Source organism: Massilia soli (assembly GCF_016809835.1).
GTDB lineage: Bacteria > Pseudomonadota > Gammaproteobacteria > Burkholderiales > Burkholderiaceae_D > Telluria_A > Telluria_A soli.
This window is the reverse complement of record NZ_JAFBIL020000004.1, coordinates 227,127-282,007: the sequence shown is the minus strand read 5'-3', so window position 1 is coordinate 282,007 and position 54,881 is coordinate 227,127. Positions and strand designations below refer to the sequence as shown.

Below are 54,881 nucleotides of genomic sequence, written 5' to 3'. Positions count from 1 at the left end.
GCGGATGAATGAGCAGCTCGAAGCCAAGGTTGCCGAACGCACCGCCGAACTGCACGCGCTGGCCATGAGCGACACCCTGACCGGCTTGCCGAACCGGCGCGCCCTGATGCACATGCTGCCGCAGGCGCTCAAGCGCGCGGTGCGGCTGCGCCGTTCCTGCGCGGTGCTGTTCCTTGACCTCGACGGCTTCAAGGGCATCAATGACAATTACGGCCACGACGAGGGCGACGAGCTGCTGCGGCAGGTCGGCGCGCGGATTGTTGCCACGGTGCGCAAGACCGATATGGTGGCGCGACTGGCGGGCGATGAATTCGTCGTCATCCTTGAAATGTTGCCGACTCCGGCGGACGCGGAAGCGACCGCACTGAAGCTCCTGCCGCAGCTGCGCCTGCCGTTCGCGCTGGCGAACAACGTCGTCAGCGTCGGCGCCAGCATTGGGGTGGCCGTGTTCATGCCGGAAGATCCGCTCGACATGGCGGCGTTGCTGGCGCGCGCCGACCAGGCCATGTACCAGGCCAAGGCCGATGGCAAGAACCGCATTTCACTGGCGCCGCTGGCGCGCGAAGCGCTCGCGCTGGCTTGATCGCGCCGGCTCGCCGGACCGGACAACACCAGCTTCGGGTGGTGTTTTGCTTTGCAGCGTAAGATTCAGCAGTCGTAACGCGAAAAAGCAATCATGAACAGCATCTTCAAGTCGTCGTCGCCGCACACCGGCCCGCAATCGCTGGCCGCGCGCCGCCCGTTCCTGATCGCGCTGGCCCTGTCTCTGGGGGCGGCGATCTCTTTGGGACTGACGCGGTTTTCGTACGCGCTGCTGCTGCCGCCGATGCGCGACGATCTTGGCTGGAGCTACCTGTTGTCGGGATCGATGAACACCGGTAATGCGCTGGGCTACTTCATCGGCGCGCTGCTCAGCCCGGCCCTGATGAAACGCTACGGCGCCCACGGGGCGCTGGTGGGCGGAGCCGTGCTGGCCGGCGTGTTCATGATGCTGTCAGGCTTTGTTGTCGACGCCAATTTGCTGATCGTCCAGCGCGTACTGGCCGGCATCGCCAGTGCCTTCATCTTTATTGCCGGCGGCGTGCTCGCGGCGCGGCTCAGCTTGCTGCATCCGGAGCGCGCCGGGCTGCTGCTGGGCATTTACTACGGCGGCACCGGGCTGGGGATCGTGGTCTCGGCCCTGCTGGTGCCTGCCGTGCTCGCCGCAGCCGGGGGCGCTGGCGCGGCGCACGCATGGCAGTGGGCGTGGATCGCCCTTGGGCTTGTCTGCCTGCTGGGCACCGCGGCGATGGCGCTGCCGTCGCGCCATGTCGACGGCGCAGCGGCCGCCGCTGGCACCCATGGACACTTCCGGCTCAGGCCTTTCATGTTTGGCCTGAGCGGTTATTTCATGTTCGGCGTCGGTTACATCGGCTACATGACGTTCGTGATCGCCTTGCTCAAGGAGCAGGGCATGAGCGCCGCCGCCATCACCTGGTTCTACGCCATGCTCGGCCTGGCGGTGATCGCCTCGTCGCGGATCTGGGCGGGCATGCTGGACCGCTTTAAAGGCGGGCAGTCGCTGGCGATCCTGAACGGGCTGCTCGGTGTCGCCACGGTCTTGCCGGCGCTGACGGCGGTGCCGGTGCTGGTCTTCGCGTCCGGGCTGATGTTCGGTGCGATCTTCCTGTCGGCCGTTGCCTCCACGACCGCGCTGGTGCGTCACAACCTGCCGAATCACGCCTGGTCGGCCGGCATCAGCGCGTTCACCACCGTGTTCGCGCTGGGCCAGATCATCGGGCCATCGATGATCGGCTGGATCGCCGACGGGCCGGGCGGGCTGCAGCGCGGGCTGGTCTATTCCGCGCTGGCGCTGTTTGCCGGCGCGCTGCTGGCATCGCGCCAGAAGGCGCTGGCGCCGGCTTAGCGCAGCACGTAGGCGGCCAGCACGCTCTGGACTTCGTAGATGCTGAGCTTCTTGTTGAATTGCTTCTTGAACGGCGCAGCCGCGCCGGAAATCCAGATATTCAGCTCGGCATCCATGTCGAAAGTCCCGCCGGTTTCGATGCTGAAATGCGTGACGCTCTTGTACGGGATCGAGTGGTACTCCACCTTGCTGCCGGTCACGCCTTGCTTGTCGACCAGCACCAGGCGCTTGTCGGTGAACACGAAGTAGTCGCGGATCAGCTGGTAGGCGTGTTCCACGCGTTCGCCAGGCGCCAGAATCTGCTGGAATTCCTGCTGCACTTTGGCGGCATCGATCTTCGATGCATTGCCTAACATTCCGTCGAGTAAGCCCATTTCTTCTCCTTTATTTGTCTGCAGCAGCAAGCTGCCGCAGGATCGCATGTGCCGCTTTGACTCGCGCGGCGATCGGATAGTTTCGGTTTGCCAGCATCACGATGCCGATGTGCGCGTCGGGCACGAACGCGATGTACGCGCCAAAGCCGCCGGTCGAGCCGGTCTTGTTAAACAAGGTGCGGGCGAATGCCGGCTGCGGCGGGACGAGCCGCTTCACCGCATTCGGGTCCATGATCACCGCCGGAGAATTACCGGCGAGCAGACGCTCGAGGCTGACGGGGTAAGCGTATTGCTCCCAGCCGAGACCCTGCACCATGTCGCCGACCTGGAAATAGCCGACGTGGGTGCCGGCCACGGCGCGCTGCAGCGGTCCGGCCAGCTGGCCCGGATCGAGGTTCAGCTGCACGAAACGCAGCATGTCGGCGGCACTCGATTTCACGCCATAGGCCTCGTCGGCGTACACGCCGGGATTGACCCGGATCGCCTTGTTGTCGCGATTGTAGCCCCACGCGTAGCTGGGCATCGCGCTCGCAGGGACATGGATATAGCTGCTGGTGAGGCCAAGCCGGGGGAACAGCTGGGTTTGCACGAGCTCGGCGAAATCACGCTTCATGGCCAGTGCGGTCAGGTTGCCGAACAGGCCGAGGCTGGGATTGGAATAGCGCCGCTGCACGCCAGGGGCCGCGTCCGGCTTCCATTGCTGGAAATAGGCAGCCGCGCCGGCGGCGCTGACGTCCTCAGGAAACTGCAGCGGCAGTCCGCCCGCGGTGTAGGTGCCAAGGTGAAGCAGGGTGGCCTTGTCGATCGCGCTGCCGGTCAGTTGCGGCATGTACTTGCCAGGCGTGTCGTCCAGCGACAGTTTGCCAAGCGCCTGCGCGTACGTGGCCAAGGTCGACGTGAATACCTTGCTGATCGAGCCGAGCTCGAATAGCGTCGCTTCGGTGACTGGCGTGTTTTTCTCGCGCGAGGCGACGCCGTAGTTGAGGTAGGTCGGTTTGCCGTCGATGGTGATAGCGACCGCCATGCCGGGCAGGTCATGTTCGGCCATCAGCGGGACAATCGCGGCATCGACGGCCGCGCGGATCTTGCTGCTGTCGTCGGCAGCCCAGCTTGGCAGTGCGAACGATGAACAGAGCATGGCGATGGCGGCGCGCCTGAGGCGCAGTGGAGAGATGATCAAATGCTGGTTCCTTTTTTGCCCGCGTCGGCAGGCATGGATGGACGAAAAAAAACCCGGCGTACCAACCGGGTCTCGGATGCGATGCGGGTGCTACGAGCCTGCGAATGGCGTACCGATCAGGCCGACGGCCAGTTCTACCCAGACCAGCAGGAGGACGGCCGCGCACACGGCGAAAGCGATCAGGCGCGTACGCGTGTTGCGCAGCTTCATGGTGGACAGGACGTATGCCAGGCCAATGCCGGCCATCAGCATGCCCGCGATGACGAAGTCGAACAAATCCCAGTTCACACCGCTGTCGAACTGCATCGCGATGAACGGTACCAGCAGGATCGCCGCCGTGGTCAGCGCCACCAGCCCCAGTTTTTTGGCCAACGTTTGCGGCATGTTTAAGCCGTCGCCGGTGTTAATGGTAGTCATCGCCATCTCCTTCGTGAATGGAATCGGCCGCGCCATGCTGGCGTCGAACCGAGTGTACCGATAGCTTAGCAGGGCTTGATGTTGTTGTTTCATACAGGCGAAAAAAAACCGGCTCAACCCAAAGGGTAAAACCGGTTTTTCTCAAACAAATTCAGGTTGCGTCGAATGGTGCCTCGGGCCGGAATCGAACCGGCACGCCTTTCAGCGGCAGATTTTGAGTCTGCTGTGTCTACCAGTTCCACCACCAAGGCTCGCACGCAAGGACCGCATTATAGACCAGCGACGTCCAGAAAACGAGTTTTTTTCACAGCACCCGCGTCAGTCGGCACGCTGGTAGAGGCGGAAGCGCTCATCGCGGTCCGATGCACGCCGGCCTTCCCACAGCAGCTTCCATTCGCGGCCCTTGGGCGGGCGCAGCGCTTCGCGCTCATCCTTGATCTTGACGCGGTCCTGGAGCAGCAGCAAATCGCATTCCGCGCGGTTCTGGGTCACCCCGGCAAACGGCAGCTTGCCGAAATAGGCAAACGACGCGCGCTGTGGCTGGCCGACATTCGAGTCGATGCAATTGCTGCCGGCCGGCAGCTTGTCGGCGATCTGGCGCGCCACCGCCGCGTAACTCTTGCTGTAGTTCAGGTCCGGCAGGAACAAGGTCATCACCAGCACCCACAACAGGATCAGGCCGCCCGAGGACAGCACCACGGCGCGCCACAGGACCGACGGGCGGCGCGAAACGCGCCAGTAGACCAGGAAGAACCAGCCGATGGTGGCGCAGGCGGCGACGATCACCGGAATCACTTCGAACTGCGGCTCGTAGCCCGGCAGCAGCTTGAGCAGGTTCTTGGCGAATTGTGCCGGCCAGCCGGTCAGTTTGGCGACCCAGAACAGCCAGAAGATGCTGGCGATCATGGTCAGCACCATCACCGAGAACCAGTCGATGGCATTGATCGCGCTGCGCTTCATGGTCGGCAGGCCGAACGCGGCCATGATTGCCAGCGGCGGCAACAGCTTGAGCAGGTCGCCGTTTTCCGGGTGCGGGTCGCATAGCACCAGCGCGGTGAGCGCGCCGACAAAGCTGAGCGGCAGCACGATGTGCAGCAGGTGGTTCTGGCGGCGCCATGCGTAGATCGCCCAGCCGGCAAACGGCAGCGCCGGCCAGAAGAACCAGATGCCGATGCGGAAGAAACTCTTGATCGAGGTCCAGCCCGGTATGCCGAACTGGCTGGCGTTCCAGGTAAACCACGCCGTCACCGGCGCTTCGCCGTAAGGCTGCAGGGCCGCGACCGGCGCGATCCAGACCAGCGCGATGGCCACCGCGGCGACGCAGGCCACTGTCAGGTCGCGCAGGGTGCGGCCCGGCGGCACCGACAGGAAGCGGGTGCCGAGGAACAGGGTCAGGATCAGCGCGGCCGGCGTGAGCCAGCCGCGCGTCAGGATCAGGGCGCCCAGCGACAGGCCGATCAGGGCGGCGTTGCGCAGGCTTGGTGCTTCGACATAGCGCACCGCGCGGTACAGGAAGTAGGCCACCAGCGCCCCTTGCAGGGTGACGGCCAGCGTTTCATGGCTGAACAGCAGCAGGCCGAGGCAGCCGAGGTAGATCAGCGCGGCGGTGTCGGCCAGCGTGCGGCCGTAGTCGTTCGGCTCCGGCTGGCCGCCGAAGGCAAGGCGCAGCGGCTGGGCTTCGGGACGGCGTCCGAGGTGGAACGCGGTGTACCAGACCGACACGGTGCCGGTCACAAAGATGGCGATGGTCGAGACGCGGGCGGCGTTGACGTCGCCCAGCAGCCAGCCGAACAGCTTGATGCAGATCGCGCCCAGCCAGAACGCCAGCGGGCCGTCTTCGGGGTAGGGCAGGCCGGCGATGTTGGGCACCAGCCAGTCGTTCAGGCTGCCGTGCGCCATGGTCCACATGATGCCGAAACTGCCGGCGTCGTCCTTCCAGGGGTCGCGGCCGATCAGGCCTGGCAAGATGTACAGCAGACCCAGTGCGAACAGGGCCCATCGTGGCAGCGCCAGGGTGGCGGCGGCGGGAAGGCGGACTGGCTTCATCGATAACGTTTACGGAGAGTTTGGGTAAGGCGTAGTATCAACGAAAAAAAAGCAGCCGGGGGCTGCTTTTTTTCCGCTGCAACTTCCAGCGAGGTTCGCGCGGCAATTAGCCTGCTGCGACTTCGGTCTTCGAACCGACTTTGCCGAACTTCTGGCGGAACTTCTCGACGCGACCAGCGGTGTCGACGATCTTGTGCTTGCCGGTGAAGAATGGGTGCGATTCAGCCGATACCTCGATCTTGACCAGTGGGTATTCTTTACCTTCGTGGGTGATCTTGTCGCGGGTCTGGATGGTCGAACGGGTGACGAACTTGAAATCGCACGACATGTCGTGGAAGACAACTTCGCGGTATTCTGGATGGGTATCTGCTTTCATTGTATAGCCTCGGTTGGTTTGGTAGCCAAACACCACTTCGTCGGTCGATCTTGCCTCGTGACCCGATTGTTGTTCACTTGCCAGGGGTTAAATACTGCAACCGGCGATTATACAGGGGAATGGAGGGGGAGGGCAAATCGGCGGCTAGCGCCGCTGCTGGGTGACAACGGCTTGCTCCAGCCGGTCGGAAACGGCATTGATCATTTCAAGCATCGTCAGCGACATTCCTCCGAAGCCAAGGATAGTCACGGCTACCGCCATTCGCAACATCCGGTTCCATAGCGGTCTTCCCTGACGTCTCAATGCCGACCGAACGGCGGCCCACACCATTGATCCCGCTCTAAGGGACGGTAAACGTAAGAACGGACGGCAAGCCGTCCGTTCTTGTGATGCTTTCGGCAGTCTTACCCGCCGCGGCGCATCATGTCGAAGAATTCCACGTTGGTCTTCGTCGCACGCATCTTGTCGAGGATGAACTCCATCGCTTCGATCTCGTCCATCGAGTACAGCAGCTTGCGCAGGATCCAGATCTTTTGCAGCTGGTCCGGCTTGATCAGCAACTCTTCGCGGCGGGTGCCCGATTTGTTCAGGTTGATCGCAGGGTAGACGCGCTTCTCGGCCAGGCGGCGCTCGAGGTGCACTTCCATGTTGCCGGTACCCTTGAATTCTTCGTAGATCACGTCATCCATGCGCGAACCGGTTTCGATCAGCGCGGTGGCGATGATGGTCAGCGAGCCGCCTTCTTCGATGTTGCGCGCCGCGCCGAAGAAGCGCTTCGGGCGCTGCAGTGCGTTGGCGTCGACACCACCGGTGAGGACCTTGCCCGATGCCGGGATCACGGTGTTGTAGGCGCGCGCCAGGCGGGTGATCGAGTCGAGCAGGATGATGACATCCTTCTTCATCTCGACCAGGCGCTTGGCCTTTTCCAGCACCATCTCGGCGACCTGGACGTGGCGGGTGGCCGGCTCGTCGAAGGTCGATGCCACCACTTCGCCGCGCACCGAACGCTGCATCTCGGTGACTTCTTCCGGGCGCTCGTCGATCAGCAGCACGATCAGGGTGCAGTCGGGATGGTTGGCGGTGATCGCGTGGGCGATGTGCTGCAGCAGGACCGATTTGCCGGACTTCGGCGACGCCACCAGCAGGCCGCGCTGGCCTTTGCCGATCGGCGAAATCAGGTCGACGATGCGGCCGGTGATGTTTTCCTGGCCGTTCATGTCGCGCTCGAGGCGCAGCGGCTCGTTCGGGTGCAGCGGCGTCAGGTTCTCGAACAGGATGCGGTGCTTCGACGCTTCCGGCGATTCGCCGTTGACCTTGTCGACCTTGACCAGTGCAAAGTAGCGCTCGCCGTCTTTCGGGGTGCGTACTTCACCTTCGATCGAGTCGCCGGTGTGCAGGTTGAAGCGGCGGATCTGCGACGGCGAGATGTAGATGTCGTCGGTGGACGCCATATAGCTGGCGTCGGGCGAGCGCAGGAAGCCGAAGCCGTCTGGCAGCACTTCGAGGGCGCCATCGCCAAAAATTTGTTCGCCGGATTTCGCGCGCTTTTTCAGGATCGCGAACATCAGTTCTTGCTTGCGCAGGCGCGCAGCGTTGTCGATATCAAGGCCGATCGCCATCTCAAGGAGGGCTGAGACGTGCATCGCCTTTAGTTCAGATAAGTGCATGTGTTGAGTCCCGTGACGGGAGGTAAAGGTAGGGGAGGGAGCTGCGTGGGTTGATCAAGTTGGGAGGGAATCAGTCGAGGCTGTTTCGCTTCCCGGCCAGTCGTTGGCGGCAGTGCGGGCGCGCTGCCGCCGCTTAATGTCTTTTTAGATATTGCTGTCGATGAAGGACGTCAGCTGGCCCTTGGCCATTGCGCCGACTTTCTGGGCAGCTGGGACGCCGTTCTTGAACAGGATCAGGGTCGGGATGCCGCGGATGCCGAACTTGGCAGGAACTGCCTGGTTTGCATCGACGTCCATCTTGGCGATCAGGATCTTGCCGTCGTATTCTTTAGCGACTTCTTCGAGGATCGGGCCGATCGCCTTGCATGGACCGCACCACTCGGCCCAGAAGTCGACCAGGACTGGGCGCTCGGATTTCAATACGTCCGCTTCGAAAGATGCGTCGCTGATGTGTTTAATGTTTTCGCTCATTTTTTCCTCAAATCAGAGGTGTGGGTCAATAACGCCTGGGGAATTAGCCGACCCTGCTAAAAGGTATCGCCATCCGGCTTCCGTTTTATCTTGCAACACGTATGGTGGAGACTGTGTTGTTATTTTCAATGTTTGGAAGGACGGCAAGAGGGTGTCAGGCGGGGAATTAGCCGAAATAATAACCTATTTTCCATGGCGTGTCGTGCGCTTGTACAAATTCTCGTGCGGCGCGGTCAACCGGCCCGCCCGCTGCAGGCGCTGCGGCGCGGTCTGGTCGCGGCGAGCATCTCCATCACGCCGCGCAAGGCATCGAGCGACAGCGGCTTGGCAAACGAGCCCAGCACGCGCAATCCGTAGGCGCTGGCGAGGCGTTCGGCGGCATAGCGCACCCCCTTGTCGAGGCCGGACACCAGCAGCACGTCGCCTGGGAAGCCGCTGCGCGCCGCCGCCTGCATGAATTCGATGCCGTCCATTTCAGGCAGCGACAGGTCGCATACCAGCAGGTCGGGCGTATCGACCGGCAAGGCACGCAGCGCCTGGCGGGCGCAGGTTTCGCGCAGCACCTCGAAGGTGCCGATCTCGTCCAGCATCCCGTGCAGCACATCCAGCATGAAGGTGTCGTCGTCCAGCAGCATCACGCGCAGGGGCCGCGGGCTGCAGGTGTCATTAAGCATTTCGCTCATCGTTGTCCACTTTATTTTTGTAATTAGTTGTTACAGCGCGAGGGGATTATCCAACCATCCCGCCCGCGCACGACACAATGCTTAACAAAAATATTAGTGTGTTGGCGAAAAGATACGCTCATGACGGAAAACGTCAACTAATTACACAAAAAACGAGTGTTTGTGGAACTAAAAGTTATCCAAGCGCGCCGGCGAACTGGTACAGCGTCCCTGGATGCCACATCGTGACGACGGACGCGACCTGGTCATGGGAGTGGGTTGTGCGATTGAGCACCAGGCAACAGGTCTTCGGCGCGACGGCCAGCATCTCGGCGATCTGGCGCGGCGCCGCGAGCGCCTCGATACGGTAAGTGGCGCTTTGCAGCGGCGCGGCGGTCATCAGATACTGGTTCGGCGTGCTGGCGGCGAAGTCCTGGGCGAGGTAGTCAGGCGCGCAAGCCGGATTGACCCAGCGGTCTTCGACCTGGATCGGGACATCGTTCTCGAAGTGCACGATCACCGAATGGAACAGCGGGTGGCCGGCGGGCAGCCCGAACTGCAGCGCCATCGCATCGCCGGCCTTGGCCGGTTCAAGCAGGTGCAGGTGGCTGCGGTGGACGTGGCCGCGGGCGCGGATCTCGTCGGCGATATTGCGGATTTCCACCAGCGTGGCCTGGTATTTCTGCGCCGCGACGAAGGTGCCGGATCCCTGGCGGCGCGTCAGCACCTGCTCGGCGGTCAGCTCGCGCACCGCGCGGTTGACGGTCATGCGCGAGACGCCGAACTGGCGCACCAGCGCCTGCTCCGACGGCACCACGTCGCCTTCCTTCCAGCGGCCCGCGGCGATTTCGCCGAGCAGGTAGTCCTTGATGCGCTGGAAAATGGGCGTACTGTCTTGCGCAATCTGTTCTTCCAAACTACTCTCCGAAGGCCGGCTTAAACGCCGATTTTATCACCGCGCACCCGAGTTAATTCAAAAGCAAGCGGCGGGGTGACGGCGGCCTGGCAATGCGCGAAGATGCCTCCATCAACCACACGGGGTGCGCCATGAAAGTAGAGATGATCAAAGCAAGCTACGCCAGCGACGCCGAGCGCTGGGAAGCGGTGCGGCAGCGCGACCGCGATGCGGACGGCATCTTCTATTATTCGGTCAAGAGCACCGGCGTGTACTGCCGCCCGTCGTGCGCGGCCCGGCCGGCGCTGCGCAAGAACGTCGCCTTCCATGACAGCTGCCGCGACGCCGAGCAGGCCGGCTTCCGCGCCTGCCTGCGCTGCAAGCCGGGCCAGCCGGGCATCGCTGAACGCCACGCCGCCATTGTGGCGCAAGCTTGCCGGCTGCTCGACGCCGCCGAGGGCGCGCCCGGCCTCGACACGCTTGCCCAGGCCTGCGGCATGAGCCGGTTCCATTTCCACCGCATCTTCAAGGCGCACACCGGGATTACGCCGAAGGCCTACGCCGACGCCGGCCGTGCGCGCCGGGTGCAGCAAGGCCTGGCCGATGCGCCGACCGTGACCGAGGCGCTGTACGCCGCCGGGTTCAATTCCAGCGGCAGGTTCTACGCCGCGTCGGCCCAGGTGCTGGGCATGACGCCGCAAGCCTTCCGCGCCGGCGGCAGCGGCGCCACGATCCGTTTCGCGATTGCCGAGTGCTCGCTGGGCGCGATCCTGGTCGCGGCGACCGCCAAGGGCATCTGCGCGATCCTGATGGGCGACGATCCCGAGCTGCTGGCGCGCGACCTGCAGGACCGTTTCCCAAAGGCCGAGCTGCGCGGCGCCGAAGCCGACTTCGAGCAAACCGTGGCGCAGGTGGTCGGCTTTGTCGAAGCGCCGCAAATCGGCCTCGACCTGCCGCTGGACGTGCGCGGCACCGCGTTCCAGCAGCGCGTGTGGCAGGCGCTGCGCGAGATACCGGCCGGGCAGACCGTCAGCTACGCCGAACTGGCCAAGCGGGTCGGGCTGCCGAAGGGCGCGCGGGCGATCGCGGGCGCATGTGCGGCCAATCCGGTCGCGGTCGCCATTCCGTGCCACCGCGTGGTGCGCAATGACGGCAGCATCTCGGGCTACCGCTGGGGGGTGGAGCGCAAGCACGCGCTGCTGGCGCGCGAAGGCGCCAGGTAATGCTGTTGCCTGCGGACTGGGAACGCATCGGCGCCGACCTTGATGCATTCGGCTGCGCGGTGGTGCCGCGCCTGATCGCAGCCGAGGACTGCCGGGCCTGCGCAAGCGCCTATGACGACGACGGCATCTATCGCAGCCGCGTGCTGATGGAGCGTCACGGCTTCGGTAAAGGCGAGTACAAGTACTTCAGCTATCCGCTGCCGCCCGGCGTGGCCGCGCTGCGCACGGCGCTGTACCAGCCGCTGGCGGCCATTGCCAACCGCTGGCACGAGGCGATGGGCATCGAGATTCGCTTCCCGGCGCGCCACGACGAGTTCATCGCGCGCTGCCACGCCGCTGGCCAGCGCCGGCCGACGCCGCTGATTCTTCAGTATCGCGCGGGCGATTACAACTGCCTGCACCAGGACCTCTATGGCGAGCATGTGTTCCCGCTGCAGGTTGCGGTACTGCTGTCGCAGCCCGGTGCCGACTTCACCGGCGGCGAGTTCGTACTGACCGAGCAGCGCCCGCGCATGCAGTCGCGCGCCGAGGTGGTGGCGCTGGAGCAGGGCGACGCGGTGATCTTCCCGGTTCACTACCGGCCGGTGAGCGGCGCGCGCGGTATTTACAGGGTCAACATGCGGCATGGCGTGAGCCGGCTGCGCACCGGGCAGCGGCATACGCTCGGACTGATCTTCCACGACGCGCAATAGCGCGTCCCTCAGCGGCGTCTTGCGGCCGGCACCTTCGGCGCCATCTTCTGGTTCAAATGGAGCACCTGACCTCAAAGTAGCAGTAGAGCAGGGAAAACTTGGATACACTTCGTTTGTTGTTTAAACCTACAAAAAACGGAGAGACCGATGCGCATGATTCCCCTGCAGTGTTCCTTGTTCGCCCTGGCCTCGCTGGGCGCCATCGCGCCGGCGCTGGCCGACACTGTGATCGACAACGCCAATGGCTACACGCTCAACAGCAAGAACGAGCTGGTGAGGTTCTCCTCGCTGGCGTTCGATGACAAGGGCCGCATCATCGCGGTCGGCGGCGCAAAGGAAGTCGCGGCGAAGGCGAAGAACGCGAAGCACATCGACGTTCAGGGCAAGACCGTGCTGCCTGGCCTGATCGACGCGCACGGCCACGTGTTCGGCCTGGGCGAGATGCTGACCCAGCTCGACCTCTCCACCTCGGCCACGCTGGCCGAGGCGCTGAAGGCGGCGGGCGACTATGCCAAGGCCAATCCAGGCCAGGCCTGGCTGCGCGGGCGCGGCTGGAACCAGGTGATCTGGAAGCTTGACCGCTTCCCGACCGCGGCGGAGCTGGACACGGCCGTAGCCGACCGGCCGATCTGGCTTGAGCGCGTCGACGGCCACGCCGGCTGGGGCAATTCGCGCGTGCTGCAGCTGGCTGGCATCACCAGGGACACGCCCGATCCGGCAGGCGGCAAGATCGTCCGCGATGCCAGCGGCAATGCGACCGGTGTGTTGATCGACTCCGCGCAGGACCTGGTCACCAAGGTGATGCCGAAGCAGACCGAGGCCGAATCGCGCCGCGTGCTTGACCGCTCGCTCCAGCAGATCGCCAGGATGGGCCTGACCAGCGTGCACGATGCCGGCATCGCCGTCGGTAACGACCGCCTGTACCGCGACTACGCCGACAACAACAAGCTGACCACGCGCGTGTACGGCATGATCGGCGACGTAGCCGGCGACTTCGACGCGCTGGCCACGAGCGGCCCACTGAAAAGCTACGCCAACGACATGTACGCACTGCGTTCGGTGAAGCTGTATTCGGACGGCGCGCTGGGTAGCCGCGGCGCCGCGCTGATCGAGCCGTATAGCGACGAGCCGAAGTCGCACGGCCTGTTGTTCCGCAAGAGCCCGGACATCTACGGCTTGATGGAAAAGGCGATGAAGAAGGGCTACCAGGTCAACGTGCACGCCATCGGCGACGCGGGCAACCGCCAGATCCTTGACGGCTACACGAAGCTGGTGGGCAGAACCGCCACCGGCGCGCTGCGCCACCGGATGGAGCACGCGCAGGTCGTCACGATGGACGACATCGCGCGCTTCAAGGAAATCGGCATCGTGCCGTCGATGCAGCCAACCCACGCGACATCCGACATGAACATGGCCGAAGACCGCGTCGGCCCGAAGCGCATCAAGGGCGCCTACGCTTGGCGCACCTTCCTCAATCAGGGGTCGAAGATCGCCTGCGGCTCCGATTTCCCGGTCGAGTCGCCAAACCCGTTCTACGGCATCCACGCGGCGGTGACGCGCCAGGATGCGGCCGGCCGTCCCGACGGCGGCTGGTACGCCAACGAGGCCATGACGCTGAAGGAAGCGTTCCGCTGCTTCACTCTTGACGCCGCCTATGCCGGGCATCAGGAAAAAATCATAGGATCGCTGGAGAAGGGCAAGTGGGCCGACTTCATCGTCATCGACCAGGATCTGTTCAAGATGCCGGCGAAGGATATCCACAAAACCGTGGTGCTGCAAACCTGGGTCGGCGGGAAGCAGGTGTTTGGCGCCAGATAAGCCGGCTGCAAAAACATTTGACTATGTTGTATATACAACTTAGACTTTGAGGATGCATGATGGCGCGCCCCGGTGGCGCGCCCCGTTAACCTTCAAGGAGCAGCGCCATGAGCCACGATTCGACCCACCTGGACGACGATCCGCGTTACGACGGCAGCCGCGAGATCCGCGCGCCGCGCGGCACCGAGCTGTCCTGCAAAAGCTGGCTGACCGAAGCGGCTTACCGGATGATCCAGAATAACCTCGACGCCGAGGTGGCCGAGAATCCGAAGCACCTGGTGGTGTACGGCGGTATCGGCCGCGCAGCCCGCAACTGGGCGTGCTACGACCAGATCCTCGCCTCGCTGCGCGAACTCGAAGACGACCAGACCCTGTTGATACAGTCCGGCAAACCGGTCGGCGTATTCCAGACCCACGAAAACGCGCCGCGCGTTCTGATCGCCAATTCGAACCTGGTGCCGAAATGGGCCAACTGGGAACACTTCAACGAACTCGATCGCAAGGGCCTGTTCATGTACGGCCAGATGACCGCGGGCAGCTGGATCTACATCGGCACCCAGGGCATCGTGCAGGGCACGTACGAAACCTTCGCGGAAGCCGGCCGCCAGCACTTCGGCGGCGACTGGGGCGGCAAGTGGATCCTGACCGCGGGCCTAGGCGGCATGGGCGGCGCGCAGCCGCTGGCGGCCACCTTCGCCGGCGCGGTCTCGCTCAACATCGAGTGCCAGCAAAGCAGCATCGACTTCCGCCTGCGCACCCGCTATGTCGACAAGCAGGCCAGGGACATCGACGACGCCATCGCGCTGATCAAGCACCACACCGAAAAACGCGAAGCGGTCTCCATCGCGCTGCTTGGCAACGCTGCCGACGTGCTGCCGGAACTGGTCAGGCGCGCCAAGGCGGGCGGCATCATGCCCGATCTGGTTACCGACCAGACCTCGGCGCATGACCTGATCAACGGCTACCTGCCGCGCGGCTGGACCGTGGAGCAGTGGAAGGACGCGCAAAAAGACCCGTCGCAGCATGCGCGTCTGACCGCCGAAGCGGCGGCGTCGTGCGCCGTGCATGTGCAGGCGATCCTCGATTTCCACGCCATGGGCGTCAAGGCGGTCGACTACGGCAATAACATCCGCCAGGTCGCGCTCGACGAAGGCGTCAAGGATGCTTTCGCATTCCCCGGCTTCGTACCGGCCTACATCCGTCCGCAGTTCTGCGAAGGCCGCGGCCCGTTCCGCTGGGTGGCGCTGTCGGGCGATCCGGAAGATATCTACAAGACCGATGCCAAGATCAAGGAGCTGTTCCCGCATCACGCGCAGGTGCACCGCTGGCTCGACATGGCGCGCGAGCGCATCGCCTTCCAGGGCCTGCCGGCGCGCATTTGCTGGCTGGGCCTGGGCGAGCGCCACATCGCGGGCCTCGCATTCAACGAGATGGTGCGCACCGGCGAGCTGAAGGCGCCGATCGTGATCGGCCGCGACCACCTCGACACCGGCTCGGTCGCCAGCCCGAACCGCGAAACCGAGAGCATGCGCGACGGGACCGACGCGGTATCGGACTGGCCGCTGCTCAACGCCATGCTCAACACCGCTGGCGGCGCGACCTGGGTCTCGCTGCACCACGGCGGCGGCGTCGGCATGGGCTACTCGCAGCATTCGGGCGTGGTCATTGTGGCCGACGGTACCGATGCCGCCGCCAAGCGCCTGGCGCGCGTGCTGGTCAACGACAGCGGCTCGGGCGTGATGCGCCATGCCGATGCCGGCTACGACACCGCCGTCGACTGCGCCAAGCGCAACGGCCTGAATCTCCCGATGATCAAGTAAAGAATACACACCATGACTATGCATCCAAACACTGGCTGGACCCTGAATCCTGGCGCGATGACGCTCAACGACCTGCGCGCGGTATGGTCCTCGCACAGCAAACTGACACTGGCTGCGGAAGCGTATCCGGTCATCCGCACGTCGGCCGCGGCGGTCGAAAAGATCGTCGCCAAAGGCGATGCGGCCTACGGCATCAACACCGGTTTCGGCCTGCTGGCCAAGACCCGTATTCCTGACGCCAGGCTCGAAGAGCTGCAGCGCAACCTGATCTTGTCGCATTCCGTGGGCACCGGCGAATTGCTGTCCGACGCGGTGGTGCGCCTGATCGTGCTGATGAAGGTCGGCAGCCTGGCGCGCGGCTTCTCCGGCGTGCGCCCGCTGATCATCGACACGCTGATCGCCATCTATAACGCGGGCATTACGCCGGCGATTCCGGCCAAGGGTTCGGTCGGCGCATCGGGCGACCTCGCGCCGCTGGCGCACATGTCGCTGGCGATCATGGGTGTCGGCCAGGTGCGCGTGGACGGCAAGCTGGTTGACGCCGCCGACGCCCTCAAGGCGGCCGGCATCGAGCCGGTCGTCCTGGCCGCCAAGGAAGGCCTGGCGCTGATCAACGGCACCCAGACCTCGACCGCGCTGGCCCTGCATGGCCTGTTCATGGCCGAACGCCTGCTGGAGGCGGGTATCGTGACGGGCGCCTTGTCGCTGGATGCGGCAAAGGGCAGCGATTCGCCGTTCGACGCGCGGGTGCATGAAGTGCGCGGCCAGCCGGGCCAGATCGCCACCGCGGGCATGTACCGCCAGCTGGTGGCGGGCAGCGCGATCCGCGCCTCGCACCTGGTCGGCGACGAGCGCGTACAGGACCCATACAGCCTGCGCTGCCAGCCGCAGGTCATGGGCGCGGTGATGGACCTGATCAAAAACGTCGCACGGACCTTGCTGATTGAAGCGAACGCCGTGACCGACAACCCGCTGATCTTCCCTGAGACCGGCGAGATTATCTCGGGCGGTAACTTCCATGCCGAGCCGGTTGCCTTTGCGGCCGACACGCTGGCGCTGGCCATCGCCGAAATCGGCGCGCTGTCCGAGCGCCGCATCGCGCTGCTGATCGACGCCACCTTGTCCGGCCTGCCGCCTTTCCTGGTGGGCGACCCGGGCGTCAACTCCGGGTTCATGATCGCCCACGTCACCGCGGCCGCGCTGGCGTCGGAAAACAAGTCGCTTGCGCATCCTGCCAGCGTCGACAGCCTGCCAACGTCCGCCAACCAGGAAGACCACGTCAGCATGGCGACCTTCGCCGCGCGCAGGCTCGACGATATGGCGCACAATACGTCCGTCATTGTCGGCATCGAACTGCTGGCGGCGGCGCAGGGCGTCGACTTCCATCGGCCGCTGGCGTCGTCGCCGTACCTGGAGCAGGTGCACGCGCAGCTGCGCCGGAAGGTGCCGTTCTTCGACACCGACCGCTTCTTCGCGCCCGACATCGAAGCGGCCAAGCAGATGGTCATCAAGGGTGAACTGAGCGCTGGTTGCAAGGAGCTGTTTGCATCGTTGTATAACTGATTCAGGAGTCAGGCATGGATTTCCAGTTCAAGGCAGGCACGCTTCCGTTTCTGGTATCGATGCCGCACGTCGGCACCGACATCCCGGACGATCTTGCTGCCCGCATGTCGCCGGAAGCGCTGGTGAAGGCGGACACAGACTGGCACCTGGTGCAGCTGTACGATTTTCTGGAGCAGATGGGTGCGTCAACCATTTCGGCGCGCTGGTCGCGCTACGTGATCGACCTGAATCGCCCGCCCGAAAACACCAACCTGTATCCGGGCATGGACACGACAGGCCTGTGCCCTGTCGACACCTTCGGCAGTGCGCCGCTGTACCTGCCCGGCCAGGAGCCCGACGAGCGCGAAGTGCGCGGGCGGCTGCGGCACTACTGGCACCCGTATCACGCGCAGATCGGGGCGGAACTGGAGCGCCTGCTGTCGATCCATGGCCAGGTGGTGCTATGGGACGCGCATTCGATTGCCTCGGTTGTGCCGCGCTTTTTCGAAGGACGCCTGCCTGACCTGAACTTCGGCACCGCTTCGGGCGCGTCCTGCGCGCCTGGGCTGGAGCAGGCCGTGGTCGGCATCGCGCAGGCGCAGGAGCGTTTCTCCGTCGCGGTCAATGGCCGGTTCAAAGGCGGCTACATCACACGCAGCTTCGGCCAGCCGGACAAGAACGTGCATGCCATCCAGCTCGAGATGGCGCAGTGCCTCTACATGGACGAGACGCCGCCTTTCGCCTATCGCCCGGAGCGCGCGCGCGAGGTACAGGGATTGCTGCAGCAGATGATGGAAGCGGCGGTCAGCTGGGTGCGCACGTGAACGCGCTGTTCGCCCAACATGCGCTGCTGCCGGAGGGCTGGCGGCGCGATGTCCACATCGAATGGAACGACGCCGGCGACCTGCTCGCGGTCACGCCGGATACCGTCCAGCCGCATGGCGTGCCAGTTGCCTGCCTGGTCATGCCGGGCATGGTCAACCTGCACTCGCACGCCTTCCAGCGCGCGCTGGGCGGGCTGACCGAAACGGCGGGCGAGGGACCCGACAGCTTCTGGACCTGGCGTGACCTGATGTACCGGTTCGCGCGTAACATCACGCCGGAACACATCGAAGCCATCGCCGCGCAGCTGTTTTCGGAGTGCCTGCGCCATGGCTACACATCGGTGTGCGAGTTCCATTACGTACAGCGCGACCAGCAGGGGGCGATGTACGCGCGCCCCGCGCAGACCGCGGAGCGGGTCGTCGCCGCGTCGAAAACCGCGGGTATCGGCATTACCATGCTGCCCGTCTTGTACAGCTATTCGGGCTTTGGCGAGCAGCCGCTCAAACCGGAGCAGAACCGCTTCCGCACCGACCCCGCCGACATCCTGCGCATCGTCGAGTCGCTTGAACCGCTGCGCGATGCCCAGACTGAAGTCGGGGTGGCGCCGCACTCGCTGCGCGCCGCGTCGATCGCGCAGGTACGCGAGCTGCTGGCCAGCCTTCCGGATAGCCGCCCGGTGCACATCCACATCGCCGAGCAGCAGGGCGAGGTGCAGCAAAGCGTGGCCCGGACTGGCGCGCGCCCGGTGCGCTACCTGCTCGACAATATCGACGTCGATGCGCGCTGGTGCCTGGTGCACGCGACGCATCTGGACGAGGGCGAGGTCGCATCGCTTGCCGCCAGCGGCGCCGTGGCTGGGCTGTGCCCGACGACTGAGGCAAATCTTGGCGACGGACTGTTCCCGCTTGAGCCATTCTTGAAAGCCGGCGGGCGCTTCGGCATCGGCAGCGACAGCCATATATCGCAAAGTCCGGTTGAAGAACTGCGCTGGCTCGAATATGGCCAGCGCCTGCTGCACCAGCGCCGCAACGTGGCCGCATCCGCCGAGCAGCGCAAGGTCGGCGACTTTTTATGGCAGGGCGCACTTCAAGGTGGCGCGCTTGCTGCCGGACGCAGGGTAGGATCGCTGTCAGCGGGCCTGCGCGCCGACCTGCTGGTGCTCGACAGCGAGCACCCGAACCTGGACGGCGCGGAGCCGTCCGACGTGCTGGGAAGCGTTGTCTTCTGCGGTAACGACAACCTGGTGAGGGACGTGCTGGCTGGCGGCCGCTGGGTAGTGCGCGACGGCGCCCACATGGGCCAGGACGCGATTACGCAACGCTACAAACAAGTGCTCACCGAACTGCGAAGGCTACGATCATGACAGTCCTGATACCGTACGCAAGCCTGGAACCGGCGCCATGGAAAAACGGCGGCGGCAGCACGATTGAGATTGCGGTGTCGCCGCCCGGCGCGGCGTTCGACGAATTCGACTGGCGCATCAGCCTTGCCACCATCGCGCACGACGGACCGTTCTCGATCTTCCGCGATATCGACCGCACGCTGGCGCTGGTCGAGGGCCCGGGAGTAAGCCTCGACATCGACGGCGACGCGCGCTTTGTGCTCAACGAAGAGTCGCCGATTGTCGAATTTCCCGGCGAGGCCAAGGTGACAGCCACGATGCTGGGCGCCCCGACCACCGACTTCAACGTGATGACGCGGCGCTCACGCTGCCATCATCGGCTGGGGCGGCGCAGCCTCGAAGGCATCTCCGAATTCGCGCCGCGCGGCGACATCACCATCTTGTTCCTGGCCGAGGGCGAAAGCCTGTCGGTCAGCAGCGACACCGAGCGGATCGGCATGGTGCGCTTCGACGCCGTCATCTTCGACACCGACACCGTCTGGAAGCTCGAGACCGGGACGGCGGCGGTACTGGTAATCGATATCTTCCTGGACGGGGCGTAAATGGCTCTGGACTTACTGATTACCCATGTCCACCTGGCGACGATGGTTGATGGTTATGGCGAGATTCCCGACGGCGCCGTCGGCGTCAAGGACGGCCGTATCGCATGGCTTGGCAAACAGGCCGACGCACCGCGCGGCGCCCGCGGCGCCCGCGTCGAACATGACGGCGGCGGCTGCTGGCTGACGCCGGGACTGATCGACTGCCACACGCACATCGTCCACGCCGGTAACCGCAGCGGCGAGTTCGAGGCGCGCCTGAATGGCGCGACATATGAAGACATCGCCCGCGCCGGCGGCGGCATCATGTCCACTGTGCGTGCCACCCGCGACGCCTCGGAAGACGAGCTGCTGCGCCAAAGCCTGCCGCGCGTGGCCAGCCTGCTGGCCGAAGGCGTAACCACGATCGAGATCAAGTCCGGCTATGGGCTGTCGACTGAAGCCGAAGCGAAGATGCTGCGCGTTGCGCGCCGGGTCGGCGAGGAACTACCGGTGCGGGTAGCGACCACCTTCCTTGGCGCCCACGCGCTGCCGCCCGAGTTTGCCGGGCGCGCCGACGACTACATCGACGAGATCTGCGAGCGCATGCTGCCGGCGCTGGCGGCGCAAGGACTGGCCGACGCCGTCGATGCGTTTTGCGAGCGGATCGGCTTTTCCCATGCCCAGACCGAGCGCGTGTTCAACGCCGCCAAAAAGCTCGGCCTGCCGGTCAAGCTGCACGCCGAACAGCTGTCCGACCAGGACGGCGCGGCTCTGGTGGCGCGCTTCGGCGGGCTATCGGCCGACCATCTGGAACACCTGACGCAGGGCGGCATCGACGCGATGGCGACCGCGGGCACCGTGGCGGTGCTGCTGCCCGGCGCCTACTACTTCCTGCGCGATACCACGCCGCCCCCGGTGGCAGCGCTGCGCGCGGCTGGCGTCAAGATGGCGGTGGCGACCGACTGCAACCCCGGCACCTCGCCGATGACATCGATCCTGCTGGCGATGAACATGGCATGCACGCTATGGCGGCTGACGCCACAGGAAGCGCTGGCCGGCTGCACGATCAATGCGGCGCACGCGCTTGGATTGCAGGACGAGATTGGAACGCTCGAAGTTGGCAAGTACGCCGACTTCGCGCTATGGCAGATCGGCCGCCCGGCGGAGCTGTCCTATGGCATCGGGTTCAACCCGTGCAGTGCGGTGCTAAGGGGAGGGGAACTGAACCGGAGGAAATTGCTTGACTCTGATCAACACGCAATAGTGTAGATGAGTAATTATTAGGTACCGCTTGTATCCACAGTTGGTACACCAGTAAGCAATTGTAAGGTTTCAAGAATCGTGACAGATTCGCATCTATAGTGAAATTGTTCGATTCAACGTCTCCCCTCCCCATCCTAACAGTTGGGTTTAACCCACGGTGCTCCACAGCCCGTGGGTTTTTTCTTTCCCGAATAAAAACAGTTCCAAAATCGGGGACAGATTTTTTAGGCGGTGGGGGACGCCAGATGGGTCAGCGCGGAGCCCGTCACCCGGCAGACGCGCCAGTCCGGCAAAATGTCGGCGCCCATTGCTTTGTAGAAGTTGATCGCGGGCTCGTTCCAGTCGAGCACCGACCATTCGAAACGTCCGCAGTGGCGCTCGACGGCCAGTTGCGCCAGCTTGACCAGCATCTGCTTGCCGAATCCCTTGCCGCGATGTGCTTGCTTGACGTACAGGTCTTCCAGGTACAGGCCTTTCTTGGTGAGGAAGGTCGAGAAGTTGTGGAAGAACAGCGCAAAGGTGACGACCTCGCCATCTTCCTCGCCAATGATGGCTTCGCACGCCGGGCGCGCGCCGAACAGGCCTTCGTGCAGCAGTTCTTCGGTGGCCACCACCAGGTGTTCGAGTTTTTCGAAAACGGCCAGCTCGATGATCATCGCGTGGATGTGGGCAACGTCGGACGGCTGGGCCGGGCGGATGGAAAAGGCGTTCGAAACAGTCATGGAACCTCGGGTACGGTAGTCAGGTTGATGGATTTGGCTGGCTGGGGTTCGGGCGATGCCATCACCCAGGCCACGCTGGACAGGCACAATATCATGCCGAACCACTCTAGCGGGCCGGGCCGGTAGTGTTCGAGCTGCATCGACAGCAGCACGGAAATGACGGGCGTGATCACGCCAATGTAGACCGCTTTAGACGAGCCGATGCGGTTGATCAGCGTGAAGTAGGCGGCAAACGCGATCACCGAACCGAACATCGACAGGTATAACAACCCGAACCAGTAGCGCGGCGCCGCCGGCAGGGTGAACGATTCGCCATTGGCCAGCGCCCACAGCGTCACCATCGCGCTGCCCCAGAACATCGACCAGGCCATCGTCAGGAACAGGTTGGTCGACTGCTCGCGCACCTTCACCACCATGATGTTGCCGACCGAACTGGCGATCGTGGCCGTCAGCGCAAGCACCAGGCCGAGCAGGAAGTGGCCACTGCCGCCGTCGCCGATGTCTTTCCACGACGACGAAATGGATGGATAGAACAGCATCGTCACGCCGCCCATGGCGACCGCACCCGCAGCCCAGGTGCGCCACGAGATCGGCGTGCCGAACGCGAAGCGGCTGCAGATCGGGTTCCAGAACACCATCAGCGCGAACAGTACCGCCACCAGCGCGGAGATCAGATACTGCTCGGCGTTGTAGGTGCAGACGTAGGACAGGCCGAAGGTGAAGAAGCCCTGCAGCAAGCTCCAGCGTTGCACCTTCCATGGCAGCCGCAGGCGGTCGCCGCGCAGCAGGCACCAGGCGAACAGCGCAGCCGATGCGAGCGCGAAACGGTAAGCGACCGACACCGCGGGCGCAACGTCGCCCAGCTGCAAGGTGATGGCCCAGAACGTCGAGCCCCAGATCAGGGACGCGATAACAAAGAGGAGAGGGGATGACATGGCGAAAGTATACGGTCAAAAATCATTTCCTGCTGGATATGACATGGAAACGACATGGGGGTCTCGGGCCTGTGACGCCGGTCAAAAGGCAGGCGCCGTGAGGCAGGCGCGCAGGGCACCGCACGTATGATGTTTTGGTTAACCCAGAGGATAGAGATGAAGCTGTCGATGCACCTGAGAGTTGCGCTGTTGATCGCGCATGTGGCGCTGTGCACCGCCATCGTGGTGGAGGCGGCCCAGTCCGACGGCAAGCATGCCAGCGCGGCCATGTCGCTGCTGCTTCCCGATCATCGCTGACCGGGACCGGTACTCAATACGCAACCTTGAAGCGGCGGTACAGGAAGCTGAGCACGAACAGCGGGCCGATCAGCAGGAAACGCAGGTCGTCGAGGAAGGATGGCTTCTTGCCTTCAATCTGGTGGCCGACAAACTGGCCGACCCAGGCAAGCACGAAGATTGCGATCGACAGCGCCAGTACCGCTGCCGGCGGCAGCAGGGCCAACAGTGCAAGCATGACGGCCGCCATCGCCAGCATGCCGATGGCAAACGGCTTCGACAGCTGGAAGTAGTAGTACAGCGATGCCGCCACGACGGCAACGGCCGCAAGCGGATGCACTGCCCAGATCATGCCGAGCAGCGAAAACACGATCAACGGCACGCACACGATGTGGATCAGCTCGTTGGTATGGTTGCGGTGGCTGTCGCTGTACTGCGACAGCAAGGTATGGATGTCCTGCGCCTGGCCGGTGTTTTGCATCGGTCTGTCTCCGTGAGTCGGTTTCATTGTTCAGGAATTCTACACCGGCCACGCCGCGCAGAATCGATTATGATGCGGCCTCATGCCAGCTACCCTCACCACCCTGTCGGGACTCGCGCCCGTTGTCGACGCGAACACCCGCGTGCTCGTCCTCGGAAGCTTCCCCGGCGCCGCCTCGCTGGCCGCTGGACAATACTACGCGCACCCGCGCAACCAGCTGTGGCGCTTGCTGTCGGCGGTGCTCGGTGACGAGCTGGCGGCGCTGCCGTATGCCGAACGCCTGCCGCGCCTGCTGGCGCATCGCTTCGGCTTGTGGGATGTGCTGGCTGCCTGCGAACGCGAAGGCAGCCTCGATTCCGGCATTCGCAACGCTGCCGCCAATGATTTTGAACGCCTGCGCACGCTCTGTCCGCGGCTCGAGACGGTCGGCTTCAATGGCCAGGCCTCGGGCAAGTTCGCGCCGCGGTTTGCCGCCGAGGGATACCGGACACTGGTGCTGCCCTCGACATCGCCGGCGCATGCGGCGATGTCATTCGAGGCGAAGCTGGCAGCATGGCGTCACCTGCTGCCCTAGCGCGTCATCGACCGGACCAGCAGGCGCCTCACCGATCGGCCTAGTACAGCCGCTTCCGCTTCGCCGCGCCACCTTTCAGTTGACTCAGCTTGGCCGAATACCGCTGGCTGGCCGCATTGGTCGTGCTGGTATCGAGTGCCAGCTTCAGTTCCTGATGCGCGCTGCGCCCGTCGCCCAGGCGCCAGTGCGCGATTCCCAGCCAGAAGTGGAACTCGTGATAGTACGGCGCGCGCTTGACCTCTTTCGCAAACAGGTTGCGCGCCTCCTGGAAGTCGCCCTTTTCCATCGCCGCCATGCCGCGGTTGAAGTAGTAGAACGGCGGATGCGGCTCGATCACCGCCAGGCGCGCCTTGATCTGGTTCGATTCGCCAGTCTTGCCCATCGCGGCCAGCACCGGCACCAGGTTGTGCATGACCACCAGGTTTTCCGGTTCGCGTTCCAGCGCCGCGCGGAACACCCGCTCGGCCAGCGCGTTGTCGCCGCGCCGCTGGTAAATGACCGCCAGCGTGTTGTACGCGGTGATGAAGTTCGGGTTCTGCCGCACCGCCTCGCGCGCCCACCAGTAGGCATCGTCGACGCGGTCCTGCGCCAGCGCCTCGGCGGCGCGGTTGTTCTGGTACATGGCGACGATGTCGCGCTCCTCCAGCGGATGCGTGTGGAATTCGTCGGAATCCTTTGGCCGCAAGAAGTCGATGGTCAAGGTCGGCAGCACGTTCTGATAGGCGCGCATGAACGCGGGCGAATTTTCGGTCAGCACCAGGTTGACATGGCTGCTGCCGAAGTAGAGGTTGCCGGTGCGGCTCCAGGTGTAATCGACCATCACGTTCTGGTACGTGACCGGCACGCCCAGCTCGCGCGCGAACGCCGCCGTCATCACCACCAGCGACAGGCAGTTGCCGACCCGCGCGTCGTAGGTCTCGGCGGCGGTGCGCGTTTTGCTGGACTCGTATTCGAGTTTCAGCTCGCCCTTCTGGTACAGGGCCGATACCAGGCCTTGCTGGGCGCCCTTCTGCCGCACCTGCGACGTGAACGCGGGGCTGTTGAGGTACGCGCGCATGGCGGGACTGAGGGTGAACAGGTCGGCGGCGCCAACCGGCTCGGAGGGCGGCTTGAACGCCGCGTCGGAAAACAGGTGGTTGGCCGCCAGCGGGGCAGGCAGCGGCACCGCGGCGCACGCGCCAAGCAGCAGGGGCGCCAGCACTGCGGCCAGCCTGGTGGTGAGTTTTGCCAGGATCGTCATGTCGCGTCTCCGTCTGGGATACGGCGGCATGCGGCGCCGGATCAGACTTCAGTATCGTCCCGGCGGCGGCGAAAGTAAAGACCAGCGGTCAGTGGTCCTGGTGGAACGATTCGTGCAGTTCGTCGAGCAGGTCGTGGGTCTCTTCGTCGGACAGGCCGAGATAGGCGCAGGCGCGCTGGCCGCCCTTGTTCCATTCGACCGAGTCGGCGTGGCCCTGGTACTTCTGGATCGCGCACTCGGCCAGCAGCGACAGCGACACCAGCGACCGTACGCCGTCGGCGGTGGTGCCGTCGTCGAAGACGCTGTAGTCGTGGTGGTGCAGGATGGCCCACGAGACGTCGCTCGAGAGGCCCCAGTTACGCGCCAGCAGGCAGCCGATGGCGGCATGGTTGGTGCTGTGGCGTTCATCTTCAAGCGCGGTGAACGCGCGCTCCGGCTCCTGGCCGGCGGCGCCGAAGGTGTCGGCATAGTCGGGGAAGCGGTCCATCAGCAGCGGCACGCCGGTGTCGCAGAACAGGCCGAAGGTGTGGGCCACGTCGGCCTCGCCGATGCGCAGGCGGCGCGACAGGTGCACCATCGCCTGTGCGCGACGTCCGGAAATGTCCCAGAAGTTGGCCAGCGCGGCATTGTCAGTGGCGATGGCCTGGCGCGCCAGCAGCCCGGTCATCAGCGAGGCGACCTGGTTAATGCCGAGGAACAGGATGGCCTGCTCGATCGACTTGGCCTTGCGCTTGCCGCCGTAAAACGAGGAATTGGCGAGCTTGAGGAGGGCGCCGGACATGCCGACGTCGCGCGCGACGATGCGTCCGATCGCGTCAGGCGAGGGATCCGCGGCCGCCAGCTCGCGCTGCATGTCGGCCAGCAGGCTGGGACGCGGCGGAATCCGGATCGATTTGATCAGGGCGTCGACCGGGTCCGCGCTCGATGTTGCCATATCGGCTAGGTTGCTCATTGGATAGCGCGGCGATGGCCGCTGGTGCGTGCTTCAAAGCTCAACTATAAACGAATGCCCGGGTTGTTGCATCTCGGCAATCGCGATCTGTGGCAATTTGGTCTGTACAGCGGTGACATGCGATATCAATATAAACTTCTTGCATGAAGACTATTCTTGCAGGAATCGACTTTCATGCGCCGGCCGAGCAGGTGGCGCAGCAGCTGATCGGTACCGTGGTGCTGGTCAATGGCGTCGGCGGGCGCATCGTGGAAACCGAGGCGTATGACCGCGAAGACCCGGCCTCGCATGCCTACGCTGGACCGACCGAGCGCAACGGCGCGATGTTCGGCGCCCCGGCGCATGCCTATGTTTACCGCTCGTACGGCATCCACTGGTGCCTCAACTTCGTCTGCCGCGAGCATGGCCATGGCGCCGGGGTGCTGATCCGGGCGCTCGAGCCGCTGGTCGGAATCGAGCGCATGCGCGAACGGCGTGGCGTCCTCGATCCTCGCTCGCTGTGCTCGGGGCCCGGCAAGCTGTGCCAGGCGCTGGGCGTCACGCGCGCGCTCAACGGCGCGTCGCTGGCCGGGCCGCCGTTCGCGCTGCTGGCGCCCGACATTCCGGTGCAACTGGTGGCCGGTCCGCGCATCGGCATCTCCAAGGCGATGGCGGTGCCGTGGCGCTTCGGGCTGGCCGGGTCGGGCTTCGTCAGCAAGCCGTTCCGCGCCAGCTAGCTGGCGCGGCGGGCGGCGCGCTTTGCTACCGATGGATTGACGCCGATGCTGGCAGGCGGGCCGCCGCGCATCGGGCTCGCGCCGGCGCGCCGCTCGGCCGGATGATGGAAGCCCGCTTCGTCGGCGCCGGCTGGCGGCGGCGCGCCGGCCCCGTCGTCGATCTTGAAGACCGCGACCGCCTCGGCCAGTGTGATGGTCTGCTCGTGCAGGCTGGCCGCAGCGGCCGCCGCCTGTTCGACCAGCGCGGCGTTCTGCTGGGTCATGTCGTCCATCTGGCCAACCGCGTTGTTCACCTCGGCGATGCCTTCGGCCTGCTGCGAACTGGCCACGCTGATGCGCTCGATGATCTCGTTCACCTGGCGCACCGATGCCACGATGTGGCCCATGCTGCTGCCGGCTTCATTGACCGAGGCGCTGCCGCCGTCGATGATCGCCACCGAATCGGCGATCAGCGCCTTGATTTCCTTGGCCGCCGCCGCCGAGCGCTGCGCCAGCGTGCGCACTTCCGCCGCCACGACAGCAAATCCGCGTCCCTGTTCGCCGGCGCGCGCCGCTTCCACGGCGGCGTTGAGCGCCAGGATATTGGTCTGGAACGAAATGCCGTCGATGACGCCGATGATCTCGACGATCTTGCGCGAGCTTCCCTTGATGCGCTCCATGGTCGTCACCGCCCGGTCTACCGCCTTGCCGCCGTCGGCGGCCAGGTTGGCGGCACTGGCGGCCAGCTCGTTGGCCAGGCGCGCGTTGTTGGCGTTCTCCTTCACCGCCAGGGTCAGGCTTTCCATCGCGCTGGCGGTTTCTTCCAGCGAGCCGGCCTGCATCTCGGTACGGCTCGACAGGTCGAGGTTTCCGGTGGCGATTTCCTGCGACGCGGTGTCGATCGACTGTACCGACGCGAGCACCGTGCGCAATGTCTGGTTCAGGTTGGCGATGGTCTGGTCCAGCGCGCGCGAGGTATCGGCGATTTCATCGCGGCCGCGGTTGCCGACGCCCGCGCTCAGGCGGCCCTGGGCCAGTTCGGAGACCACGTCCGAGATCGCGCGGATATCTTTCAGCATGGCGCGCCGCACCAGCATCGTCACGACCATCGACAAGCCGATCGACAGCAGCACCAGCACCGCGAGCGACACGCCAAAGGTGTGGAATTCGCTTTTGGCCTCGCCGTAGGCCGCTTCGCTCAGCGCCTTTTCGCGCGCGGCCAGCTGCGCCAGGTGGCCATTCAGGATGCCGAATTCCTTCTCCGCCTTCTGCATCGAGTTGGTCGCGATCGACTGGTCGACCTGCGCCAGCTCGATGGTTTCGGCGACGCTCTTGCGGTAGGCCTCAAGCGACTTGGCCGACGCATCGAGCAGCGTACGTTCGGCCGGGCCGGACACCGCGGCCAGCGCGGTCAGCTGGGCCTTGATGGCCGTGTGCTTCTTGCCGATGTCGGCGGTCAGCGCATCGAGGCGGTTCTTGGCGAAGCTGCCGTTGATCCAGGCCAGCAGCTGGTAGATGTTGGCGTGCGCGTGCTTGGCGTCGCCCGAAATGTCGGCGGTGGCCTTGAGGCGCGCGGCGCGCACCTGCACCATGTTTTCGAGCGATGCGTTCTGGCGCACCATGCCGTAGTAAGCGGCCGCCGACAACAGCATCAGCAGGGCCAGTACCAGGCCCGGGGCAAGCAGCAGCTTCGGGCCAATTCGCAGTTTGTTGAGCATGCAGTTCCCCCGGCAAAAACGTTAAGCGGGCGGCAGCGCCGCCCGCGCTGTCGCGCTTACTTCTTGTAGATGCCCGCTTCCAGCACCACGCCGTCGACCAGCTGGATGTAGGTGGTCTTCGGCTCGATCTTGCCGCTGGTTGGATTCTTGTAGTGGTAGTCGACCCAGCCCTTGTTCGACTTGGCGGCCAGCTCGATGATCTCGCGGCGATACTTCTTGCCGGTCGCATCGGGCACGTCGGTCAGGTCCTTGCCGACGATCGACTGGTTGATCGGATGCGCCAGCACGATGCCGGTCTTGGCGTCGCGCATGTCGATGTACAGCGAGCCCTGGACGTACTCCGGGTCCTTGGCATTGATCTTCTTGATCATTTCGTCCTTGCCCTTGGCTTTAACCAGGGCCACGCCGCGCTCGACCATGGCGATCGCGTCTTTTTCAGTCGGTTCGGAAGCAAACGCGGCGCCGGTGGCGAGGGCGCAGCACAGCGCGGTGGCGGTGAGTAGCAGTTTCATGAAAGTCTCCTGAGGTTTGATGCACGGGTTAAATATTGCTTAGGTGCATTGGCTAATTTACGCGTGCGTGCAAGCACTGATTTGCGCTAACGCAAGCGCGGCCCACCGCGCAGCGCAAGGACAACAATCAATTCCCTTGCGGCATTTGTTCCAGATGGAAATCTTCGAGCAATAGCGTTGATGCGCGGCAATTACATTCCTACCGGCAAGCCTAAGATGACTTCTCTGCCGGTAATTCCTTAACTGTGTAGGAATACCCCGATCCTATTTTTCCAAAACAGGAGACCGTCGTGACTAGCGAACAAACCTCAGCAAAATTCAAGCCTTACACCCGCCAGAGCATCCACCAGGCGCGCCAGTGGCAGTGGATGCCGGCCGACCTGCAGGAAGCCGTGCAGGTGGTGTCGCACGTGCTGCCGTTCCGCGCCAACGAATACGTGATGGAGCAGTTGATCGACTGGTCGAACATCCCTGACGACCCGATCTACCGCCTGGTCTTCCCGCACCGCGACATGCTGCACGCCGACGAATACGAAGCGCTGCGCGACCTGGTGCTGTTCAAAAAAGACGACGCCGCGATTGCCAGGCAGGTGCACGCGATCCGCATGCGCATGAACCCGCACCCGGCCGGCCAGATGACCCATAACGTCCCGCGCGTCAACGACACCCCGCTCAAGGGCCTGCAGCACAAGTACAAGGAAACCGTGCTGTTCTTCCCAAGCTCGGGCCAGACCTGCCACGCCTACTGCACCTTCTGCTTCCGCTGGCCGCAGTTCGTCGGCATGGACGACATGAAGTTCGACGCCCGTGAAACCACCGAGCTGGTGTCGTACCTGAAGGCGCATCCGGACGTCACCGATGTCCTGATCACCGGCGGCGACCCGCTGATCATGAATACCCGTTCGCTGACCGAGTTCATCGAACCGCTGCTGGCGCCCGAACTGGCGCACATCCAGAACATCCGCCTCGGCACCAAGTCGGTCGCCTACTGGCCGCAGCGCTTCGTCACCGACAAGGACTCAGACGACCTCCTGCGCCTGTTCGAGCGCGTCGTCAAGGCCGGCAAGAACCTGGCGATCATGGGGCACTACAGTCACGCCGTGGAGCTGCGCGGCGAGATGGCCCAGCGCGCCGTCAAGCGCATCGTCTCGACCGGCGCGACCCTGCGCATGCAAGGCCCGCTGATCCGCCACATCAATGAAGACCCCAGGAGCTGGGCCGAACTGTGGACCACCGGCGTGCGCCTGGGCGCGATCCCGTACTACATGTTCGTCGAGCGCGACACCGGCCCGAGCGAATACTTCTCGCTGCCGCTGGCGCGCGCGCACGAGATTTTCCAGGCCGCGTACCAGATGGTGTCGGGCCTGTCGCGCACCGTGCGCGGTCCGTCGATGAGCGCGTTCCCGGGCAAGGTGGCGATCGACGGCGTGGTCAATATCAATGGCGAAAAACTGTTCGCGCTGCAGTTCCTGCAGGCCCGCAATCCGGACTGGGTACGCAAGCCGTTCTTCGCCAAGTTCGACGAAAAGGCGACCTGGCTCGACCACCTGGTGCCGGCCTTCGGCAAGGAGAAATTCTTCTTTGAGACCGAGGACGACCACAGCCAGCGCGCGCCGCAAGCCAAGGTCATTCCGATCTCGGTGGCCCAGCGCGCCCAGGGCAAGAGCTGCGAAAACACCCACAGCGCGGCCTGACCTCGCGCCGCGACCATGGGAGCCGACCAGCCATCACTGCGTTTAACCGGCAGGGAAGTCTTCTTTTATGTGTTCCTGCCGTTCGCACTCGGACACTACCTGTCGGCGCTGCTGCGCACCGTGAACGCGGTGCTGGCGCCCGACCTGGTCGCATCGCTCGCCCTCAGCCCGGCCCAGCTTGGGCTGCTCACCAGCGCGTTCTTCGTCTCGTTCGCGCTGGTGCAGCTGCCGGTCGGCATCGCGCTTGACCGCTACGGCCCGCGCAAGGTGCAGCTGGTGCTGTTGCTGGTCGCCGCGCTCGGTGCGCTGATGTTCGCCTGGGGCCAGAGCTTCATGGGGCTGGTGCTGGCGCGCGCCGTGATCGGCCTTGGACTTGGCGGCTGCTTCATGGCGGCGGTCAAGGCCATCTCGACGTGGATCGACCCGGCCCGGCTGCCGTCGGTACAGGGCTTCCTGATCGCGATCGGCGGGCTGGGCGCGGCATCGGCCACGGCCCCGGCCCGCGCCGCCTTGCAGCACATGGACTGGCGCGGCCTGTTCGTGATGCTGGCGCTACTGCTCGCCTGTACCGCCGTCCTGATCTGGTCGGCCGCGCCGCGCGCCGAGCCAGTGGCCAGGGCGAAGGCCAAGGTTCCGGTGTTCGAATCGATTGCCGCGGTCTATGCCGATCCGGCGTTTCGCAAGACGATCTCGCTGATCCTGATTCCGCATGCGGTCTTCTTCGGCATCCAGGGCTTGTGGGTCGGGCGCTGGCTGTCGGACGTTGCGCGCTTCCCCGATCATGCGGTGGTCTACCTGCTGTACCTGTCGATGGCGGCGGTCATATTCGGCGCCATCGCGGTCGGCATGATCACCGAGTGGGCGGGCAAGCGCGGCATCCAGCCGCTGGACGTGGCCGGCATCGGCATCGCCCTGTTCATCGCAGTGCAGATAGCATTCGTGTGCAACTGGAAGCCGAGCTTTCAGTTGCTGTCGGTCCTGTTCACGCTGATCGGGACCATCACCGGCATCGAGTATGCGATCGTTTCGCAGAGCATGCCCAAGTCGCTCACCGGGCGCGCCGCCACCTGTCTGAACCTGTTGATATTCGTCGGCGCCTTCATCGTGCAGGCCGGCTTCGGGCTGCTGATCGGTTTGTGGGAGCCGAATCACCTCGGGCAGCATCCCGCGATTGCCTACCGCGTCGCGTTCGGCGTGCTGGTGCTGCTGCAGTTGCCTGGCCTGGTGTCGTTCGCCTTGCGGCGCCAGTCAGGCGCGCCATCGGCGGCGATGGGATTAATGTCGGAAGAAACCGCCTGATTCAGGCGCAGCCATCGAGCATGAACACCGGCAGGGTGGTCCAGGCGACGCCCATCAAGCCAAGGATGCCGGAACCCAGTGCCGCCCAATCGTGCAGCGCCGGGTGCCCGCCGGCGGCGCGCACCACGCGCAAGGCGCGCCACAGCAGCAAGGCGCAGGCGGCCAGCGCCGCCGCCGACAGCGCGGCCAGCATCCACACGCCAGGCGCATCGCGGGTGATCGCGGCCGGACTGCATTGCGCCGCCACCAGCGCGTAGCTCACAAAGAAGTGCGCGGCCCACACCAGCAGCGGCAGCGTGCCGATCAGCGCACGCACGAAGAAGCGGTCGCGCATGCTCATGCCATCACCATTGGAACGAAGTGAATCGCCGCCGCTGCCGCAATGCCCTGAAGCGTCGTGTAGTGCCACATCAGCGCGACATTGTCGATCGTGGCGCGGCTTGCCTGGCTGACGTAGCCGCACCAGCCGCGCGCGGCGAGGAACAGTCCGGCCAGCGTCAGGATCACCACATGCAGTCCCTGGTAGGAGACGATGGCGGCAATCGCCGCGCTCCAGGCATGCTCGGTCGGTTCGAGGTCTGCCAGCCGGTATCCGTTCAGGTCGAATCCGAACGCCGCCAGCACGCAGGCCAGCGCGGCGAGTACCAGCAGCGGCATCGGCCAGCTTCCGATAAAGCGTTTCGACAGTGCGATCAGGGCCGAACCGGCGACCAGCAGGCCGGAGGACATCAGCGGCCAGAACGTGTCAGGCAGCGCCGCGCCGGGCGGCGGGCAGACGTTGAGCCGCATCGAGATATGGATATAGGCGAACACAAACGATGCGAAGATGGTCGCATCGACCACCAGCATGATCATCGTGCCCCACCACGACTGCGAGGCCGCGCCGGTTGCGCCGACCGGCAGCACCAGCGTATCGGACACCTTGGTGCGCGCCATCGGCGGCTCGCGGTCGAGCTGCCAGAGCCAGACGATGGTGGCGACGACGGCGGTGATCCCGCAGGCCCACGCGGCGGCGATCATCTTCACCGTCAGCAGCAGGAAGAAGCCGGCGGTGCCCGCCGCCGCGATCAGAGGCCACCAGCTGTCGCCAGGGAGGATCATCAGGTAGCGCGGTTGCGCGGCGACCGGGCTGGTGGCCAGGGTCTCGCGGTGTCCGGTGGCGGTAAACGGCAGGTAGTGCTGGCCCGCCGCGACCTCGTGCGACAGCGATGGCTGCTGCCACAGCGGATCGTTGCTGGTCACGGACGGAATGCTGCGGTTGCCATAATCTTCCGACGGCAGCCACTCGAGCGTCGCCGCATTCCACGGATTGTCCACCTGCTTTTTAGGCTTGCGCAGGGTGCGCACCAAATCGACGACAAACAGCAGCACGCCGGCCGCGAGAATGAACGCGCCCACCGTGGACACCATGTTCAGCGCGTTCCAGCCAAGGCTCGCGTCATACGTGTAGACCCGGCGCGGCATGCCCAGCAGGCCGGTGATGTGCATCGTGAAGAAGGCGATATTGAAGCCGCCGAACATCAGGCCGAACACCCAGCGCGCCACCGGTTCCGACATCTTCTGGCCGTTGATCAGCGGGAGCCAGTAGTACATGCCGGCGAACACCGGGAACACCATCCCGCCGATCAGCACGTAGTGCAGGTGGGCGACGATGAAGTAGGTGTCGTGCACCTGCCAGTCGAACGGCAGCACCGCGACCATCACGCCGGTCAGGCCGCCGAGGACGAAGATGAACATGAAGCCGAGCAGGAACAAGGTCGGCGCATTGACTGTCACCTTGCCGCGCCACAGCGTGGCAATCCAGGCGAACACCTGGATGCCGGTCGGTACCGCCACCGCCATGCTGGCGGCGGACACGAAGCTCATTTCCATGACGCCCAGGCCCGCGGTGAACATATGGTGGGCCCACAGCGCAAAGCTGAAGAACCCGACTGCGACCAGCGCCACGATGATCGAACGGCGGCCCACCAGCGGCATCCCGGCAATGGTCGGGATCATCGTCGAGACCATGCCGGCCGCCGGCAGGAAGATGATGTAGACCTCCGGGTGGCCGAAGAACCAGAACAGGTGCTGCCACAGGATCGGGTCGCCGCCGCGCTCGGCGATGAAGAACGGCCAGTCGAAGGCGCGCTCCATCTCCAGCAGCGAGGTGCCGGCGATGATGGCCGGGAAGGCGAATACGATCATCACGGCGACCACCAGCATCGCCCATGCGTAGACCGGCATGCGCGACAAGCGCATGCCCGGCGCGCGCGTAAACAGGATGCCGACGATCAGTTCGATGGCGCCGGCGATCGCGGAGATCTCGATGAATCCGATCCCCAGCAGCCAGAAGTCGGCGTTCAATCCGGGCGAATACTCGACGCCCGTGAGAGGCGGGTACATGAACCAGCCGCCGTCCGGCGCCAGCCCGACGAACAAGGTGCAGAAGAAGGCAAGGCCGCCGATGGCGTAAGCCCAGAAGGCGTAGGCGGACAGGCGCGGGAAGGGCAGGTCGCGCGCTCCCAGCATGTTCGGCAGCAGGTAGACCGCGAGCGCCTCGACAATCGGGATCGCGAACAGGAACATCATCACCGTGCCATGCATGGTGAAGACCTGGTTATACGTCCCGGCGCTCATCAGGGTGTTGTCCGGGACCGCCAGCTGGGCGCGCATCATCAGGCCGAGGATACCGGCCAGCACGAAGAACAGCAACGCGGTGCCGATATACAGCAGCCCGATATTGGTGTTGTTCACGCTGGAGAAGAAGCGCCAGCCGGTCGGGGTCTTCCACACCGCCTCCAGGCGCTCCAGTTCGCCCTCCGGTCGCGGCAGGGAGCTGGGCAAGGTCTGGTGGTCGGTCGTCATTTCAGGTGCTCAAGGTAAGCGGCCAGCGCGCGCAGCGTCTCGCCGTCGATGTCGTTCGCAGGGGGCATGCGCGCCCCCGGCTTGATGGATTGCGGGTCGGCGATCCAGCCGGCCAGGGTGCCGCGATGATTGCGCAGGGTGCCGGCCGCGATGTGCAGGCGGCTACCGACGTGGGTCAGGTCCGGGCCCAGGCGCGAGCCGCCGTCGACCCCGCGGATGGTATGGCAAGCCGCGCAGCGCTGGCCGATGAAGGCCTGGCGCCCGCGTTCGAGGAAGGCGTCGGTCGGCGCGGCGGCCGGCTGGCGTTCGCGCGCCAGCCATGCCTCAAAAGCCGCCGGGGTTTCGGCCACCACGTGCAGCGCCATGCGCGCGTGCTGGGTGCCGCAGTACTCGGCGCACTGGCCGCGGTACAGGCCCGGCTTGTCGGCGCGCAGGGTCAGCCCGGTCATCCGGCCCGGCACCATGTCGCGCTTGCCGGCCAGCGCAGGCACCCACAGGCTGTGGATGACGTCCGAGGCGGTGAGCGCCACATAGACATCGCGGCCGGCGGGAATGCGGATTTCATTGGCCGAGATGATCTCGCGCCCGGTCAGCGGGTCGTGATAGCGCACTTCCCACCACCACATCTTGGCGGTCACGGAGATCACCAGCGACGCCTTGGATGATTGCGGCGTCAGCTGCGCGCTGCGCCAGGTGCTCCATGCGAGCAGCGCCGACAGCACCACCAGCGGGAAAATGATGCCGGCCCCGGCGATCCAGCGCAGCGGACGTATCTCGCGCGGCGCGCGCTTCACGCCAAGGTACAGCATCACCATCACGCCGATCAGGATCAGGGTGCCAGCGCCGAACATCACCCAGGCGAACTGGCTGATGATGGCCGCGTCCGGCCCGGCCGGATGCAGGACTGACTGCAGCTGGCCGCTCATCGGAGCGTATACATGAAAGCGGCCATGTGGCGCGCATCGTCCTGCGACACGCCCAGGTCACGCATCAGCGTGCCGGGCTTCATGGCGGGAGGATTGACGAGCCAGCGCGTGAGCGCATCGGCGTTGTTGGGGAAGCGCCCGGCGATGTAGCTGCGCCGCCCGAATCCGTCCAGCCCGGGGCCGGTGGTGCCGCGCGCGGCCGGCACGTCGGGAATCGCATGGCACGAGCCGCACTGGTACTGCTCGACCAGCTGCTTGCCGACCCTGGCGTCGCCGCCGGCGATACGGGGCGCTTCGTCCTGCTTGCCGCAGGCGGCAAGGACGAAAATGCAGGCGCCGGCGATTGCCGGTCTTGCGTTCAACATCGAAAAGACGCGCACGGTTGGATCCTGCGAAAGCCTGATGGATATATATAATACAAGAAAACAATAATGGCATTTTTTCAATAGAACGCCTTGCTGCCCACCCTAAACATGCCTTCAAACCGTACCCGCCTGATGCTTAAAACTGCCGCCGCGACGCTGTTCGTGGCTGGCACGCTCGCTGCGGTGGGCGGATTCATCGTGTTGAAGGCTGGCTGGTACAACATCGCCGCCACGGCGCTGCACATGCAGCCTGTCCACGACGTGCTGGAGCAGGGCATGCGCGAATCGGTCGCGTACCGGTCGCGCGACATCCAGGTGCCGCCGCAGCTGGTGGCGCCGCAGCGCATCGCCGCCGGCGCCCATGTGTACCACGCCAAGTGCGCGCAGTGCCACGGCGCGCCCGGCTTCGCGCAGGCTGACCATGGCCAGGCAATGCAGCCGGTACCCGGCCCGCTGGTCAATGCGGCACGCCGCTGGAAGCCTGCCGAGCTTTACTGGATAACCCGGCACGGCATCAAGATGAGCGGCATGCCGGCCTGGGAGTTCCATCTCACCGACCACGAGATATGGGACGCCGTGGCGTTCATCCAGCACCTGCCGACACTGACGCCGGCTGCCTACCGCGCGATCACTGCAGGCGCCGCGGCGCGCGCCGAGCCGGCACCCGAAGCACCGACGCAGCAGCCCGACGTCGGGCGCGGGCGCATCGCGCTGGCCCAGTACGCTTGCCAGTCCTGCCACATCATCCCGGGGGTGACCGGCCCGCGGGTGTATGTCGGGCGTTCGCTGGACTCCCTGGCCGATCAAAAGTACATCGCCGGGACGCTGCCCAATACGCAGGACAACCTGGTGCGCTGGATCCGCAACCCGCAAGGTATCGACCCGCAGACCCCGATGCCCGCGCTCGGCGTGACCGAAAGGGATGCCCGCGACATGGCCGCCTATTTGCTAACCCGATGAGAACAAGATGAACGACGAACAACAGCGCGACGCGAGCGACCGCAAATTCCTGCACCGGGTAGCACTGGTCGATGGCCTCGGCCTGGTGTTCGTCCTGGTGCTCGCCGCGATGTGGTTCGCGGCCGACGCGCTGCTGCTGATCTTCGCCTGCATCCTGTTCGCCGTGCTGCTGTATGACGCAAGCCGCAGGCTCGCCAGGCATTTGCCGATCCCGCGCCAGATCGCGCTGGCCATCGTCGTAATCATCCTGCTGGCGGTGATTGGCGGCGGCGGCTGGATGATGGCGCCTGCCATCTCGGAGCAGGCCGACAGGATGGCGGCGCTGGTGCCCAAGTCGATCGAGCAGCTGCAGCAATCGCTGAAGCGCTACGACTTCCTGAAGAGCATACTGGGCGGGATGCCATCGGCCGAACAGATGCGCTCGACCCTGGGCGACATGCTGCCCCGCGCCGGCCTGTTCTTCACGGGTGTGTTCGGCGCGCTTGGTAACGTCTTGATCATCACCTTCGTCGGCATCTATTTCGCCGCCCAGCCTTTCCTCTACATCAACGGTATCGTCACGCTGGTCCCGAAGGACAAGCGCGCCCGCGCCCGCGAGGTGCTCGACGAGATCGGCCTGACCCTGTCCAAATGGCTGTTCGGTAAGATGTGCTCGATGATCCTGGTCGGCGCCGCCACCGCCATTGGCCTGAGCATTCTCGGCGTGCCGCTCGCGCTAATCCTCGGCATCATCGCCGGGCTGCTCGATTTCATCCCCTACCTTGGCCCGCTGATGGCCGGCGTTCCCGGCGTGCTGATCGCCTTGACCATCAGTCCCCAGCTGGCGATGTACACTGTCGCCCTGTTCGTGTTCATCCAGCTGGCCGAAGGCTACCTGCTGCAGCCGCTGGTCGAGAAGAAGACGGTGGCGCTGCCGCCGGCGCTGACGATCACCATGCAAGTGCTGCTCGGCGCACTGTTCGGGCTTGCCGGCGTGGCGCTGGCGACGCCGCTGACGGCGGTGCTCGCGGTGCTGGTCTCGATGCTCTACGTGCAGGACGTGCTGGGCGATAACGTGATGACGCCCAGCGAACTTAGCGACCAAAAAAAGTAGGTAACGACTCATGAAATTAGTGCGATACGGCCGTCCCGGCAAAGAGAAGCCGGGCATGCTCGACGACGAAGGCCGCCTGCGCGACCTGTCCTCGCTGGTCGACGACATCGACGCCTCGGTTTTGTCGGACAAGGCCTTGCGCAAGCTCGCCAAGGCCGACTACAAGACGCTGCCGCTGGTGCGCGGCAATCCGCGCTTCGGCGTGCCGGTGCGCGGCATCGGCAAATTCATCGGTATCGGCCTGAACTACTCGGACCACGCGCTTGAAACCGGCATGCCCGAGCCTTCGGAACCGATCGTGTTCATGAAGGCGATCAGCTGCCTGTCCGGGCCCGACGATCCGGTGATGCTGCCGCAAGGTTCGAAAAAGACCGACTGGGAAGTGGAGCTGGGCGTGGTGATCGGCACGCGCGCGCAGTATGTCAGCGAAGCCGATGCGCTCAAGTACGTTGCGGGCTATTGCGTCGTCAACGACGTGTCGGAACGCGCGTACCAGTTTGAAGCCGGCCCGCAGTGGGACAAGGGCAAGGGCTGCGACACGTTCGGACCGGTGGGGCCGTGGCTGGTGACGCGCGACGAGATCTTCGACGAGCAGGATCTGGATCTGTATTTGGAAGTGAACGGCAAGCGCATGCAGACCGGGAACACCGGCACGATGATCTTCACGGTCGCGCAGCTGGTCAGCTATGTGTCGCGCCACATGACGCTGGAGCCGGGCGACCTGATCGCGACCGGCACGCCGCCTGGCGTGGGCATGGCGCGCAAGCCGCAGCGCTTCCTCAAGCGCGGCGACACGATCAGGCTGGGAATTCCGGGCCTGGGCGAGCAGCAGCAAGAGGTTGTCGCGTTCAACAAGCCGTAAACGGTTCCACATAGGGCGGATAAGGCCGCAGGCCGCATCCGCCGAATCCGGCGCGCTGCCGAATAGAGGATGCGGCTCCCGGCCTTATTCGCCGTGCGACACCTCGGCATTTGCCAGCGCGTCCCGCCAATACTTCAGCTGCTTCTCATCCTGCGGACGCCGCACGATGTAAAGCTGGTCAAAAATCGCCCTTGCAGCGTCGAACTGCCGCAACTCGGTATGCGCCCGCATCAAGTTGCTCCCCACGTGCATGGTGTGTACCCTGGCGTCGAACGCGGGCCCGATCAGCTCGACAAGTTCGCGATAGTGCCCCGCACTTCCCAAGGCCGCGCTCATATCGGCCAGCACATCCAGCGGCACCGGGCGGCTGACGGTGACCAGGCAAGCGCGGAACAACTCCACCGCCCGCCTTGGCTGCTTCGCGTACATCGCATGCTGCCCCAGCCAGAGCTGCGCGCGCCATGACCCCTTGATCCGCGCCACCCGCTCAAGCGCCGCAATGCCGGCGGGCTCGCCGCCATGCTCACGCACGCTTGCTTCAAAGCGTTCAAGGATCGGTTCGACATTGGGATTCTTTTCCAGTGCTTCCCACAGCAGCTCGCCTTCGGTTGGCTCGCGCTTGTCGATGCCGAAAAGTTTTTTCAGGAAGTTCATGGTTGATCTCCTTGTAGTGACGTGATCGAGAGAGCCTGCCTAACCTGCCTTCAATGCCGCATTCACCGCATCCACCAGCCGCGACACAATCTCCGCCAGGTCCGCCTCGGTGGCGATAAACGGCGGCGCCAGCAGGATATGGTCGCCGTACTGCCCATCGATGGTGCCGCCCATCGGGTACACCATCAAGCCGCGCGCCATCGCCTGCGACTTGATCGCGGCGTGCAGCTTGCGCTCCGGCGCGAAGGGCTGCCTGGTCTCGCGGTCCTGCACCAGCTCAAGCGCCAGCAGCAGGCCGCGTCCGCGGATGTCGCCCACATGCGCGTTGCCGCCGAACGCGTCCTGCAGCATTCCCATCATCGACGCGCCGCGCATGCGCACCGCCGTCAGCAAGTCGTCCTTCTCGATCACCTTCTGCACCGCCAGCGCGGCCGCCGCGGCGACCGGATGCCCGATGTAGGTATGCCCGTGCTGGAAAATGCCGCTGCCGCGCCGCAGCCGGTCGACCAGCCAGCCCTGCGCCAGCACCGCGCCGATCGGCTGGTAGCCCGCACCCAGTCCCTTGGCTACCGTGACGATGTCCGGCGCCACGCCGTCCTGCTCGATCGAGTACATGGTGCCGGTGCGGCCCATCCCGCACATCACTTCGTCGGCGATGAACAGCACGCCGTACTTGTCGCAAATCGCGCGCACGCCGCGGAAGTAGCCGGGCGTCGGCGGAATCGCGCCACCGGTGGCGCCGACCACCGGTTCGGCGCAGAAGGCGATGACGTTTTCCGGCCCCGCTTCGAGGATCGTCGCCTCCAGTTCCAGCAGCAGCGCGGCGGTGTAGTCGCCCTGCGTCTGGCCCGGCATCCGGTCGCGGTATTCGTAGCAGGGCGCCACCCGCGGCACGTCCATCAAGAGCGGCGCAAACGGCTTGCGGCGCCACTCGTTGCCGCCGACCGCCAGCGCGCCCAGCGTATTGCCGTGATAGCTCTGTCGGCGTGCGATGAACACGCTGCGCCGGGTCTCGCCGGTTTCGACGGCGTACTGGCGCGCCAGCTTCATGGCGGTCTCCATCGCCTCCGATCCGCCCGAGACGAAGTACACCTCCGACAATCCCTTGGGCGCGCCGGCAACCAGCCGCGCGGCCAGTTCCTCGGCCACCTCGGTGGTGAAGAACGCGGTGTGGGCGTAGGCGATGGTGTCGATCTGGCGGTGCATCGCCTCCAGCACCGCCGGATGGGCGTGGCCCAGCGACGACACCGCCGCGCCGCCGCTGGCGTCGATGTAGGTGTTGCCGCTGCTGTCGCGTACCAGCATGCCTTCGGCGCTGACGGCCACGGGCGGGGCGTGGCGGAGATTGCGGTGGATGATGTGGCTCATCTGAATCCTCAGGGAAAGAATATCGTTGATGAATGACAATAATCTCGTTCCGTGGCGATTCTTTTGATTTTTCCCGCAAGCTATGCGAATATTTTTTCGCTACAACAGCGAAGGCTTCCGATGACGCAAGACCGGCTAGGTCCGATATCGCTTGAACAGATGACGCCTGAACAGCGGGATGCTGCGCGCGCCGTCATCGAGGGACCCCGCGGCGCCTTGTACGGGCCGTTCGTGCCGCTGCTGCGCAGTCCCGAATTGATGGGCCACGCGCAGCGTCTCGGCGAGTACCTGCGTTACCGCAGCGCGATCGGCACCAGGCTGTCGGAACTTGCCATCCTGGTTACCGCGCGCCAGTGGGACCAGCAGGTGGAGTGGGCGATCCATGCGCCGATCGCTGCCCGCGCTGGCATCAGCCAGCAGGTGATCGATGACCTGGCCCACGGCCGCAGGCCTGGCGGCATGACCGATGAGGAAGCGGTGGTCCACGATTTCTCGCTGGAGCTCAACCGCGACAAGCGGGTAACCGACCCGACCTATGCGCGCGCGCTGACGCGGTTCGGCGAGCGCGGCGTGGTCGATCTGATGGCGATCAACGGCTACTACACTTTCCTGGCGATGGTGATGAACGCGGCGCAGACGAGCGTCCCGCTGGCTGTCGATGCAACGCTGCCGGAACGACCATAAGTATTAGTTCTTTGTCGAGGCTAAGCCGCAACGCTGCCGAAAAAATCAGCAGCAGGTTTGCCGCAGCGCAATAAAATTCGCTTAGTATTTGATGCGGCGGGCGCCAGGTGGGCGCCCGTTTGCCATCTGACCCTCCTCAGTTCAAGGAATAAGCATGTCGTTCTCCAATCTTAAGATCGGTGCCCGCCTGGGCCTCGGTTTCGCACTTGTCCTGGCCATGCTGGCCGCGATCGCAGGCGTCGGCCTGGCGTCGATGTCGCGCATCGAAGCGCGCCTGACGCAAATCGTCGACGACAACAATGTCAAGATTTTCTCGATCAGCGCGGTGGCCGATAATTTCCGCGACATCTCGCTGGCGGTCTCGAACATGGTGGTGCAGGATGATCCGGCCGAACTGAAAAAGCAGGTCGATGTGCTGGCCAACGCGCGTTCGCGTTACGGCGCGGCTAAAAAGGTTTTCCTGGCAACCAACCTCAACGACCAGGAAAAAGCCCTGCTGGCGAAGCTCGATGCGTCGATCGCGTCGGCCAAGCCGAAGGTCGACAAGACCGTCGAACTGCGCATGGCGGGTTCGCGCGCCGAAGCGGCCGAGAACATGACCAGGCAGTCGGCCCCTGGTACCACGGCGGCAATCGCGATCATCGACGAAATCGTCGAGTTTGAAAAAGAGCAGGCCCGCACTGCCGCCGCGGATGCCAAGATCGCCTACAAGAACGCGCGCAACCAGGTGCTCTTGATCTCCGCGCTCGCCATGCTCGCCGGCGTGCTGGTCGCCTGGTTCATCACCCGTTCGATCACCGGCCCGATCCGCGCCGCGGTCAAGGTCGCCGAAACGGTCGCCGCGGGCGATTTGAGCAGCACCATCGACGTATCGGGACGCGACGAAACGGGCCAGCTGATGCAGGCGCTGAAGGACATGAACGACAGCCTTAACCGCATCGTCGGCGATGTGCGTGGCGGTACCGACGCGATCGCGCTGGGTTCCGACGAAATCGCGCGCGGCAACCTCGACCTGTCGGCCCGCACCGAACAGCAGGCCGGCGCGCTGGAGGAGACGGCATCGTCGATGGAAGAGCTGACCTCGACGGTCAAGCAGAACGCCGACAATGCGCGCCAGGCCAACCAGCTGGCGGCATCGGCCCAGGCGGTGGCGGTCGAAGGCGGCGCGGTGGTATCGCAGGTCGTCGACACGATGGGCGCGATCAACGAATCGGCGCGCAAGATCGTCGACATCATCGGCGTCATCGACGGCATCGCCTTCCAGACCAACATCCTCGCCTTGAACGCGGCGGTTGAAGCGGCGCGCGCCGGTGAACAGGGCCGCGGCTTTGCGGTGGTCGCCTCCGAAGTGCGCAACCTGGCCCAGCGCTCGGCGGCGGCGGCAAAAGAGATCAAGGTGCTGATCGGCGACTCGGTCACTGCGGTGGAAACGGGGTCGCGCCTGGTCGACCAGGCCGGCAGCACGATGGGTAAAATCGTCGCCAGCGTCGAACGCGTGACCGACATCATGAGCGAAATCACGGCGGCCAGCCGCGAGCAGGAAGCCGGCATCGAGCAGATCAACCAGGCCATCGGCGACATGGATTCGGTGACGCAGCAAAATGCAGCGCTGGTCGAAGAAGCCGCGGCGGCGGCCCAGTCGCTGCGCGAGCAGGCGGGCAGCCTGTCGCACGCGGTCAGCGTGTTCAGGCTCGATCTTCAGTCGGTGAGGGAGCCGGCGCGCGTCGCGGCGCCGGCGGCAGTACCGTCACCTGCGCGCAGCCCTGCAAAAAAGGCCGCGCCGGTGCGCCTCGCGGCAGCAGAGGCTGCGCGGGACGAGTGGGAAAGCGTTTAAGCCAGCGCTTCTTTGGCCGCTTCTTCCGGCGTCAGGCCGTCGTAGAACTGGTCGGTGAACCACTCGATCTGTTCTTCGATGTGCTCCTGCGCCTGGTCGACGGTCGCGCCGCCGGCCACCAGGAAGCCTTCGACCTCGATGCACCAGTTAATCAAGGCCATCGTTTCTTCGTCGAGCTCTTCGTTTTTCTTCGCCATGCTGTTCTCCTGCAGGTCAGGCCGCAAGGCCCTTGGCGAGGATCTCGGCGACCGTCTCATTGAGGTCGGTCCCGCGCTCTTTCGCCAGCGCCTGGATCTGCTGCACCAGGTCGCCATTCAACTTGACCGCGAACGGTACCAGGCCGGCAGCCTGGTCGCGCTTGCGTTGCTCGCGCTTGTCCACCACCACGGTATCGGCATTGCCAAATCCGGCGGCTCCGGGAGCGGTCATCTTGCCCATCAATTTTTTGGCGTCGCTCTTTGCCATTCCGGTTTTTTTCATTTGCTGCTTTCTATGCTCAGGCCAGGACTTTTTTTAGCCAGGCGCCGATATCGTTGATTTCTTCAAGACACAGCGAGTGCTGCATCATGTACTCGTGCCACTCGACCTGATAGCCCAGGGCCTTCAGCAGGTCGCGCGACTGGTGGGCCCGGGCGACGGGAATCACGCCGTCATGCGTGCCATGGACCAGGAAGATCGGCGTCTTCAGGCTGGCGTCGCTGCGTTCGTTCGAGATCTTGTCGGCCAGCGGGACATAACCCGACAGGCACAGCAGGCCCGCCAGCTTTTCATCGTGGCGCAGGCCGGTTTGCAAGGTCATTGCGCAGCCTTGCGAGAAGCCTGCCAGGATGATGCGCTCGGCCGGAATGCCGCGCGACTTTTCGCGCGCGATCAGTGCTTCGACGTCGGCCTGCGAGGCGCGCAGGCCGGGTTCATCTTCGCGCCGTGCGATGTCGGTGCCGACGATGTCGTACCAGGCGCGCATCACGTAGCCGTTATTGATCGTCACCGGCATCGCCTTCGCGTGCGGGAAAATGAAGCGGATGCCCGGCAGGCCGTTCAGGTCGAGTTCCTTGACCAGCGGGACGAAGTCATTGCCGTCGGCGCCGAGGCCGTGCATCCAGATCACCGCGACCGTTGGATTCGGCGCGGTTTCGATTTCGATATTGTCGAGCAGTTGGGTCATTGCGGGTTCTCTTTCGCATCCGCGGGCGGGCGCTGCGCCGTCTTCGGGCGCCAGGCCTTGCATACCGCAGGGTCGGTGTCGATGTACGGGCCGCCGATCAGGTCGAGGCAGTAGGGCACGGCGGCAAACACGCCTGCCACCAGCTGCTTGCCGTCGGCGTCTTTCAGGCCTTCCAGCGTTTCCTTGATGGCCTTCGGCTGGCCCGGCAGGTTCATGATCAGGGCGGCGTGGTCGTGCGTTTCGCGGATAACGGCCACCTGGCGCGACAAGATCGCCGTCGGCACGAACTGCAGGCTGACCTGGCGCATCTGCTCGCCGAAGCCCGGCATCTCCTTGGTGCCGACGGCCAGCGTGGCTTCCGGCGTCACGTCGCGGCGCGCAGGGCCGGTGCCGCCGGTGGTGAGCACCATGTGACAGCGTGCGTCATCGACCAGCTCCACCAGCGTCTTTTCGATCTGGTGGCGTTCGTCGGGGATCAGCCGCGGCTCGATTCGGTAAGGCGTGGTGAGGGCATGCGCCAGCCAGTCGGTGAGCGCCGGGATGCCCTTGTCTTCGTAGATGCCGCCGCTGGCGCGGTCGGATACCGACACCAGGCCGATGACCAGCATATCCATGTCAGTCGTCTTTCTGGTCTTCGTCGGTGGTCTCGCCGTCGATGTCGTCGTCCGGCGCGGCGGCCGCGCCCTTCTTGGACAAGTCCTTCAGGATCTGGAAGATCTCGCGGTAGGCCTTTGGCGGCTTGTTCTCGGCCTGCTCCTTGCGCGCATTGCGGATCAGGGTGCGCAGCTGCTGCACATCGAGTTCGGGATGCTCGGCCATCAGCACGGTCAGCGCGCCATCGTCGGCCAGCAGCTTGTCGCGGCGGCGTTCCATCGCATGCAGGAACGCGGTGTCGGCCTTCGACATGCCTTTCCAGCTGTCGATGGTGCGGCGGATGACGGCCAGTTCTTCCTCGTCGAGGGTGCGCATTTTTTTGCCGACGAACTGCATCTGGCGGCGCCGCCCTTCGTGGTTGGTGATGGTCTGGCACATCAGGATCGCGTCCTTGACGTCGTCCGGCATCGGTACGCGCTTGACGCGGTCGCGAGGCTCGGCAACCAGTTCTTCGCCGAGCTTTTGCAGCTCGCTCATCTGGCGCTTCAGCTCGGACTTCGATGGGCGTTCGTACTCTTGTTCGAACTCGTTGGACTGGAACCCGCAGGCACCGCGGTTTGGATTTGGCATGATAGGGAATTCCGACAGGCGCACGGCCTCCCGGTAAAAACAGTAAACGACTGCTATCATACCCGTTTAACCGGATAGCCGAGAAAAACACGACATGAACGACTCCGTCTTTATCCATACCCAGGACCAGCTCCAGCAGCTTGCACGCGACGTGCTTGGCTTTGCCAAGGAGCAGGGCGGCACCGATGCAGCGGTCGAGATCAGCGAAGGCAGCGGCCTGTCGGTTTCAGTGCGCCGAGGCAAGATCGAGACGATCGAACAGAATAAAGACAAGGGCATGGGCGTGACCGTCTATATCGGCCAGAAGCGCGGCAATGCCAGCACCTCCGATTTTTCGCCTGCCGCGCTGCGCGCCACGGTCGAAGCGGCCTACAACATCGCCCGCTTTACCGCCGAAGACGACTGCGCCGGCCTGGCCGACGAAGACATGCTGGAGAAAAACCCGCGCGACCTGCGCTTGTGCTACCCGTGGCAGATCTCGGCCGAAGAAGCGGTCGTCATCGCCCAGCGCGCGGAAAGCGCGGCGTTCGAGGTCGATCCGCGCGTGACCAACAGCGAAGGCGCCAGCGTCTACGTGCAGCAGTCGCACTTCGTTTCGGCCAACTCGCGCGGTTTCGCCGGCGGCTACCCATTCTCGCGCCACACCCTGTCGGTGGCGCCGATCGCCGGCAAGGGCGCCAAGATGCAGCGCGACGACTGGTACACCTCGGTGCGCGACCCGAAAAACATGGCCAAGCCGGAAGCCGTGGGCCGCTACGCCGCCGAGCGCGCCCTGGCGCGCCTGAATGCGCGCAAACTCGATACCCGCACCTGCCCGGTGCTGTTCGAGGCGCCGCTGGCCGCCGGCCTGCTTGGCTCGTTCGTGCAGGCCACCTCGGGCGGCGCGCTGTACCGCAAGTCGACCTTCCTGCTCGATTCGCTGGGACAGTCGATCTTCCCGTCGCACATCCAGGTGCTGGAAGACCCGCACGTGATCGGCGGCGTCGGTTCGGCCCCGTTCGATGAAGAAGGCGTGCGCACGGTGCGCCGCAATGTCGTCGAAAACGGCGTGCTGCAAGGCTATTTCCTGTCGTCGTACTCGGCGCGCAAGCTCGGCATGAAGACCACCGGCAACGCCGGCGGCTCGCACAACCTGTCGCTGACCTCGTCGCATACCAAGAAGGCCGACGACTTCGCCGGCATGCTGCGCAAGATGGACCGCGGCCTGCTGGTCACCGAGCTGATGGGGCAGGGCACCAACTACGTCACCGGCGATTATTCGCGCGGTGCGTCCGGCTACTGGGTCGAGAATGGCGTGATCCAGTATCCGGTCGAGGAGATCACCATCGCCGGCAACATGAAAGACATGTTCCAGGCGATCGTCGCGATCGGCAATGACGTGCTCACGCGCGGCAACAAGTCGACCGGATCGATCCTGATCGAAAAGATGGTCATCGCCGGCAGCTGATTCCGGCCGCACAGCAAAAAGCCGACCCTCGGGTCGGCTTTTTCTTTGCCTGGATGTCAGGCCGCGAGCGCTTACGCTGCCTTGCGCTTGCGTCCGGCGGCTGCCAGACCGATCAGGCCCAGGCCGACCAGCAGCATCGAGCCTGGCTCGGGGATTGCCGCGCTCGGGCTGATGTCAAACGACGTCACCAAGGCGTTGGCGCCTTGGCCAGCGCTGTTGCCTACCCACAGGCGGCTGGTGGCGCCAATGCCGTTGTCGGCCTGGAAGAACGACTGATAGCCGTTATACCCGCCCGAATACGATACCGATACGTCCAGCAGCAGGTTGCCGGCAGCTGGGTTGTAAAGGAATGGCAAACCGGTAAAGGTCAGCACGTCCGGCATCGCGCCGCCCAGGCTGAAGGTGCCGAACACGCTCACATCCGAGCCAACGTTGTTGGCCGCATTCATATCAAGCGCGCCAACCGCGCCACCCGTCGTCGACAGGCGCAGCGTGTAGGTCGCATTGTCCATCGCACCGCCTTGCGAACGGTAGAAGCTGATGCTGTTGATCATGCCCGCGCCCGAGAATGCCGACGCTGCATACACCTGCTGGTACAGGCTGCCGCCATCGGAAGCGAAGCAGCTGAACGGGTAGCAGTTACCGGTATTGTTCTGGCCGACGGTGACAACGCCTGCCTGTGCGGTCAGGCTGGCGAACAGAAGTGATGCAATCAACAAAGTCTTTTTCATGAAATTACCCCTAATTTTTTTGTAGTAAGAGAGGTATAGCGAGAACTGTGCCACCCCATATAAATCAAGGACTTAAAGATGCTAATATGAAAACTAACTTTCTTAATGTAAAGAATTCCGACAGTAAAGAAATGTTGCTCGAAGCATCTATGAGGTTTTCGTTGCGTACTTGCTCGCGCGGCAATACACTAGGTTTGAGCTGGTCTGTTACCGCTTATACGAAAACTCAGGAGACAAGAATATGGAACGTCGTTCCTTTATCAAGAAGGCTGCGGTTGGCGCCTCGGCCGCCGCAGTTGCAGCACCGGCACTCGCGCAAGCCTTGCCGACCATTAACTGGCGCCTCGCCAGCAGCTTTCCCAAGTCCCTCGACACCATCTTCGCCGCCTCCGATACGCTGTCCAAGCGCGTGTCGCAGCTGACCGGCGGCAAATTCAACATCCGCACCTTCGCCGCCGGCGAAATCGTGCCTGGCCTGCAAGTCATGGACGCGGTCCAGGCCGGCACGGTCGAGATGGGCCACAGCGCGTCGTACTACTATTTCGGCAAGGACGCCACCTTCGCGTTCGATTGCGCGGTGCCGTTCGGCCTGACCTCGCGCCAGCACACCGCCTGGTTCGACCAGGGTGGCGGCCGCGAACTGACGCGCGAATTCTTCCGCGGCTACGGCATCGTCAACTTCCTGGGTGGTAACTCCGGCACCCAGATGGGCGGCTGGTATCGCAAGGAGATCAAGTCCGTTGCCGACCTCAAGGGCATGAAGATGCGCGTGGCAGGCTTCGCCGGCCAGGTGCTGACCCGCCTGGGCGTGGTGCCGCAGCAGCTCGCCGGGGGCGACATCTACCCGGCGCTGGAAAAGGGCACCATCGACGCGGCCGAGTGGGTTGGCCCGTACGACGATGAGAAGCTGGGCTTCTTCAAGGTGGCGCCGTTCTACTACGCACCAGGCTGGTGGGAAGCTGGCGCGAACTTCTCGTTCTATGTCGGCGTGAAGGAATGGGAAAAGCTGCCGAAGGAGTACCAGGCTGCGCTGGAAGTGGCGACCTACGAGGCGCACGTGGTCATGCAGGCCGAGTACGACACCAAGAACCCGGCAGCGCTGGCGCGCCTGCTGAAGAACGGCGTCAAGCTGCGCACCTTCTCGCGCGACATCATGGACGCCTGCTACAAGAATGCGCAGATCGTGATGAACGAAGAAGCGGCCAAGAACGCCAAGTTCAAGAAGATCTACGAGCCATGGAAGCGCTTCCAGCGTGACCAGAACATGTGGTCGTCGGTGTCCGAGGCGAGCATGCAGGAGATTTTGATTCGCGCGGGTCGAGCGAAGTAAGCTTTAGGCTCAATACAATGCCGCCTGGTTCGCGCCTGGCGGCATTTTATTATCGCTCGAGCGGCTTATGTTTTTGCAAAGGATTGAGCGCGGAAATCAGCACCGAACTAGGATTATGTGAAGCGAGAAATCGAAAGGGTCGTAATCACCGTCTCTCTGGTCCCAACGGATTGACGATCATCTCGCATGGCCACGTCCAATACATCTTGATTCACAGTAAGTTCGGATGTTAAGGGGCTCAACCCAGCTTTGACCGGAGAATAGGAAGAATGCCCAATAGGACTCCGCGCACGATAAAGCGTTCAAAAACGACGGTGTCGACGCAATTCAGGGAAAACTGCCTTTTTTGTCGTTGCGCGAAGCCGCTATAGGTGCAACACGTTTGGCCGGATTGGCTAAGATCAATTTTCCCCCGTAGTCGAGCCACGAGAATATTCGATTCGATAGACCATCGCCTGATGGAACCGATGTCTTCTCAAAGCCGAATGCACAATCATCAACGCATGTCTTCGGGCATTTGATTGTGCTGGCAGACAGAGATCCTCCAGGACTGGTGGCGCTGCGTCTGCGGGACGAAGCGCGCATCTCCGATATCCTGCGCCGCGCGGACCAGGCCTTATATCAAGCAAAGGGAATGGGCCGAGATCAGACGGTAGATGCCTAGGTCGTCACGGCAATGTCTAGCACTCGTTGATTCCGCCGGACTGATGGTCGGCGGCTTTTTCACCGGCATGCGATCTTGAGCGCATGTTCGCCTGCGTGCTCGCCCTTTCGGTAGGTGATCGTGCAGCTTGTGGTTGTATCAGGCAGCCGTTTTGACAGGACGATCTGATTGAAGGTGCCGTAAGAGCATTCCAGCCATTTCCCCCGGGGGAAATGGCCCTCCAGGTTATACGTCACCTTCCACGATGGCTTACCGTCCGCGTACGTCGAGCGATCGGGTCGCAACTGGGCCAACGTCTCGGGCGGTCCTGCCGCTGCTGCCGCAGCATGCAGGTAAATCGGGCTTGCCACGTATGGCGTCCACTGGGCAGGAGTGTTGGTCAGCTTCAACGAAGCTTGTTGGATTTCGGTAGGACAAACCACATGTTCCGAGGCGAAAGCTGCAGGTGGGATCAAGGCTAACACCGCCAGTGGAAGTATCACTGCATGGCAAGTTGTCCGCATCATGACGTCCTATTTGATGACGCTGAACGCGTCGGCATTATTGCTGGGATTGATGAACCGTCCCGTTTTGTCCTTGCCCAAGCGCGGGATATATCGTTGAGAAATGCTGGGTTTTTGAATCGGATCACCCGGCGATTGGTCGACAACGTAGATCCCATCGGATACTTGGTACAGATAAAGCGCAGCGTGATTGCCAGTCTTTTTATTTGGGTACTTGCCGTCCTCAAAGGTTGCTATCGCAGTCCCGGCGATGAGGCCCTTGTTGCCGATGACTTTCTCGCCCTCCTTCCAGGTACTTGAGGGAGGCGCCTTTGCGAAATGCAGTACAAGCGCGACGCACTGCTTGTCTCCAACTTTTTCTTTCCCGTGTAACAGTCGGGCATGCGGATAAGTGTATGGCATGGGGCACCTCGAACGGTAGTGGAGACCGTCTCGAATATGCCCGAGCCTGGGCTAAGGGCATTGCCTCATCGCAAGGTCGCCTGAGGTTCATCGCATGAAATGGACCAATCAAAATAACAACGCCCCGGCAAGCCGAGGCGTTCATCATGCAGCGCGCGAGAATTACTTCGCGGCGCGCAGCGACTGCAGAATCGGCTGCAGCACAGCCGCGCCAAGGCGCGCGCTACGCGGGCCATCCCAGCCGGTCTGCGCGTCCGGATCGTTGGCGTTGTCCTTGAACGGCAGTTCCAGCGTCAGCGACAGGCAACCGAACGCGTGGGTGATGTGCGGCGAACCCATGGTGATGGTTTCCGGGGTGTACGGCGAATCGCCGTAGCCATGCACGTCCTGGAAGTCCGGGCTGGCGATCTTGAAGTCGTCCGAGAACTTCTTCTCGGCAGCAGCCTGTTCCGGCGTGAAGGTCGGCAATGCGCCGCTGCCCGCCACGAATACGTACGGCAAGCCTTCGTCGCCATGGACGTCGAGGAACAGGTCGCAGCCGGTTTCCAGCATCTTGTTCTTGACCAGGAACACCTCGGGGCTGCGCTCCATGGTCGGCGTGTCCCATTCGCGGTTCAGGTTGGCGCCGGCGGCATTGGTGCGCAGGTTACCGCGGAACGCACCGTCCGGGTTCATGTTCGGCACCACATACAGCACGCATTCCTTCAGCAGTTGGCGGCCGAACGGGTCGGCAGGATCGAGCAGGGCGTCCAGCATGCCTTCGACGAACCACTCCGCCATCGTTTCGCCCGGGTGCTGGCGCGCGATGACCCAGACCTTTTTCTTCGCTGCCGGATCGCCGATGACCAGCATGTTCATGTCGCGGCCGTCGACGGTGTTGCCCAAGTCGACCATGCGCACGTGCTCGGACATCTGCGCGCGGTCCAGCAATTCAAGGTGGCGTTCCCACGAGTACGGCTCGAAGTAGGCGTAGTAGACGCTGTCCATGCCTGGCGTGTGGCTGATCGTCATGACCTGGCCGTCGAAGCTGGTCGGCACGCGGAACCAGTTCACGCGGTCGTAGCTGGCCATCGCATCGTAGTCTTCCCAGCCGGCCGGGTAGGCGGACTGGCCCGCATTCATGAAGCGGATCGTGCACGGCTCGCCCTGCGCGCCTTGCAGGCGGAAGTAAAACCACTGGGTGATATCGGCGTGCGAATCCTTGCGGATGTTCAGGTCGATGGCGCTGGCGCTTGTGGCGCTGATGACCTCGATGGCGCCGGCGTCGAACTGGCTGCTGATCTTGATAGACATGGTAAGTCCTGTGAAGAAATCGGGTAAAGAGGCAGATGATACTAAATTCCTTGAGGCAGGTGACCGGAAACGCACGGGCTGCGGCTACAATTGACTTTCAGGCAAACATCTAAAACCATCTGGAGACACCAATATGCAACGTCGGTCCTTCCTGAAGAACACAGCAGTTGGCGCCGCGGCAGGCGCGGTCGCGGCACCCGCGCTGGCCCAGGCGACCCAGCCGGCCATCACCTGGCGCCTGGCGTCGAGTTTCCCGAAAACACTGGACGCGATCTATGGTTCGGGCGAAAACTTCGTCAAGCGCGTCTCCCAGCTTACCGGCGGCAAGTTCACCATTCGCCAGTTCGCTGCCGGCGAAATCGTGCCGGGCCTGCAGGTGATGGACGCGGTCCAGGCCGGCACTGTGGAGATGGGCCACACCCCGTCCTACTATTATTACGGCAAAGACCCGACCTTCGCGTTCGATTGCGCGGTGCCGTTCGGCCTGACTTCGCGCCAGCAGACGGCGTGGTTCGACCAGGGCGGCGGGCGCGAGCTGATGCGCGACTTCTTCAAGGACTACGGCATCATCAACTTCATGGCCGGTAACACCGGCACCCAGATGGGCGGCTGGTACCGCAAGGAGATCAAGACCCTGGCCGACGTCAAGGGCCTGAAGATCCGCATCGCCGGTTTTGCCGGCCGCGTGATGGAGCGCATGGGGGCGGTGCCGCAGCAGATTCCTGCAGGCGACATCTATACGGCGCTGGAGAAGGGCACGATCGACGCCGCGGAATGGGTCGGCCCGTACGACGATGAAAAGCTGGGGCTGGCGCGGGTTGCTCCGCACTACTATGCGCCGGGCTGGTGGGAAGCCGGGCCGCAGCTGTCGATGTACATCAACATCAAGGAGTGGGAAAAGCTGCCCAAGCAGTACCAGGCGGCGATCGAGGTGGCGTGCTACGAATGCCATGTCACCATGCAGGCCGACTATGACGCCAAGAACCCGGCAGCGCTGGCGCGCCTGATCAAGAACGGCGCCAAGATGCACTTCTTCTCGCGCCCGATCCTCGATGCGGCATACAAGTTTTCGACCCAGGTGATGGAAGAAGAAGCGGCGAAGAACGCGAAGTTCCGCAAGATTTATACGCCATGGAAGCGCTTCCGCCAGGACCAGAACATGTGGGCGTCGGTGTCCGAGGCCAGCATGCAGAACTTCCTGATCGCAGCCGGACGCAAGTAACTTGTCGTCCCAAGTAAAACGTCGTTCCCGCGCAAGCGCACTGCTGTCCGGGATGATCTTGTTGACAGTGCCATTGCATCAATCGGGTTCGGGGCGCTCATAGAAATCGCGGCATTGAGACTTGGAATGCAAGACTTAACGTCGCCCCTGCGAAGGCAGGGGTCCATGCTCGGCACGATTCGTATGGGCCCCTGCCTGCGCAGGGGCGACGTTGGCCTGCATTGCCGATTTCCTTGTGACTGTAGCTTCTAAAACGACGCTTGGCTGCCGAGCTTGCGTTAGCGGTGCCGACAGGGTAGTGCGTCGTGCTTAATCCATCTTGTGGTGAATTTTGCCCGACAGCTGCACGGTGCCCATGCCGGTCATCATGTCCTGGCCGCCGGTCAGCGCGCCGCCGCCGGTTGCCTTGAAGTAGCGGCCGTTGCCGCCGGTGATCTGGAAGGTTGCGCCGCTAAAGACGTAAGCTGCGCCTACGCCGGTTGGCACGAACTGGCCGCTGTACGAGGCGAAGATCTGGTCGCCTTCGGCAGTCATGATGATAAAGCGGCCCTGGTCGAAGTTAAACAGCGGGCCCGAAGGCGTGATGCAATCGGTGGCGACGAATGCGACGCGGCCGACCTGGTCGCTGACGCCGTGGCCGGTGATCGTGCCGCCGAATTTCGACGCGCAACGGGCGGCCGGACCCGCTTTTTCCATCAGGACGCCGGAGATTTCGAGGGCTTGCGTCTTCGCTTGCTCAGCCGATGCGCTGAAAGAAGCCAGCACGAGGGCGGCGGCGGTAGCAAGGCGCAGAATGGAACTGGACATGAAGGATTCTCCGGGGTTATTGAAATTAACTCAATAATATAATTTTTATATGTGCTGGCGCGCACGAATGGTTCAGCAGCAAGAATTCCCATGGTCACGTAGTATTCGGCTATTCACCTGCTGCCTAACTGTTCTCCATGCCAATGTCCGCTACCTCGAAATCGCTTGCCTGCCTGCTTGTCCTCTCTGCAGTTTCTCCAATCGTTGTTGCCGCGCCGGCCTCGCTGGCCGACTGCATGACAGTGACGGAAAACAGCGCCCGCCTGGCCTGTTTCGACCAGTTGGCCGCAGCCAGCGTTGCC

The 54,881-nt window shown here is 63.9% G+C and carries 57 protein-coding genes and 1 tRNA gene (2 of these 58 cut by a window edge); 25 read left to right on the top strand and 33 right to left on the bottom strand.

Going from position 1 to position 54,881, the window contains the following annotated elements:
* Positions 1-583 carry the final stretch of a sensor domain-containing diguanylate cyclase gene (locus tag I4X03_RS11490; protein ID WP_223468361.1) on the top strand. Its footprint begins 1,136 nt before the window's first position, so only the last 583 of its 1,719 coding nucleotides appear in the window; its start codon lies off the left edge, out of view; it ends in the stop codon at positions 581-583.
* A 93-nt stretch (positions 584-676) separates the two neighbouring features.
* Positions 677-1,906, top strand: coding sequence for a YbfB/YjiJ family MFS transporter (locus I4X03_RS11485; RefSeq protein ID WP_223468360.1), 1,230 nt, complete (start codon positions 677-679; stop codon positions 1,904-1,906).
* On the opposite strand, the gene I4X03_RS11480 is transcribed toward I4X03_RS11485, so the two are convergent.
* The 10 genes from I4X03_RS11480 to hutC all read right to left on the bottom strand — a co-directional run bounded on the left by I4X03_RS11480 (position 1,903) and on the right by hutC (position 10,015).
* Complete coding sequence (locus I4X03_RS11480) at positions 1,903-2,280, bottom strand: PH domain-containing protein (protein WP_223468359.1); 378 nt, start codon at positions 2,278-2,280, stop codon at positions 1,903-1,905. The genes I4X03_RS11485 and I4X03_RS11480 overlap by 4 nt on opposite strands.
* Positions 2,281-2,290: 10 nt before the next feature.
* Positions 2,291-3,418: a class C beta-lactamase gene (ampC, locus tag I4X03_RS11475; protein WP_370660516.1), complete on the bottom strand. Its 1,128-nt coding sequence runs from the start codon at positions 3,416-3,418 to the stop codon at positions 2,291-2,293.
* 132 nt (positions 3,419-3,550) lie between these two features.
* Positions 3,551-3,877, bottom strand: coding sequence for a hypothetical protein (locus I4X03_RS11470; RefSeq protein WP_223468357.1), 327 nt, complete (start codon positions 3,875-3,877; stop codon positions 3,551-3,553).
* A gap of 166 nt (positions 3,878-4,043) precedes the next feature.
* Positions 4,044-4,128, bottom strand: a tRNA-Leu gene (locus tag I4X03_RS11465).
* 67 nt (positions 4,129-4,195) lie between these two features.
* Positions 4,196-5,923 (bottom strand): ArnT family glycosyltransferase, encoded by a 1,728-nt coding sequence (locus I4X03_RS11460; protein ID WP_223468356.1) that lies wholly within the window; start codon positions 5,921-5,923, stop codon positions 4,196-4,198.
* A 106-nt stretch (positions 5,924-6,029) separates the two neighbouring features.
* A complete protein-coding gene (locus I4X03_RS11455; RefSeq protein ID WP_223468355.1) occupies positions 6,030-6,299 on the bottom strand; it encodes a type B 50S ribosomal protein L31 in 270 nt (89 codons plus the stop codon).
* Between the two features lie 404 nt (positions 6,300-6,703).
* Positions 6,704-7,966, bottom strand: a complete 1,263-nt coding sequence (rho, locus tag I4X03_RS11450) for a transcription termination factor Rho (protein ID WP_223468354.1) — start codon at positions 7,964-7,966, stop codon at positions 6,704-6,706.
* Between the two features lie 144 nt (positions 7,967-8,110).
* Positions 8,111-8,437, bottom strand: a complete 327-nt coding sequence (gene trxA / locus I4X03_RS11445; protein ID WP_223468353.1) for a thioredoxin TrxA — start codon at positions 8,435-8,437, stop codon at positions 8,111-8,113.
* Positions 8,438-8,670: 233 nt separating this feature from the next.
* Positions 8,671-9,120, bottom strand: coding sequence for a response regulator (locus tag I4X03_RS11440; protein WP_223468352.1), 450 nt, complete (start codon positions 9,118-9,120; stop codon positions 8,671-8,673).
* A gap of 175 nt (positions 9,121-9,295) precedes the next feature.
* Positions 9,296-10,015, bottom strand: coding sequence for a histidine utilization transcriptional repressor HutC (gene hutC / locus I4X03_RS11435; protein ID WP_223468351.1), 720 nt, complete (start codon positions 10,013-10,015; stop codon positions 9,296-9,298).
* A 131-nt stretch (positions 10,016-10,146) separates the two neighbouring features.
* Between hutC and ada the strand changes: the two genes are divergently transcribed.
* The 9 genes from ada to hutI all read left to right on the top strand — a co-directional run bounded on the left by ada (position 10,147) and on the right by hutI (position 21,106).
* A complete protein-coding gene (gene ada, locus I4X03_RS11430) occupies positions 10,147-11,217 on the top strand; it encodes a bifunctional DNA-binding transcriptional regulator/O6-methylguanine-DNA methyltransferase Ada (protein WP_223468350.1) in 1,071 nt (356 codons plus the stop codon).
* A complete protein-coding gene (locus I4X03_RS11425; protein WP_223468349.1) occupies positions 11,217-11,909 on the top strand; it encodes a 2OG-Fe(II) oxygenase in 693 nt (230 codons plus the stop codon). Before ada ends, I4X03_RS11425 begins: the two co-directional genes overlap by 1 nt.
* Positions 11,910-12,056: 147 nt before the next feature.
* Positions 12,057-13,727, top strand: coding sequence for an amidohydrolase (locus I4X03_RS11420; protein WP_223468348.1), 1,671 nt, complete (start codon positions 12,057-12,059; stop codon positions 13,725-13,727).
* A gap of 107 nt (positions 13,728-13,834) precedes the next feature.
* Positions 13,835-15,547, top strand: coding sequence for a urocanate hydratase (gene hutU, locus I4X03_RS11415; protein ID WP_223468347.1), 1,713 nt, complete (start codon positions 13,835-13,837; stop codon positions 15,545-15,547).
* 18 nt (positions 15,548-15,565) lie between these two features.
* On the top strand, positions 15,566-17,110 hold the full coding sequence (gene hutH / locus I4X03_RS11410; RefSeq protein WP_370660515.1) for a histidine ammonia-lyase: 1,545 nt from the start codon (positions 15,566-15,568) through the stop codon (positions 17,108-17,110).
* Between the two features lie 14 nt (positions 17,111-17,124).
* On the top strand, positions 17,125-17,913 hold the full coding sequence (hutG, locus tag I4X03_RS11405) for an N-formylglutamate deformylase (RefSeq protein WP_223468345.1): 789 nt from the start codon (positions 17,125-17,127) through the stop codon (positions 17,911-17,913).
* On the top strand, positions 17,910-19,277 hold the full coding sequence (locus I4X03_RS11400; protein WP_223468344.1) for a formimidoylglutamate deiminase: 1,368 nt from the start codon (positions 17,910-17,912) through the stop codon (positions 19,275-19,277). Before hutG ends, I4X03_RS11400 begins: the two co-directional genes overlap by 4 nt.
* The gene (locus I4X03_RS11395; RefSeq protein WP_223468343.1) at positions 19,274-19,858 is read left to right on the top strand and encodes a HutD/Ves family protein; all 585 of its coding nucleotides are present in this window, start codon (positions 19,274-19,276) and stop codon (positions 19,856-19,858) included. The genes I4X03_RS11400 and I4X03_RS11395 overlap by 4 nt, the downstream gene beginning before the upstream one ends.
* Complete coding sequence (gene hutI / locus I4X03_RS11390) at positions 19,859-21,106, top strand: imidazolonepropionase (protein WP_223468342.1); 1,248 nt, start codon at positions 19,859-19,861, stop codon at positions 21,104-21,106.
* 218 nt (positions 21,107-21,324) lie between these two features.
* On the opposite strand, the gene I4X03_RS11385 is transcribed toward hutI, so the two are convergent.
* Complete coding sequence (locus tag I4X03_RS11385; RefSeq protein WP_223468341.1) at positions 21,325-21,822, bottom strand: GNAT family N-acetyltransferase; 498 nt, start codon at positions 21,820-21,822, stop codon at positions 21,325-21,327.
* The gene (locus I4X03_RS11380) at positions 21,819-22,757 is read right to left on the bottom strand and encodes a DMT family transporter (protein WP_223468340.1); all 939 of its coding nucleotides are present in this window, start codon (positions 22,755-22,757) and stop codon (positions 21,819-21,821) included. The genes I4X03_RS11385 and I4X03_RS11380 overlap by 4 nt, the downstream gene beginning before the upstream one ends.
* A 168-nt stretch (positions 22,758-22,925) precedes the next feature.
* On the opposite strand from I4X03_RS11380, the gene I4X03_RS23095 reads away from it, so the two are divergent.
* Positions 22,926-23,054, top strand: a complete 129-nt coding sequence (locus I4X03_RS23095; protein WP_267874049.1) for a hypothetical protein — start codon at positions 22,926-22,928, stop codon at positions 23,052-23,054.
* Positions 23,055-23,067: 13 nt separating this feature from the next.
* On the opposite strand, the gene I4X03_RS11375 is transcribed toward I4X03_RS23095, so the two are convergent.
* Positions 23,068-23,514: an Mpo1 family 2-hydroxy fatty acid dioxygenase gene (locus I4X03_RS11375; RefSeq protein ID WP_223468339.1), complete on the bottom strand. Its 447-nt coding sequence runs from the start codon at positions 23,512-23,514 to the stop codon at positions 23,068-23,070.
* Between the two features lie 82 nt (positions 23,515-23,596).
* Here I4X03_RS11375 and I4X03_RS11370 point away from each other — a divergent pair, with 82 nt between their 5' ends.
* Positions 23,597-24,088, top strand: coding sequence for a DNA-deoxyinosine glycosylase (locus I4X03_RS11370; RefSeq protein ID WP_223468338.1), 492 nt, complete (start codon positions 23,597-23,599; stop codon positions 24,086-24,088).
* A gap of 40 nt (positions 24,089-24,128) precedes the next feature.
* Here I4X03_RS11370 and I4X03_RS11365 read toward each other — a convergent pair whose 3' ends face one another.
* Entirely contained in the window at positions 24,129-25,328 is a 1,200-nt protein-coding gene (locus I4X03_RS11365; RefSeq protein ID WP_223468337.1) for a tetratricopeptide repeat protein, read from the bottom strand.
* Positions 25,329-25,416: 88 nt separating this feature from the next.
* The gene (locus I4X03_RS11360; RefSeq protein ID WP_223468336.1) at positions 25,417-26,280 is read right to left on the bottom strand and encodes an HDOD domain-containing protein; all 864 of its coding nucleotides are present in this window, start codon (positions 26,278-26,280) and stop codon (positions 25,417-25,419) included.
* A 143-nt stretch (positions 26,281-26,423) separates the two neighbouring features.
* Here I4X03_RS11360 and I4X03_RS11355 point away from each other — a divergent pair, with 143 nt between their 5' ends.
* Positions 26,424-26,996: a DNA-3-methyladenine glycosylase gene (locus I4X03_RS11355; RefSeq protein WP_223468335.1), complete on the top strand. Its 573-nt coding sequence runs from the start codon at positions 26,424-26,426 to the stop codon at positions 26,994-26,996.
* On the opposite strand, the gene I4X03_RS11350 is transcribed toward I4X03_RS11355, so the two are convergent.
* Both I4X03_RS11350 and I4X03_RS11345 read right to left on the bottom strand, forming a co-directional pair.
* Complete coding sequence (locus tag I4X03_RS11350) at positions 26,993-28,693, bottom strand: methyl-accepting chemotaxis protein (RefSeq protein WP_223468334.1); 1,701 nt, start codon at positions 28,691-28,693, stop codon at positions 26,993-26,995. The two genes, I4X03_RS11355 and I4X03_RS11350, sit on opposite strands and share 4 nt — an antisense overlap.
* Before the next feature lie 56 nt (positions 28,694-28,749).
* Entirely contained in the window at positions 28,750-29,205 is a 456-nt protein-coding gene (locus I4X03_RS11345) for a cache domain-containing protein (protein ID WP_223468333.1), read from the bottom strand.
* Between the two features lie 290 nt (positions 29,206-29,495).
* On the opposite strand from I4X03_RS11345, the gene I4X03_RS11340 reads away from it, so the two are divergent.
* Together I4X03_RS11340 and I4X03_RS11335 are read left to right on the top strand one after the other, a co-directional pair.
* Positions 29,496-30,899, top strand: coding sequence for a KamA family radical SAM protein (locus I4X03_RS11340; RefSeq protein WP_223468332.1), 1,404 nt, complete (start codon positions 29,496-29,498; stop codon positions 30,897-30,899).
* 15 nt (positions 30,900-30,914) lie between these two features.
* Complete coding sequence (locus I4X03_RS11335) at positions 30,915-32,198, top strand: MFS transporter (protein WP_223468331.1); 1,284 nt, start codon at positions 30,915-30,917, stop codon at positions 32,196-32,198.
* Position 32,199: 1 nt separating this feature from the next.
* On the opposite strand, the gene I4X03_RS11330 is transcribed toward I4X03_RS11335, so the two are convergent.
* From I4X03_RS11330 to I4X03_RS11315, 4 genes are read right to left on the bottom strand one after another with little or no spacing between them, the layout of a single operon-like run.
* Positions 32,200-32,538, bottom strand: coding sequence for a hypothetical protein (locus I4X03_RS11330; protein ID WP_223468330.1), 339 nt, complete (start codon positions 32,536-32,538; stop codon positions 32,200-32,202).
* Positions 32,535-35,045, bottom strand: coding sequence for a cytochrome c oxidase subunit I (gene ctaD / locus I4X03_RS11325; protein WP_223468329.1), 2,511 nt, complete (start codon positions 35,043-35,045; stop codon positions 32,535-32,537). The genes I4X03_RS11330 and ctaD overlap by 4 nt, the downstream gene beginning before the upstream one ends.
* Positions 35,042-35,971, bottom strand: coding sequence for a cytochrome c oxidase subunit II (locus I4X03_RS11320; protein WP_223468328.1), 930 nt, complete (start codon positions 35,969-35,971; stop codon positions 35,042-35,044). Before I4X03_RS11320 ends, ctaD begins: the two co-directional genes overlap by 4 nt.
* The gene (locus I4X03_RS11315; RefSeq protein WP_223468327.1) at positions 35,968-36,336 is read right to left on the bottom strand and encodes a c-type cytochrome; all 369 of its coding nucleotides are present in this window, start codon (positions 36,334-36,336) and stop codon (positions 35,968-35,970) included. The genes I4X03_RS11320 and I4X03_RS11315 overlap by 4 nt, the downstream gene beginning before the upstream one ends.
* A gap of 108 nt (positions 36,337-36,444) precedes the next feature.
* On the opposite strand from I4X03_RS11315, the gene I4X03_RS11310 reads away from it, so the two are divergent.
* Genes I4X03_RS11310 through I4X03_RS11300 form a run of 3 tightly spaced genes read left to right on the top strand, consistent with a single transcriptional unit; the run spans position 36,445 to position 39,251 of the window.
* The gene (locus I4X03_RS11310) at positions 36,445-37,296 is read left to right on the top strand and encodes a c-type cytochrome (protein WP_223468326.1); all 852 of its coding nucleotides are present in this window, start codon (positions 36,445-36,447) and stop codon (positions 37,294-37,296) included.
* A 7-nt stretch (positions 37,297-37,303) separates the two neighbouring features.
* Positions 37,304-38,389, top strand: coding sequence for an AI-2E family transporter (locus I4X03_RS11305; RefSeq protein ID WP_223468325.1), 1,086 nt, complete (start codon positions 37,304-37,306; stop codon positions 38,387-38,389).
* Positions 38,390-38,399: 10 nt separating this feature from the next.
* Positions 38,400-39,251, top strand: a complete 852-nt coding sequence (locus I4X03_RS11300) for a fumarylacetoacetate hydrolase family protein (protein WP_223468324.1) — start codon at positions 38,400-38,402, stop codon at positions 39,249-39,251.
* Positions 39,252-39,335: 84 nt separating this feature from the next.
* Here the strand turns inward: I4X03_RS11300 and I4X03_RS11295 are convergent, their stop codons facing one another.
* Together I4X03_RS11295 and I4X03_RS11290 are read right to left on the bottom strand one after the other, a co-directional pair.
* Entirely contained in the window at positions 39,336-39,905 is a 570-nt protein-coding gene (locus tag I4X03_RS11295; protein ID WP_223468323.1) for a hypothetical protein, read from the bottom strand.
* Between the two features lie 39 nt (positions 39,906-39,944).
* The gene (locus I4X03_RS11290) at positions 39,945-41,273 is read right to left on the bottom strand and encodes an aspartate aminotransferase family protein (protein ID WP_223468322.1); all 1,329 of its coding nucleotides are present in this window, start codon (positions 41,271-41,273) and stop codon (positions 39,945-39,947) included.
* A gap of 120 nt (positions 41,274-41,393) precedes the next feature.
* Here I4X03_RS11290 and I4X03_RS11285 point away from each other — a divergent pair, with 120 nt between their 5' ends.
* Together I4X03_RS11285 and I4X03_RS11280 are read left to right on the top strand one after the other, a co-directional pair.
* Positions 41,394-41,957 carry a carboxymuconolactone decarboxylase family protein gene (locus tag I4X03_RS11285; protein ID WP_223468321.1) on the top strand — a complete coding sequence of 188 codons (564 nt, stop codon included), beginning with the start codon at positions 41,394-41,396 and terminating at the stop codon, positions 41,955-41,957.
* A gap of 154 nt (positions 41,958-42,111) precedes the next feature.
* Positions 42,112-43,791, top strand: coding sequence for a methyl-accepting chemotaxis protein (locus tag I4X03_RS11280; protein WP_223468320.1), 1,680 nt, complete (start codon positions 42,112-42,114; stop codon positions 43,789-43,791).
* Here the strand turns inward: I4X03_RS11280 and I4X03_RS11275 are convergent.
* Genes I4X03_RS11275 through yjgA form a run of 5 tightly spaced genes read right to left on the bottom strand, consistent with a single transcriptional unit; the run spans position 43,788 to position 46,180 of the window.
* A complete protein-coding gene (locus tag I4X03_RS11275) occupies positions 43,788-43,988 on the bottom strand; it encodes a hypothetical protein (RefSeq protein ID WP_223468319.1) in 201 nt (66 codons plus the stop codon). The two genes, I4X03_RS11280 and I4X03_RS11275, sit on opposite strands and share 4 nt — an antisense overlap.
* 16 nt (positions 43,989-44,004) lie before the next feature.
* Positions 44,005-44,271 carry a hypothetical protein gene (locus tag I4X03_RS11270; protein WP_223468318.1) on the bottom strand — a complete coding sequence of 89 codons (267 nt, stop codon included), beginning with the start codon at positions 44,269-44,271 and terminating at the stop codon, positions 44,005-44,007.
* A gap of 16 nt (positions 44,272-44,287) precedes the next feature.
* Positions 44,288-44,956, bottom strand: coding sequence for an alpha/beta hydrolase (locus I4X03_RS11265; RefSeq protein ID WP_223468317.1), 669 nt, complete (start codon positions 44,954-44,956; stop codon positions 44,288-44,290).
* Entirely contained in the window at positions 44,953-45,570 is a 618-nt protein-coding gene (gene mog, locus I4X03_RS11260) for a molybdopterin adenylyltransferase (protein ID WP_223468316.1), read from the bottom strand. Before mog ends, I4X03_RS11265 begins: the two co-directional genes overlap by 4 nt.
* A 1-nt stretch (position 45,571) precedes the next feature.
* Positions 45,572-46,180, bottom strand: coding sequence for a ribosome biogenesis factor YjgA (gene yjgA, locus I4X03_RS11255; protein WP_223468315.1), 609 nt, complete (start codon positions 46,178-46,180; stop codon positions 45,572-45,574).
* 94 nt (positions 46,181-46,274) lie between these two features.
* Between yjgA and pmbA the strand changes: the two genes are divergently transcribed.
* Entirely contained in the window at positions 46,275-47,627 is a 1,353-nt protein-coding gene (pmbA, locus tag I4X03_RS11250) for a metalloprotease PmbA (protein WP_223468314.1), read from the top strand.
* A 71-nt stretch (positions 47,628-47,698) separates the two neighbouring features.
* Here the strand turns inward: pmbA and I4X03_RS11245 are convergent, their stop codons facing one another.
* Positions 47,699-48,358 carry a PEP-CTERM sorting domain-containing protein gene (locus I4X03_RS11245; protein ID WP_223468313.1) on the bottom strand — a complete coding sequence of 220 codons (660 nt, stop codon included), beginning with the start codon at positions 48,356-48,358 and terminating at the stop codon, positions 47,699-47,701.
* Between the two features lie 241 nt (positions 48,359-48,599).
* On the opposite strand from I4X03_RS11245, the gene I4X03_RS11240 reads away from it, so the two are divergent.
* On the top strand, positions 48,600-49,688 hold the full coding sequence (locus I4X03_RS11240; protein ID WP_223468312.1) for a TRAP transporter substrate-binding protein: 1,089 nt from the start codon (positions 48,600-48,602) through the stop codon (positions 49,686-49,688).
* A 723-nt stretch (positions 49,689-50,411) separates the two neighbouring features.
* Here I4X03_RS11240 and I4X03_RS11235 read toward each other — a convergent pair.
* From I4X03_RS11235 to I4X03_RS11225, 3 genes are all read right to left on the bottom strand, one after another.
* Positions 50,412-50,855, bottom strand: coding sequence for an STY0301 family protein (locus I4X03_RS11235; RefSeq protein WP_307735364.1), 444 nt, complete (start codon positions 50,853-50,855; stop codon positions 50,412-50,414).
* A gap of 9 nt (positions 50,856-50,864) precedes the next feature.
* Positions 50,865-51,257: a BPSL0067 family protein gene (locus I4X03_RS11230; RefSeq protein WP_223468310.1), complete on the bottom strand. Its 393-nt coding sequence runs from the start codon at positions 51,255-51,257 to the stop codon at positions 50,865-50,867.
* 162 nt (positions 51,258-51,419) lie between these two features.
* Complete coding sequence (locus I4X03_RS11225) at positions 51,420-52,550, bottom strand: M14 family metallopeptidase (protein WP_223468309.1); 1,131 nt, start codon at positions 52,548-52,550, stop codon at positions 51,420-51,422.
* A gap of 133 nt (positions 52,551-52,683) precedes the next feature.
* Between I4X03_RS11225 and I4X03_RS11220 the strand changes: the two genes are divergently transcribed.
* Positions 52,684-53,772 carry a TRAP transporter substrate-binding protein gene (locus I4X03_RS11220; protein ID WP_223468308.1) on the top strand — a complete coding sequence of 363 codons (1,089 nt, stop codon included), beginning with the start codon at positions 52,684-52,686 and terminating at the stop codon, positions 53,770-53,772.
* A 309-nt stretch (positions 53,773-54,081) separates the two neighbouring features.
* Here the strand turns inward: I4X03_RS11220 and I4X03_RS11215 are convergent, their stop codons facing one another.
* Complete coding sequence (locus tag I4X03_RS11215) at positions 54,082-54,579, bottom strand: hypothetical protein (RefSeq protein WP_223468307.1); 498 nt, start codon at positions 54,577-54,579, stop codon at positions 54,082-54,084.
* A gap of 236 nt (positions 54,580-54,815) precedes the next feature.
* On the opposite strand from I4X03_RS11215, the gene I4X03_RS11210 reads away from it, so the two are divergent.
* Positions 54,816-54,881, top strand: partial view of a phospholipase A gene (locus I4X03_RS11210; RefSeq protein ID WP_223468306.1) — the beginning only. The gene runs 891 nt beyond the window's last position; the window shows 66 of its 957 coding nt (coding positions 1-66); it begins with the start codon at positions 54,816-54,818; its stop codon lies off the right edge, out of view.

Excerpts from the sequence above, each read along its gene's own strand:
- I4X03_RS11485 (WP_223468360.1), top strand. The coding sequence starts at position 677 with ATGAACAGCATCTTCAAGTCGTCGTCGCCGCACACCGGCCCGCAATCG.
- I4X03_RS11480 (WP_223468359.1), bottom strand. The coding sequence starts at position 2,280 with ATGGGCTTACTCGACGGAATGTTAGGCAATGCATCGAAGATCGATGCC.
- ampC (WP_370660516.1), bottom strand. The coding sequence starts at position 3,418 with ATGCTCTGTTCATCGTTCGCACTGCCAAGCTGGGCTGCCGACGACAGC.
- I4X03_RS11470 (WP_223468357.1), bottom strand. The coding sequence starts at position 3,877 with ATGACTACCATTAACACCGGCGACGGCTTAAACATGCCGCAAACGTTG.
- I4X03_RS11460 (WP_223468356.1), bottom strand. The coding sequence starts at position 5,923 with ATGAAGCCAGTCCGCCTTCCCGCCGCCGCCACCCTGGCGCTGCCACGA.
- I4X03_RS11455 (WP_223468355.1), bottom strand. The coding sequence starts at position 6,299 with ATGAAAGCAGATACCCATCCAGAATACCGCGAAGTTGTCTTCCACGAC.
- rho (WP_223468354.1), bottom strand. The coding sequence starts at position 7,966 with ATGCACTTATCTGAACTAAAGGCGATGCACGTCTCAGCCCTCCTTGAG.
- trxA (WP_223468353.1), bottom strand. The coding sequence starts at position 8,437 with ATGAGCGAAAACATTAAACACATCAGCGACGCATCTTTCGAAGCGGAC.
- I4X03_RS11440 (WP_223468352.1), bottom strand. The coding sequence starts at position 9,120 with ATGAGCGAAATGCTTAATGACACCTGCAGCCCGCGGCCCCTGCGCGTG.
- ada (WP_223468350.1), top strand. The coding sequence starts at position 10,147 with ATGAAAGTAGAGATGATCAAAGCAAGCTACGCCAGCGACGCCGAGCGC.
- I4X03_RS11425 (WP_223468349.1), top strand. The coding sequence starts at position 11,217 with ATGCTGTTGCCTGCGGACTGGGAACGCATCGGCGCCGACCTTGATGCA.
- I4X03_RS11420 (WP_223468348.1), top strand. The coding sequence starts at position 12,057 with ATGCGCATGATTCCCCTGCAGTGTTCCTTGTTCGCCCTGGCCTCGCTG.
- hutU (WP_223468347.1), top strand. The coding sequence starts at position 13,835 with ATGAGCCACGATTCGACCCACCTGGACGACGATCCGCGTTACGACGGC.
- hutH (WP_370660515.1), top strand. The coding sequence starts at position 15,566 with ATGCATCCAAACACTGGCTGGACCCTGAATCCTGGCGCGATGACGCTC.
- hutG (WP_223468345.1), top strand. The coding sequence starts at position 17,125 with ATGGATTTCCAGTTCAAGGCAGGCACGCTTCCGTTTCTGGTATCGATG.
- I4X03_RS11395 (WP_223468343.1), top strand. The coding sequence starts at position 19,274 with ATGACAGTCCTGATACCGTACGCAAGCCTGGAACCGGCGCCATGGAAA.
- hutI (WP_223468342.1), top strand. The coding sequence starts at position 19,859 with ATGGCTCTGGACTTACTGATTACCCATGTCCACCTGGCGACGATGGTT.
- I4X03_RS11385 (WP_223468341.1), bottom strand. The coding sequence starts at position 21,822 with ATGACTGTTTCGAACGCCTTTTCCATCCGCCCGGCCCAGCCGTCCGAC.
- I4X03_RS11380 (WP_223468340.1), bottom strand. The coding sequence starts at position 22,757 with ATGTCATCCCCTCTCCTCTTTGTTATCGCGTCCCTGATCTGGGGCTCG.
- I4X03_RS23095 (WP_267874049.1), top strand. The coding sequence starts at position 22,926 with ATGCACCTGAGAGTTGCGCTGTTGATCGCGCATGTGGCGCTGTGCACC.
- I4X03_RS11375 (WP_223468339.1), bottom strand. The coding sequence starts at position 23,514 with ATGCAAAACACCGGCCAGGCGCAGGACATCCATACCTTGCTGTCGCAG.
- I4X03_RS11370 (WP_223468338.1), top strand. The coding sequence starts at position 23,597 with ATGCCAGCTACCCTCACCACCCTGTCGGGACTCGCGCCCGTTGTCGAC.
- I4X03_RS11365 (WP_223468337.1), bottom strand. The coding sequence starts at position 25,328 with ATGACGATCCTGGCAAAACTCACCACCAGGCTGGCCGCAGTGCTGGCG.
- I4X03_RS11360 (WP_223468336.1), bottom strand. The coding sequence starts at position 26,280 with ATGAGCAACCTAGCCGATATGGCAACATCGAGCGCGGACCCGGTCGAC.
- I4X03_RS11355 (WP_223468335.1), top strand. The coding sequence starts at position 26,424 with ATGAAGACTATTCTTGCAGGAATCGACTTTCATGCGCCGGCCGAGCAG.
- I4X03_RS11350 (WP_223468334.1), bottom strand. The coding sequence starts at position 28,693 with ATGCTCAACAAACTGCGAATTGGCCCGAAGCTGCTGCTTGCCCCGGGC.
- I4X03_RS11345 (WP_223468333.1), bottom strand. The coding sequence starts at position 29,205 with ATGAAACTGCTACTCACCGCCACCGCGCTGTGCTGCGCCCTCGCCACC.
- I4X03_RS11335 (WP_223468331.1), top strand. The coding sequence starts at position 30,915 with ATGGGAGCCGACCAGCCATCACTGCGTTTAACCGGCAGGGAAGTCTTC.
- I4X03_RS11330 (WP_223468330.1), bottom strand. The coding sequence starts at position 32,538 with ATGAGCATGCGCGACCGCTTCTTCGTGCGTGCGCTGATCGGCACGCTG.
- ctaD (WP_223468329.1), bottom strand. The coding sequence starts at position 35,045 with ATGACGACCGACCACCAGACCTTGCCCAGCTCCCTGCCGCGACCGGAG.
- I4X03_RS11320 (WP_223468328.1), bottom strand. The coding sequence starts at position 35,971 with ATGAGCGGCCAGCTGCAGTCAGTCCTGCATCCGGCCGGGCCGGACGCG.
- I4X03_RS11315 (WP_223468327.1), bottom strand. The coding sequence starts at position 36,336 with ATGTTGAACGCAAGACCGGCAATCGCCGGCGCCTGCATTTTCGTCCTT.
- I4X03_RS11310 (WP_223468326.1), top strand. The coding sequence starts at position 36,445 with ATGCCTTCAAACCGTACCCGCCTGATGCTTAAAACTGCCGCCGCGACG.
- I4X03_RS11305 (WP_223468325.1), top strand. The coding sequence starts at position 37,304 with ATGAACGACGAACAACAGCGCGACGCGAGCGACCGCAAATTCCTGCAC.
- I4X03_RS11300 (WP_223468324.1), top strand. The coding sequence starts at position 38,400 with ATGAAATTAGTGCGATACGGCCGTCCCGGCAAAGAGAAGCCGGGCATG.
- I4X03_RS11295 (WP_223468323.1), bottom strand. The coding sequence starts at position 39,905 with ATGAACTTCCTGAAAAAACTTTTCGGCATCGACAAGCGCGAGCCAACC.
- I4X03_RS11290 (WP_223468322.1), bottom strand. The coding sequence starts at position 41,273 with ATGAGCCACATCATCCACCGCAATCTCCGCCACGCCCCGCCCGTGGCC.
- I4X03_RS11285 (WP_223468321.1), top strand. The coding sequence starts at position 41,394 with ATGACGCAAGACCGGCTAGGTCCGATATCGCTTGAACAGATGACGCCT.
- I4X03_RS11280 (WP_223468320.1), top strand. The coding sequence starts at position 42,112 with ATGTCGTTCTCCAATCTTAAGATCGGTGCCCGCCTGGGCCTCGGTTTC.
- I4X03_RS11275 (WP_223468319.1), bottom strand. The coding sequence starts at position 43,988 with ATGGCGAAGAAAAACGAAGAGCTCGACGAAGAAACGATGGCCTTGATT.
- I4X03_RS11270 (WP_223468318.1), bottom strand. The coding sequence starts at position 44,271 with ATGAAAAAAACCGGAATGGCAAAGAGCGACGCCAAAAAATTGATGGGC.
- I4X03_RS11265 (WP_223468317.1), bottom strand. The coding sequence starts at position 44,956 with ATGACCCAACTGCTCGACAATATCGAAATCGAAACCGCGCCGAATCCA.
- mog (WP_223468316.1), bottom strand. The coding sequence starts at position 45,570 with ATGGATATGCTGGTCATCGGCCTGGTGTCGGTATCCGACCGCGCCAGC.
- yjgA (WP_223468315.1), bottom strand. The coding sequence starts at position 46,180 with ATGCCAAATCCAAACCGCGGTGCCTGCGGGTTCCAGTCCAACGAGTTC.
- pmbA (WP_223468314.1), top strand. The coding sequence starts at position 46,275 with ATGAACGACTCCGTCTTTATCCATACCCAGGACCAGCTCCAGCAGCTT.
- I4X03_RS11245 (WP_223468313.1), bottom strand. The coding sequence starts at position 48,358 with ATGAAAAAGACTTTGTTGATTGCATCACTTCTGTTCGCCAGCCTGACC.
- I4X03_RS11240 (WP_223468312.1), top strand. The coding sequence starts at position 48,600 with ATGGAACGTCGTTCCTTTATCAAGAAGGCTGCGGTTGGCGCCTCGGCC.
- I4X03_RS11235 (WP_307735364.1), bottom strand. The coding sequence starts at position 50,855 with ATGCGGACAACTTGCCATGCAGTGATACTTCCACTGGCGGTGTTAGCC.
- I4X03_RS11230 (WP_223468310.1), bottom strand. The coding sequence starts at position 51,257 with ATGCCATACACTTATCCGCATGCCCGACTGTTACACGGGAAAGAAAAA.
- I4X03_RS11225 (WP_223468309.1), bottom strand. The coding sequence starts at position 52,550 with ATGTCTATCAAGATCAGCAGCCAGTTCGACGCCGGCGCCATCGAGGTC.
- I4X03_RS11220 (WP_223468308.1), top strand. The coding sequence starts at position 52,684 with ATGCAACGTCGGTCCTTCCTGAAGAACACAGCAGTTGGCGCCGCGGCA.
- I4X03_RS11215 (WP_223468307.1), bottom strand. The coding sequence starts at position 54,579 with ATGTCCAGTTCCATTCTGCGCCTTGCTACCGCCGCCGCCCTCGTGCTG.